Below are 56,347 nucleotides of genomic sequence, written 5' to 3' on the forward strand. Positions count from 1 at the left end.
GACTTCGACGCCGACCAGATCGGCTTCCGCTTCACCAACCTCCTGCGCGATGCGATCGGCGTCCTCTTTGCCCTGGGACATCGCACGGCCGAAGCGGCGGTCGGGCACGATTTCGGCTCGTCTGTCGCCTCCTACGCCTCGCTGGTCCGCCCCGATATCTTCAGGCGCATGGTGCTGATGAGTGCGCCCTTCCCCGGGCCCACTCCCGTCCCATTCGACACCGATGGCAAGCCCGCGCCGGCCAAGGGACCCGACATCCATGCCGCGATGGCTGCGCTGCCGCGCCCGCGCAAGCATTACCAGTGGTACCAGTCGACCCGCGAAGCCAACGAAGAGCAGTGGCATCCCAAGCAGGGCCTGCACAATTTCCTGCGCGCCTACTATCACTACAAGAGCGCCGACTGGAAGGCGAACAAGCCATACGAACTGAAGGGCTGGACCGCCGAGGAACTGGCAAAGATGCCGACCTACTACATCATGGATCTTGCCGAAGGCATGGCCGAGACGGTGGCCAAGGAGATGCCGACGCCCGCCGAAATCGCCGCCGCGAAGTGGCTGACCGACGACGAACTGGCGGTCTATGTCGGCGAGTACGAGCGCACCGGCTTCCAGGGCGGCCTCAACTGGTATCGCGCGCGCACCAGCGGCCGGGTCACGCCGGAACTCGAGATCTTCACCGGGCGCACCATCGACCAGCCCTCGACCTTCATCTCGGGCAAGAGCGACTGGGGCAACTACCAGTCGCCCGGTGCGCTCGAGAAAATGCAGAAGAGCGCCTGCACCAACATGAAGGAGATCTACATGGTCGAGGGCGCCGGCCATTGGGTGCAGCAGGAGCAGGCCGCCGAAGTGAGCCGCCTGCTGCTGAAGTTCCTGAAGGAGACCGCGGCCTGAGCGCGCCGCGTCCGGTCTCGGCCCATGACGAGGCCGCGATCCTCGCGCTCAACAACGCACACGCTGTCGAACTCTCCTGGCTCGCGCCCGAGCGGCTGAGCCGGCTTCTGCGGCAGGCCTTCTACGCACGCTGCATCGGCGATGGCGCGGCCTTCCTGATGGCCTTCGACGAGGGCGCCGACTACGACAGCCCCAACTATCTCTGGTTCCTCGAGCGCCATCGCCACTTCGTCTACGTCGATCGCATCGTGGTCAATGCGGCGATGCGCAAGCGCGGGCTGGCGCAGATGCTCTACGAAGACCTCTTCCGCTGCGCCGCCGACGCCGGGCACGATCGCATCGTCTGCGAGGTGAACTCCGATCCGCCCAATCCTGCCTCGGACGCTTTCCACGCGGCGCTCGGCTTCGTCGAAGTCGGCCACGCCGCCATACACGGTGGCACCAAGACCGTCCGCTACCTCAGCCGCTCGCTCGCCCCAGCTCCCTGACCCCCGGAGAGGCGCCCCATGTCCGTTCTCGCCGCCGTTGATTCCCTCACCGTCGATGTCATCACCGACAACATGAGCGACACCTATGCGAGCAAGCCTGCCTTTGCGACCTCGGAGATGGCCAACATCCTGAAGGCCGGCGCGACGGAGATCTCCGGCGAGACGCTCTTGGTGGCCAATCTCGGCTATGGCCTGCGGCTGCGGACGAGGCTTGGCGACACGCGCCACACCTTGCTCTTCGACACAGGCACCGAGGGCGCAGCCTTCATCCGCAACTGCCGCAACATGTCCATCGACCTCGGCGAGGTCGAGGAGATCGCCATCACGCACGGTCACTGGGACCATATGGGTGCGCTGCCTGCCGCGCTCGACGCCATCGCCGCGCGCCGTGGCCGGGACAGCGTGGCGGTGCACGTCAATCCGGGCATGTTCAACGAACGCGGCGTGCTGCTGCGAGACGGCACGATCTTTCCGGCCGCCCGCGTGCCGACGCCCGCCCAGATGGAGACGCAGGGTGCCCGCATCGTCAACGACGGCCACGCCCGCACCCTGCTCGACAACCACTTCTACTACAGCGGCGAGATTCCCCGCGTCAGCGCCTTCGAGAAGGGCCGCGAGGATCATCTCTGTCGTGAGGACAATTCGGAGGAGTGGCGTCCCGATCCGTTCCTGATGGACGAGCGCATGCTGATCGTGAACGTGCGCGACCTCGGCCTGGTCGTGTTCAGCGCCTGCTCGCATGCCGGCATCGTGAACGTCTGCACCGAAGCGCGCCGGCTGTTTCCCGACACGCCGATCCATGCGGTGATGGGCGGCCTGCATCTCGGCGGCGTGATGGAGCGCCTGATCCCGCAGACCGTCGAGGCACTGGCCCCCTTCGACATCGGCCACTTCATCACCGGCCACTGCACCGGTTGGCGGGCGCTCCATGCCCTGGCCAACGCCTATGGCGATCGCGTCAGCCAATCCGCGGTCGGCACCACCTATGTCTTCGCCGCCAGCGTCCCGCCCGCCGACCGCAGGACGGCGGCGCCGGCCCGCTTCGAGACCAAGCCCACTTGGTGACCGGTTCAGGCTCCGAGAGCCTCGGCCAGGTCCACGAAATCGGTCGCGAAGACGTCGAACCAGGGTTCGGGCGCAACGTCGGGCTTCGCGTCCGGCCCGAATTCGAGCGGTCGTGTCACGAAGGCCGTGCGCATGCCGAAGGCGCGCGCTGCCTTCAGATCGTACTTGTGACAGGCCACCATCATGATCTCCTCCGGCCGGAAGCCGAGAAGATCGACCGCGAGTTGGTAGACGGCCGGCGCGGGCTTGTAGCTTTGTGCGAGTTCCGCCGTCAGCACCGCGTCGAACGGCAATCCGGCATGCTTTACCACCGCGACCATCGTCCTCATGCCGGCGTTCGACAGCGTCGAGGTAACGAAGCGCCGGCGCAGCCGTGCAAGCCCCTCCACGCTGTCGGGCCAGGCATCGAGGCGACTCCAGACCAGGTTCAGCTCGTCGCGTTCGGCAGCGGTGAAGGTGGCGGAAAGCCCGTGCCGTTCCAGCAGGGCATCCAGCGTCTCGCGATAGATTCGATCCACCCGCAGCCACGGACGCCTTCCGGCGATGATGTCGTCGAGCACCGCGCGATAGAGGCCGCGCCAGTCGGCGGACAGGATGCCCCAGTCGATCGCAAGGCCCCTGTCGCGGTTTACCGTCTCGCCCATGCGCAGAAGCGGACGGCAGAAATCGGCACAGGTGCCCTGGACGTCGAAGGTGAGCGCCCGGACGCTCGCCAGTGATGCCGAAGCCGCCATGTCGTCGATCCTCTCCCCTGCACCGCTCCGAGCATCGCAGTGGAATTCGGCTGGCGTCAAACGGCTGGCGCGCGATAACGTCCTCGCAACGTCGCCCGCATGGGCAACGACTCCCGAGGATCTCGCTCTGACCGACGCTTCACCAGGCCCTCTTTCCTTCAAGGCGATTCGGGGCGCGATGACGCGCGGTGAGGAGCCGCCGCCGCTGCCCGCCATCGCCCGCCTGCAATCCTATCGATGGTTCGTCGTCGGCACGGTCTGTATCGGCGCATGCATGGGCCAGATCGACGCCAGCATGACGCAGGTTCTCCTGCCGCGACTCGAAGTCGAATTCGGGGCCCGCCTCAGCAGCGTGAGCTGGGTCGCGGTCGCCTATCTGCTCGCGATGGCTTCGTTCACGCCGATCTTCGGACGGCTGGCGGACATGTTCGGCCGCAAGCTGCTCTATCTCGGCGGCTTCCTGCTCTTCATCGTCGGCTCGGGCCTGTGCGGCTTCGCCACCGACCTGCCGACGCTGATCTTCTTCCGCATCCTGCAGAGCGTCGGCGCCGCGCTCCTGACCTCGAACAGCATTGCCATTGTCGTGATGGCCACCGGCCCCGCGGAGCACGGGCGCGGCCTCGGCCTGCAATCGGCGGCTCAGGCGATCGGCCTGGGGGCGGGGCCGGCCATCGGCGGCCTGATCCTCGATACGCTGGGCTGGCAGTGGGCCTTCTGGATCAACGTGCCGATGGGACTGATCGGCATCCTGCTGGGCTGGCTCACCCTGCCCCAGACCAAGGCCCCGCCTCACACGGGGCGCTTCGACTGGTATGGGGCCCTCCTGATTGCCCCGGCCCTGACGGCGGTCGTGGCCGTGCTGAACGAGGGCCATGCGTGGGGGTTCACGTCGCCCGCGCTGATCGGCTGCCTGCTCTTCGGCATCCTGTTCCTCGTCCTGTTCGTGCGGGCGGAACGCCGCGCCACGGCCCCCCTTCTCGATCTGCATCTCCTGACCAAGCGTGCGTTTCTGTTGGGCAACGCGGCGAACTTCCTCTCCTACGCCGTGCTGTTCGGCGTGTTCTTCCTCATCCCCTTCGTTCTCGTGCGCATCTACGACGATTCGGCTCTCGCGGCGGGTCTCAGACTGTCGATCCTGCCGGTCACCCTGGGCCTTCTGGCGCCCGTCGGCGGTGCCCTCTACGACCGGCTCGGCGCGCGCACGCCAACCTCGTGCGGCATGCTGATCTGCATCGCCAGCCTGGCGATGATCTACGTCTTCCTCGACGGCTCGGCCGAGAAACTGCCGCTGGTCACGCTTGCGCTGGCCGTCTTCGGCGTCGGACAGGGCCTGTTCATCTCGCCAAACACCAGCGCGATCATGTCGACCGCGCCACCCGAGCAGACGGGACAGGCGGGAAGCGTGCTGAACGTCGTGCGCCTGATCGGCATGAGCACCGGCATCGCCGGCGCCTCGACGCTGTTCGCGCTGGGCCTCGGCCGGGCCGACGGCAGCACCCTGGGCCTTCCGACCGCGTCGCTGGTGGCGGCCAGCCGCGAGGTCATCCTGCTGCTGGGCGGTCTGGCAGCCCTCGCCGGCCTGATCTCGCTGCTGCGCTCCGCGCCTCCCCAGGCGCCCCGCACGGACGCGGCGCGCTACGTGAGCGAATAGACCGTCGCGGCCACGAGCGCCACGGCGAGCGAGAGGTTGACGCGGCGCGACCATACCGGGTCGCGCAGCACCCGCGCGAACGCCGCGCCCGCCGCCAACCACGCGCCATGGATCAACACCACCATGGCGGCAAGAACGGCGACCTTGAGGGAGGCCGGGAGGCCGGAGCCCACAAACACCGCCGCGATGGCGACATAGGCCTTGGGGTTGGCGAGGGCCAGCAGGAAACCGCCGCCGAAAGACGGCGCGTCGTGCGAAGCGTCGTGCCGTGCAAGCGGCGGCGCGGTCGCGATCCGGACGGCGAGATACAGGATGTAGCCGACCGACGCGACCAGCAGAACGGGCGCGATCCGCGGCAGCGCCAGCAGCATGGCCATCATGCCCGTCGCCACCGCGAGCAGGACGAGAATGGTGCCGGCGATCAGCCCCGACGTGTAGGCAATGGACCGGCGCAGGCCGAACGCCGCCCCCACGGCGGTGACGCTGATCGTCGAGGGACCGGGGCTGCCCATGACGAGAAGGGAAGCCACGAGAAGAGAGAGCAGCATGCCGGACGCTAACGCCGGCCGGCATGCCGGTATTGAACGTTCGTGCGATGCCTACGCCCGCCAGCGCGCCGCTTCGTCCGGATCGGCATTGCAGGCCGCCGCGACCAGAGCAGCGGTGAGCAGAGTCGCTTGCCTCAGCTCGCTTTGCGCGACCTTGTCGCGCGTGTCGGCGGGCGTCAGCACGACACGCAGATGCGCGTTGGGGTCGTCGAAGCCCGCCACGAGACGAATGGCCGGGATGCCGCCGGTCGCGAAGTTCGCGTGATCGGAATTGGTCATCAGCGGCCGCACGGTGCGCAGGGATTGACCATTGGCCTCGGCAACGCCCAGCAGAAAAGGTTCGACCCCGGCAAAGCCGCTGGTCAGCGCGGCGAGGTTCGGACTGCCGGCCACCGAATCGAGATTGACGTTGAGCGCGATCTTCGCGCGCTCGGCCTCGCCCAGCGCCTTCACATACTGCGCCGAGCCGGTCAGCGCCCATTCCTCGACGCTGAAGAACATGACGCGCAATCCCCGCCGCCACTTCGCCACTTCCGGCGACAAAGCGCGCGCCACCGCCAGCACGGCCGCGAGGCCGGTGCCGTTGTCCATCGCGCTCTCGGCGAGGTCGTGGCCGTCAACGTGCGCCGACAGCACCACCCATTCGTCGGTCTGGCCGGGATAGTCGTAGACCAGAGTCTCGGTCTCGGCCGGCCCCTCCGCGGTCTCGACGGTGATCGTCACGGACGGAAAGCCGGTCGACCGGCGCGCCAGCTTCGCCGCCGTCTCGGGCGAGATGCCCAGCGCGGGAATGCCCTCCCCGGAGTCGCGGCCAGAGGAGCCTGCCACCACGTGACCGGCCAGCGGCCCGCCGATCAGGAAGCCCACGGCGCCATGGGCCCGCGCCATGTCGTACTTGCGCCGGCGATGGATCGTGCCGGCGGCGAACATCAGCTCGTGGCGCACCAGTACGATGCGCTCGGCGATCTCGGCCTTGTGCGCCTCGAACTCGTCGGGCGTGCCGCGGCCGAGATCGATCACCTCGGCCGTCAGCCCCGACGAGGGCGTGGCGATCGTGCGCACCAGCGGATGACAGGGCGCGAAGGTACCGCCGGGCAGTTTCAGCGTGGCCGACTTCGCCTGCCAGCCATTATAGGGCACCGGGATCGACCGGCCCGAATTGGCCGGCGACGCCGCGCGCACGCGCTCGCGCAGCAGCGCGAAGGCGCGCTTCTCGCTCTGCGTGCCGGAGAGACGCCCGCCGCAGTCGCAGATGTCGTTGAAGTCGCGCCACAGCGCTTCGTCGGCCGCAAGGCGGCCCATCAGTCCCGCGTCGAGACGCATGGCTTACCCTTTCAACTTGTCGTCGAGCATGTCGAGGAACGCCGAGGCGAGCACCGAGGGCTCGCGGTCGCGGCGATGGAAGGCGCCGATCTCGTAGGTGACGGCCGGCTCGAACGGCCGCGCCACCAGTCCGAGATGCTCGAAGCCGCGCGCCGACAGCGGATCGACGATCGACCAGCCGGTGCCTGCCGCCACCAGACCGCAGAGCGTGGCGAAGAACTCCGCCTCGACCACGGCGTTGAGCGACACGCCGGCCGCCGAGAAGACGCCGCGGATGCGATTGGGCACCTGGTGCGAGCGCGCCGGCATCACCATCGAATGCGGCGCGAGCAGTTGCGGCGTCAGCAGCTTGCTGGCGGCGAGCGGATGGCGTGGCGGCAGGATCGCGACACAGCGCATCCCGTAGCGCCGGACCTCGACCTGGCTCTCGTCGATTGGCAGTTCGGCGATGCCGATGTCGAAGCCTTCGCTCGGCAGGAGCTGGCTCACGACGTCGGAATGGCGCGAGATCAGCCGCACCGAGACGCCCGGCCGCTCGCCCAGGAACTTCGCCACGAGGTTGGGCAACAGCGAGATCGCAGCCGAGGGATGGCTGGCGATCACCAGCCGGCCCGACTGGCCCTCGCGGATCTGCGCCGTCGCGGCCTGCAGCCGGTCGACCTCGCCCAGCACGCGGCTTGCTTCGGCATAAAACAACACGCCCTCGGGCGTGGGCTTGAGCCGGCCGTTGGCGCGCTCGAACAGCGGGAAGCCCACCGTTTCCTCGAGCCGGGCGATCTGCGTGCTGACCGCCGGCTGGGTCACGCCCATGGCGCCCGCGGCGGCGGTCATGGAGCGGTGGTCGACCACCGCCCGGAAGGCTTCGAGGAGCTTGACATCCATACTCTATAAACAGCCGTTATTGGTCATTTTGGCAATTCCTTCCGACTCTCCTAGCAAAACCCCTGCCGATGCGGCAGTCTCCAATGGAGCGGCATAGGAATTGCTTATGGAGTGACATGAGCAGCACGGCCCCCCTGATCCTCGCGGACGGCATCACCAAGCGCTTCGGTGCCAACCAAGTGCTGACCCGCGTCTCGCTCGACGTCTCCGAGCGCGACGTGGTGTGCGTCGTGGGGCCGTCGGGCTCGGGAAAGACCACGCTGCTGCGCTGCCTTGCCCTGCTCGAGGAGCCGAGCGAGGGCCGCGTCGTGATGCAGGGCGTGCCTATTTCCACACCGGCGCCGAACAAGCAGGTCAAGGCGGCCGGGCGCGCCGTGCGCTCCGACATCGGCATGGTGTTCCAGCATTTCAATCTGTGGCCGCACATGTCGGTGCTGCAGAACCTGATCGAAGCGCCGATACGCGTGAAGAAGATGCCCAGGGACGAGGCAGTCGCCATCGCCGAAGCCCTGCTGAAGAAGGTCGACCTGTCCGACAAGCGCGACGCCTATCCGGCGCGACTGTCCGGCGGCCAGCAGCAGCGCGTGGCGATTGCCCGTGCGCTCGCCATGTCGCCCAAGGTCCTGCTCTTCGACGAGGCAACCAGCGCGCTCGATCCCGAGCTGCGCCGCGAGGTCCTCGCGGTCATGCGCCAACTCGCCCGCGAGGGCATGACCATGCTGGTCGTCACCCACGAGATGGGCTTCGCGCGCCATGTCGGCACGCGCACCGTGTTCATGGATCGCGGCGAGATCGTCGAGGCGGCGCCGGGCGCCGCGTTTTTCGACGCGCCGCAGACGGAGCGCGCGAAGCGCTTCCTGCAGCAGTTCGAGGATGAGTAACGGGGAAGGTCAACAAGGGAGACCGGTCATGAGTGTTGCAAGGGGTGTATCGAGGGTTCTGGGTGCGCTCGCGCTGGCGGGCACGATGGGTGCGATGGCGATCACGGGCGCCGAGGCCCAGCAGACGCAATCGCGTCTCTACGAGGTGACCAAGAGCAAGAAGCTCCGGGTCTGCCAGTTTCCGCTCTACTATTCGATCTCGTTCCGCAATTCCAAGACGGGCGAGATCGAGGGCATCGATGCCGACCTGGCGAAGGAATTCGCCAAGGAGCTCGACGCCAAGCTCGAGATCGTCGAATCGAGCTTCGGCTCGTTCATCGCCGACCTGCAGGCCGGCAAGTGCGAGATCGGCATGTTCGGCGTCGGCGCCACGATGAAGCGCGGCCAGGCCGTCGAATTCTCCAAGCCCTACCTGCTGACCAACCTCTATGCGGTCACCCGCAAGGACAGCAAGATCAAGGAGTGGAAGGACATCGACCAGAAGGGCGTGAAGGCCGCCGTCTCGCTGGGCAGCTACATGGAGCCCTTCATGAAGGGCTACGTGAAGAACGCCGAGGTCGTGTCGGTGGCGCCGCCCAACACGCGCGAGGCCGAGCTGGTCGCGCAGCGCGTCGACGTCATCATCACCGACTTCCCGACCGCCATCAAAGTGACCGACGAGTTCGACTGGGCGACCTACATCCTGCCCAACGAGAAGCTCGCCATCACACCGTACGCCTATGTCGTGCCGCAGGGCGACCAGATCTGGCTGAACTACGTCAACCTGTTCGTCGACACGATCAAGCTCGACGGAAGGCTGCTGAAGTACGCCAAGAAGCACAAGCTCGACCCGATCGTCGCGCCGTGACCTGTAGCCCATGCTTCGAGACGGCTGCTGCGCAGCCTCCTCAGCATGAGGTGTGCTTGAAACCACAACCTCACCCTGAGGAGCGCTCCGCAGGAGCGCGTCTCGAAGGGTGGGCAACAAGCGTGATCTGAGCATGTTCAAGTACCAATTCCGCTGGGACACGGTCTGGGGAAGCTTCGACTTCCTGATGGGCGGACTGCAGATGACGCTCGTCATCTCGGCCATCACCCTGGTGCTGGCGATGCTCGGCGGGCTGATCATCGCCCTGCTCGACATGTCGCGCTTCCGCGTGCTGCGCTGGATCGGCATCTCGATCGGCGAGGTAGTGCGCAACACGCCGATCCTGGTACAGCTCCTGTGGGTCTACTACGTGCTGCCGATCGTGTTCGGCGTGCGCATCGAGGCGCTGGTCGCGCTGATCATCGGCCTCGCCCTCTACCAGGCGTCCTTCATCTCGGAGGTCTACCGCTCGGGCATCCAGAGCGTCCCCAAGGGCCATCGCGAAGCTGCGCAGGTGCTGGGCCTGACGCCGTTCCAGTCGTTCAACCGCATCGTGCTGCCGCAGGCGATCCGCATGACCCTGCCGCCGCTCGCCTCCAACTTCGTGCAGCTCATCAAGTTCTCCTCGCTCGGCGCCGTCATCTCGGTGAGTGAGATCACGCGCCGCGGCATGGAGCTCTCGGCGACGAACTTCCGGCCGCTCGAGACCTTCACTTTCATCGCCGTGGTCTACTTCTTCATCTGCTGGCCGCTCGCGATGGCCATCCGCTTCTGGGAACGCAGGCTGCAGGCGCGCTGATGTCATCCAGAATCCGTACCGAACTGGCGCGCAGGGTCGAGGGCTCGCTCGACCGCCTCATCGAGGTGACACGGCGGCTGGTGGCCGTCGCCTCGCCCAACCCGCCCAGCGACACGTTTGACGTGGCGAAGGTCGCCGAGGCGCTGTTGCGCGAGATCCCCGGCATCGAGATCGAGCGGGTCGAGCCCGAGCCGCGCATCGTCTCGCTGATCGGCCGCATCCGCGGCCGCGCGCCGGGCCGCCGCCTGATCTTCAACGGCCATCTCGACACCTTCCCGCTTCTGGAGAACCTGCCGTGGACCGTGCCGCCCCTGGGCGGCGTGCTCAAGGACGGCAGGCTCTACGGTCGCGGTGTCTGCGACATGAAGGGCGGCATCGCCTGTTCGCTGCTGGCCGCCCTGCTTCTGGCCGAGAACCGCGATGCCTGGACCGGCGAGATCGTGCTCACGCTGGCGGGCGACGAAGAGAACATGGGCTCGCTGGGCTCCGGCTATCTCCTGCAGAATTTCCCGCACGCCGCCGGCGACGCCAACATCTGCGGCGATGTCGGCTCACCCAGGGTCGTGCGATTCGGCGAGAAGGGCCTGATGTGGGTCGAGGTCGAGGCCACCGGCTCGCCAGCGCACGGCGCGCACGTCCACAAGGGTACCAATGCCATCGACCGGCTGCGCACGGCCCTTGACTGCCTGAAACAGCTCGAGGACCTGCCCTTCCAATCGCCGCCGGTCGTCACCAGTGCGATCGGCAAGGCCAAGCCCATCTCCGAGCCCCTGTCAGGAGCCGGCGAGGCCGACACCCTGTCGAGGGTCACCGTGAACATCGGCACGATCGAGGGCGGCACCTCTCCCAACCTGGTGCCTACGCACGCCATCGCACGCGCCGATATCCGGCTGCCGGTGGGCATCACGACCGACGTGCTCGCGGCCAAGCTCGACGAATGGCTGGCGCCGCTCGAGGGCGTGAGCTGGAAGGCGATCCGGCGCTTCGAGCCCTCTTTTACCGATCCCGATCATGAGATCGTGACCCGCACCGCCTCGGTCGCCGCCGAGGTACTGGGCGAGACGCCGGCCGTGAACATGCGCGTCGGCGGCTCGGACTCGCGCTGGTATCGCATGTTCGACGTGCCGACCGTGGTGCTCGGCCTGACGCCTTTCAACATGGGCGGGGCCGACGAGCATGTTCTGGTCGACGAGCTGCTCGCCGTCGCCAGGATCCACACATTGGTCGCCTACGATTTCCTCTCCGCGGAGCCCTGACATGGACCGTCTGTCCGACGACGAGCTGTTCACCCTGCCCATGACCTTCATGGGCGTGCCCTACGGCCGTCCCGGCCCCGCCAACAAGGCGGCGATCCTCGGCATCCCGTTCGACTGCGGCACCAACATGCGCATCGGCTCGCGCGGCGGGCCCGATTCGGTACGCCAGCAGTCGCAGCTCATGCGGCGCTTCAATCCGACCAACGCCGACTTCGATCCCGCGCTCGCGCTCGGGCTGGTCGATTGCGGCAACGTCAAGCTGACGCCGTCGAAGATCGTCGATGCGTTCGAGCGGATCGAACAGGCCGCCGACCGGATCGTCGAGGCCGGCGCCGTGCCGATCACCATCGGCGGCGACGGCTCGGTCACCGTCCCGGTCGCGCGCGCAGTCGGCAAGAAGTATCCGAAGATGGCGGCTCTTCACATCGATTCGCATACCGATTCGTATCCGTACGGCTCGGACGAGAAGTACAACTCCGCCACCCAGTTCACCCATGTCGCCGAGGAAGGCCTCGTCGATCCGGAATTCTCCTGGCATGTCGGCATCCGAAGCACGACCTACGCCCAGGGCGTCGTGCCGCGCGCCATGAGCCTCGGCTACAAGGTCGTCTCGATCGACGAGCTGATCCGCGGAGGCTTCGCCCAGCGCATGGCCGAGTTCCGCGACAAGGTCGGCAAGCGGCCGGTCTATCTCTGCTTCGACATGGACGTATTCGACCCGTCCTGTGCCCCGGGCGTCTGCACGCCGTCGTGGGGTGGCCTGAGTGCGCGCGAAGGGATCGACTTGCTGCGCTGCCTCACCGATCTCAACATCGTGGCGGTCGACGTGAACACCGTGAGCCCGCCGCAGGACGTCAACGGCATGGCCGCCCACCTCTGCTCGCACGTGATCTACGAAACGCTGGTGCTGCTCTGCCGGCAGATGGGGCTGGCCGACGCCTAGCGGCTGCACTGGAGAGCGCTGCTCCCTTGAGACGTTAGCGCAGGTACTTGGCGAAAAACGCCTTCGTGCGCGCCTCGGCATCCGGCGCAGCCGAGGGGTCGTAGGCGAGATGATGCTGCTTGCCGCCGGCACCCGGCACGTTGCGGTCGGCGACCTTCGAATCGAAGCTGTGATACGCGTTGGGATAGTAGACCGCGTCGACGAGCCCGGCGCGCGACAGACCCGACACCAACGTCCGGCAGCGATCGGCCGGCGTCCAGTCATCCTTGTCGCCGGCCAGCAGCAGCACTGGCACGTCGACGCCGCCATCGAACTGCGGATTGCAGCCCGGATAGTACGCGACGCCGGCCGCCAGCCCGCGCTGTGCCAGGCCGAAATTCTTCTGCGTCGAACGCAGCACCGTCGAGCCGCCATGACTGTGGCCGATAATGCCGATCTTGCCCTTCACCACGTCGGGCCGCATCGCGAGATAGTCGAGGGCGCCGGCGATGTCGGCCACCCGCATATTGGGCGTCACCATGCCCGGCGTCGTGCACACCGCCTTGGTGCCGCGCGGACCGAAGGAGTCCGGTGCGAGCACGAGATAGCCCCAGCTCACCAGCAGCTTGCCCCAGACGTCGGTATGCGTGTTCGTACCGGCGCAGCTATGGGCCAGGATGATCGCGGGGAAGGGTCCGTTGCCCGACGGCTTGTAGATCCAGCCCTTCACCTCGGGTCCCGCCTGGCTGCTGCCGACGGTGACGCTGGGGAAGCTGACGGACTGTGCGGCGGCGGGACCCGCGAACAGCAGGACGAACAGGACTGCAAGCAAGCGCGTCATGGCACACCATAGATCGAGAGGGGAGCGGCGAGGCCGCGCAGCGCATGCTCGCCCAGCGGCTCGAGCGGCCGGTCGAGAAGACGCATCACGGGCTCCGTAATGACGATGGAGCGCTCCACCGACTTGCTGAGCGCCTCGACACGGCTGGCGGCATTGACGGCCCGACCGATGACCGTGAAATCCAGCCGCTCCGGCGCACCGACATTGCCGAAGAACACTTCGCCGTCGTGCAGGGCGATTCCGGTTCGCAGGGGGCGCCAGCCGGGGATATCGGCGAAGGCCTGCGGATTTTCATTGAGACGTTCGATCGCCTGCAGCGCGCTCTCCGCCGCCGACAGCGCCGCCGCGGCGGCGGCTCTTTCGTCGGCGAAGGCCGAATAGGGAAACACTGCCAGCAGCCCGTCGCCGATGAACTTCAGCACTTCGCCGTCATGCGCCAGCACCGCCCCGGCGAGACACTCGAAATAGCCGTTCAGCAGGGCGATCATGTCGGGGCCGTCGAGACGGTCGGCGAGGTCGGTGAAGCCGCGCAGGTCCGACGCCCAGATGATGGCCCGGATGGACTCCCCGGAACCGCGCTTGATCGAGCCGCGCAGCACGCGTCCTCCGGCGGCCGCGCCGAGATAGGTGTCCAGGACGTTGGCGGCGATCCTGAGCGCGATGTGGCGTTCGACATGAAGCGCGGCCAGCCGCAGGAGCCGCGTGAGGTCGCCGAACTGGGCTTCGGAAAAGCCGCCGACGCGCTTCGTCGCCACCGTCGCGGCGTTGTGATAGGCGCCGCCCGCGCGCAACGGAATGGCGGCATAGTCGACGTATCCTTGCCGCGCGAGCTCGGCCATCAGCGGGTAGCGCTGTGCCGCCTCGTGGGTTCGGCCCCTGAAAGCCTCACCCTTTTCGATCACGTGGAACAGCGGATTGCGGCGGTATGCATCGTTGGCCAGTGCGGCTTCGGCCACCCTGACCTCGTCGCACAATCCGTCGATGCGGTTCCAGTTCCAGCCAAAGCCATAGAGCTGGGGATGCAGCGTCCCGACATGCAGGCTGGCCCGGTCGAGCGGCAGGCCAGCCGCCACGAGGCGCCAGCACAGCTGCTCAAAGAAAGGCAGGACGTCTTCTTCGCCCAGCGCATCCGTCAGCAGCCAGCTTTCGACATCGGCGACGGACGCCGTTCCGGCTGCCACGGCTGGACCGCTGTCTGCCCTGCGGTGCAGGGAGACCGAGGCGGGATAGGTCCGCGGCGCTGGATCGGGACGGGCGACCGGCATGACGCGCCATCTTCCCACCGGTCCGCCGGGACCGCCATGGAGAAGATGGCGCCTCCGTCCGTCAGGCCGTGAGCAGCGAGGATGCCTGGTCGAGCGAGACCGGGGTTTCTTCGAGCAAGGCGGAGATGGCTGCTTCCTCCCAGTCGCCCCCGTCGGCGGCGAGCTTGGGCCGGTCCGACAGTCGATGCTCCAGGACGAACCGCGCCATCAGCATGCGCCGGGCATCGCCCCCGGCCGCCGCAAGCTGCGCGCCTTCGTGGGCCATCAGCACCGCGGTCGTGACATGATAGAGCGCACTCGCCGCGACCCGGCTGAAGCGCTCCTTGGACGGCGTGTCGGCAACCTCCTCGGCAAAACGCACGGCCTGGGACAGCGTCGTCTCGATACGGGTCCGGAACTGCCCGGGAAGACCGCGCGTATCGGCCAGCCGTTCGCCCAGCGCTTCGCCCAGCTGGACATGCGCGCGCTCCTTGCCCACCGCCCGCTGGATGACATCGAGCGCGTTGACGCTCGATGTGCCGTCCCAGATCACGCCGAGATGGGCGTCGCGGACCAGACGGGCGTTCGGCCAATCCTCGATGTAGCCGTTGCCGCCGCGCGCCTCCATCGCCGCGGTGGCGACCGCGATGTTGTCGCGCGAGGCACGGTACTTGCCGATCGGCGTCAGGATGCGGACCACCTTGGCGGCCACCGGGTCGTCGATCCGTCCCATCATGGCTGTCGTCAGCATGAGCGCCGACAGCGCCTGCTCTGTCTTGACCATCATCTTCACGAGCTGGCGGCGCATCAGCGGATGATCGATCACCCGCCGGCCGAAGGCATTGCGATGACGCGCCACCTGCATCGATTCGTTGAGACAGCGCCGCATCATGCCGGCGGCGCGCGTGAGGTGCGAAACGCGGCTGGGATTGACCATCTCCAGCATCTGCTTCATGCCGCGATCGATGTCTCCGAGCAGGTAGGCGACGGCGCCGTTGAAAACGATCTCGCCGCTCGGCATCGATTTGCTGCCGAGCTTGTCCTTCAGACGCACGATCCGATAGTCGTTGCGGGATCCGTCGGGCAGCGTCTTCGGCATCAGGAAGAGACCCAGTCCGCGACTTCCTGGCCGCGCCCCTTCGGGACGGGCCAGCAGCACGGCGACGTCGCCGTCGGCGTTTGAGCAGAACCACTTCTCTCCGTAGAGGCGCCAGTGATCGCCGTCGCGCACGGCGGTCAGCTCGGCCGCGCCGGCGTCGGAACCGCCGATCTTCTCGGTCATGAACTGCGCGCCAAAGAGCAGGCGGTCCATGTCCTGGGTCAGCATGCGGTCGAGATAGCGCGCCCTGAGCTCCTCGCTGCCGTAGCGTTCCAGAAGGTCGGAGGTGCAGTCGGTCAAGTTGACGGGACACAGCACGCCGAACTCGGCCTGCGAGAAGAGATAGAAAAAGGCCTGCTTGGCGATGATCGGCATCCTGTCGTGCCAGCCCAGCACCCCGGGACGGTGCGTCATGGCGTGCATGCCGAAGCGCTCGAAGGCGATCCGGCGGATCTCGTCGTAGGCCGGATGGACCTCGATCCACTCCTCGTCGCGGCCGTAGCGGTCGCGGGGATGCAGCACCGGCGGGTGCTTGTCGGCAAGGTCAGCGAGACGGTTCAGGCGTCCGCCGGCGAGTTCGCCCAACTCGGTCAGGGGTCCGGTCAGATGGGCCAGCAACGGCGCTTCCATGTAGAGGCCGAGCAGATCGCGGAAGCTGCGATCGATCTCGAAGAAGTTGAGCCCGCTGCAGTCTGGCGCGATGTGCTCGGAGCGTTGGGCAACGGCCGACCGCCCGGCCAGCGAGGCCGGGACCGTCAGGAGGGGGGCGATGGGAGAGAGGTCATTCATGCCGGAGAAGATGCGTGGACTCCGGCGCACTCTCAAACGATTACTTTTCCCGGCATTTTGACTGATACTCAACACTATGAGCACCCGCCGATTGCCGCCCCTGCATGCCGTTCGTGCCTTCGAGGCCGCGGCACGTCACCTGTCGATCACGCATGCGGCGCGTGAGTTGAACGTCACCCCGGGCGCGGTCAGCCGCCACGTGCGGACCCTCGAGGAAACGCTGAAGGCTGCCCTGTTCGTGCGACGCGCCAGCGGGCTCGAACTAACGCCAGTCGGCCGGTCGCTGGCCGACGGCACGCGCGAGGCGCTCGACCGGCTGGAAGAGGCCACCGCAGGCGTTCGTCTGCGCCACTTCCGCCAGCTTTCCGTCGGAGTCTACGGCCATTTCCTGTCGCGGGCGCTCCTGCCGCTTCTCTCCGGGCTGCGCCGCGATCTCCCCGAACTGGAGGTCGACTTCCATGCGAGCACGAACCCGCTCGACCTGCTGCCAAGCCGATTCGATGCGGTGATCGCCGTCTCCGGAACAGGCCGGCAGTCCGGCCTGGTCGTGCGGCCGCTGATGCCGATCACGACCGTCGCGGTGGCAGCGGCCACGCGGCTGCGCAAGGGTCCGGTCGACTTCGCGCGCGTGCCGCTGCTCCATACGCGGCCGCGCTCCGAGGACTGGCGGCGCTGGCTCGACCAGGCCGGCTTTCATGCGGTGCCGGTTCGCGGCGGCAGCAGCTTCGAAAGTGCCAGCCAGACGCTGGAAGCCGTGGTCGCCGATCTCGGTCTGGGTATCGCCATCGAAGGGCTGCTTGGACCCGACCTGAAGGCCGGCCGCATCGGCATCGCCCACCCGGCCCGTCGACCGACGCGCCGGCACTTCACGCTTCAGTACGATGTCCGCTTCGACGGCGATCCGTCGCTCGTGGCCTTCGCCGACTGGCTCTGTCGCGCGCTCGATGCCGACCGGCACTATTCAGGCTGAAGGCCGCCCGATGTCACTCAGGCTCGATACCCGCCAGCTTGGCCACTTCCTTCCAGGTCACCAGTTCGTTCCTGATGCGCTGGGCGAAGGCGTCGGGTGTGTCGCCGCCGGGCAGGCTCGACAGGTCGCGGATCTTGGCCTGCATCTCGGGCTCGGCCAGGACCGCCACCACATCGTCGCGCATGCGGTTGGCGAGCGCGGGCGACATCTTGCCCGGCCCGAACAGCGAGAACCAGGCGAGCGTATCGACGCCCGGCACGCCGGCCTCGGCCATGGTCGGAATGTCCTCGAGACCCGGCAATCGCTTGTTGCCGCTCACCGCCAGCATGCGCAGCGTGCCGGCGCGATGATGCGACATGACCGTAAGCGGACTGGTGAGGCCGACCGGAATATGGCCGCCGGCCAGTTCCTGCATCATCGGGGCCGCACCTTTGTAGGCCACGTTCTCGATCTTCAGGCCGCTCTTCACGCGGAACAGTTCGCCCACCATGCGGGTCGTGTTCTCGGTACTGCCGAACTGGTACTTGCCCGGATTGGCCTTCGCCGCGGTCATGAACTTTTCCATCGTGTCCATGCCGGCCTTGGGCGAGCCGACCAGCGCGATGGCGCCCTGAACGAGGGTCGTGACCGGCGTGAAATCACGTTCGGTGTCGTAGGGCAGCACCTTCGTCGTATAGGGATTGATCGTGTGGGCGCTGGTCGTGACCAGCAGCGTGTAACCATCGGGCGGCGCCTTGGCGACGATCTCGCTGCCCAGGATGCCGCTCGCCCCGCCCTTGTTGTCGATGACGACGGTCTGCTTCCAGCGGTCCGCAAGGCGCGGAATCACCAGCCGCGCCACCAGGTCGGTGCCACCCCCCGCCGGATAGGGCACCACGACGCGGACCGACTTGGTCGGATAGTCCTGTGCGCGAACCACCGCCGGCGCGAGCCCAAAGGCCGCTCCGGCCGCGACGAAGCCACGGCGCGTCATGCCTGACATGCAATCCTCCCGTTCCATTTCCTTGGCGACAGACTAGGGTTCTTTCGGGAGGAAACAAACATGTTCGACCTGGTCATCAAGGACGCGGAAATCCACGACGGTTCGGGCTCCAAGCCGGTCCAGGGCGACCTCGGCGTCAAGGACGGCAAAATCGCCGCGATCGGCCCCAGACTGGGCGCCGCCCGGGAAACCGTGAAGGCCGACGGGCTCGCGCTGGCCCCGGGCATCATCGACGGCCACACGCACTACGACGCTCAGATCACCTGGGACCCCTTCGTCGATCCCTCGCCGGCGCTGGGCGTCACCACGGCGATCCTGGGCAATTGCGGCTTCACGATCGCGCCCTGCAAGCCGGCCGACCGCGACCTCACCATGCGCCATCTCACCCATGTCGAGGGCATGTCGCTGGACGCGCTGCGCGCCGGCATCAACTGGGGCTTCGAGAGCTTCCCGCAGTATCTCGACATGCTGGAAAAGAACGGCGTCGGCCCCAACGTCGCCTGCTTCGCCGGCCATTCCGCCATTCGCACCTTCGTGATGGGCAAGGACGCCACCGAGCGCGCCGCCACCGCAGCCGAGGTCGCGAAGATGGCCGACCTGGTGCGCGAGGCGATGGCGGCGGGCGCCATCGGCTTCGCCTCCTCGACCTCGGAAGCGCACAACGGCGAGGGCGGCACGCCCATGCCGTCGCGTCTCGCCGACGATCACGAGCTTCGCACGCTGGTGAAGGCCATGGGCCAGGGCGGCACCGGCGTCTACATGCTGACCAAGGGCCGCACGACCACGATCCCCTATCTCGAGGAGATCGCCGCCGAAGCGAACCGCCCGGTTGTGATCGCCGCCCTCTTCCACTCCAACACCAACCCCGAAGCCGCCTTTACGACGCTCGAGCAGGTCAATGCCGCCCGCGCCCGCGGCCGCACACTGGTGGCGCAAACCTCGTGCTGCCCGCTCAGCATGGATTTCACGTTCCACAGCCCCTACCTGTTCGAGAGCATGCAGGCGTGGAAGCCGGCCATGGCGGCCCACGATCCGGCCGAACTCAAGAAGATCTATCGCGACCCGGCGTGGCGCAATTCGGTGCGCGAGGAACTGCAGGCCAATCGCGGGCGGCTGGTGTTCAACGGCGAGTGGGAAAAGCTGTTCGTCGTCGAGACTGCCAAGGACCAGAACCGCCGGATGGAGGGCGCCACCTTGGGCGAGCTTGCACGGCAGGCGGGCAAGGATCCTTTCGACTTCATCCTCGACCTCGCACTGTCGGAAGACCTCGACACGATGTTCGTGGCGCAGCTTCTCCACAACGACGACAAGGCGGTCGGCCGAATCCTGGCCGATCCCAACACCCACATCTCGCTGAGCGACGCCGGCGCCCATCTCACTTTCTTCTGCGACGCGGGCTTCGGCCTGCACCTGATGGGCCACTGGAGCCGCGATCTGGGCGTGCTCGACCTGCCGCAGGCCGTGCATCGCCTGACCGGCCAGCCGGCCAAGCTGTTCGGCATCCGGGATCGCGGCCTGCTGCGCGAGGGGATGGCGGCCGACCTGATGCTGTTCGATCCGAAGACCGTGGCACGCGGCCCGAAGCGCCGGGCGCACGACCTGCCCGCGGGCGCGGCGCGCCTGACTGCGGGTGCGGTCGGCCTGCACGGCGTCTGGATCAACGGCGCGAAGACGGCCGACGAGAAGGGCTTCTGCGCCGACCCGGCCTCGCGGCCGGGCAAGGTGCTGCGCTCGTTCGCGGCGTAACTTACGAACGCGTGCGCAGATAGACCACGACGGCGCGGCCCGACAGGTAGGTCGCGCCAAGGCCCGCGAGGCTGGTTGCATAGGGCACCCAGGCCGACGCCGGAGCCGTGAGCAGCGGCGCGACGATGGCAACCGCCAGCGCTGCGGCGATGAGCAGCGTGACGGGCATGCCGTCGCGTGCCCCGGGCAGCCGGGTCAGCCCGTAATTGTCGACGTCGGCCTTCAGGAAGAAGCCGCGCACGAGGCCCAACGCCAAGCCGGCCGCCAGCGCCGAACGCAACAGCCAGGGCTCGCGATTTTCCGGCGTCACGAAGCCCATCATGACGTAGGCGCAGATGAAGGCCAGCACGGGCGGCACGAGCAGCAGGCCGCGCGAGCGGGGCCGCTCCTGCCATTCCGGCACCGACACGTAAAGGCACGCCGCCATGACGACGACTGCCAGGAAATGCAGAAGATTCAGAGCTCACTCCCCCAAGTGCGCGGACTCCCCCAAGCCCACGACCCTAGGTAGCTCAGGGCGCACAGCCTGTCACGGCCACCGCTTTACCCGGCGTGCGGCCGCCCCCAGGATCCCGTCCAATTCGCCATCCTCGTGCTCCCGCCTCGGTTCGGCAAAGCTCACCATGTTAACGTCGAGCGCACCCAGCCGAACGGCGAAGGTCGCGTAGGATGTGTGGATCGGCCCGTCATGGGCATTGGCGAGGTCGTAGCTCCAGGCGCCGGCATGCCAGAAATTGCCGCCACCGCGCGGCGTCGGTCGGACGAAGGTGCCGAGCCCGTAGTAAGCGCCGCCGCCCACCTGCTTGCCCTCCGGCGACATCATCCATGCCCGTGACCGTGGGCCGATCGCGCGATTGCCTGGCGCGAAGGCCTGGTAGAAGCGCCCGTACTGGGCCAGCGGCATGCGCCAGCCACCGTAGCTCGACAGGATGCGCCATTGCGGATCGAGGGTCGCGTCGCGCGCGCCGACCGGCGTCAGCACCGCTTCCCTGCAGTACCGCTCATAGGGCTGACCGGCGGCCTCCTCGATGATGGCGCCCAGCATCAGGTAGTTGGCGTTCGAGTACTCGAAACGCTCTCCCGGGGCGTATGGGAGCGGACGGGCGAACAGCCAGCGCAACTGCTCGTCGAAGGCCGTGTTTCCCCCGGAGTGGCCGCGCAGCCAGCGCGCCATGTCACTGCCACCGCCCGGACCGAAGCCCCCGCGATGCACCAGCAGTTCGGAGACGGTCACCTGCAGGACGCGTGGATCGACCGGTCTCCCCGTGCGCGACAGGGTCCGCTCCAGCGACTGCGATACCGGCGTCTCGAAGGCGAGCTTGCCGCTCTCGATCAACGTTGCGACACAGACGCCGGTGATTGCCTTCGACAGGCTGGCATAGGGCACCGCGGTGACGGGAGAGAGACCGCCCGCCCCGGCCTCCCGCACCGGCTGGCCGGCATGGACGACCGCAAGACCGCCGCGCGTGCGTCGGGTCTTCTCCATCCAGCCGCGCCAGGCCTGCTCGATCTCCTCCACGCCCTGGGCGCGGGGCGCCTCCGAGGGGCAGGTCAGGAACAGGCCAGCCGCGAGGATCGCGAGTCCGCACCGAATCACGGCAGGGCCCGCCGCCGGGCCACCTCGACGAGCGCTTTCGAACTGTCGTCGGGGGAAGACTTGTTGCGCTTCACGGCGCCGCATTTCAGGCAGCGATGCACGACGACGTAGCGCCCCCTGGCCTGCTCGACGGCGATCGGCTCCATCAGTCCGCCGCACTCCGCCGCGCGGTCGCCGGGATTTTCGTCGACATGCTTGCTGCACAGGCAGTTTGGGCAATGGTTGGTGAAGCCATTGCCCTCGACCGCGGTGCCGCAGCGCTCGCAGGTGAAATTCTCGATGTTGCGCGTGAATAGACGGGCCATGGGCGCAGTTTCGCACCGAGCCGAACCGCGCGCACGAAAAAGGGCGGGCACCTTGTCGGCGCCCGCCCCGATCGGCCTGAAATCCTAGCGGTAGTAGTAGTCGTTGCGTGGCGTGGTGGCGGCGCCGATCGCCGCGCCTCCCAGGCCGCCCACGACCGCGCCCGCCAGCGGGGCGCCCATGGTGGAGCCGACGACCGCACCGGTGCCGGCGCCGATGGCGCCGCCGGTCAGCGCCCGGTCGGTCGGATTGTTTCCGCAGGCCGCGACACCCAGGCCAAGCGCTGCAACGAGAGCGATATTCGTGAACTTGAGCATCAGAGCCTCCGCATGTGAACTGTCGGCGAGAGAACGTCGATGGAAGCCTTCAGGTTGCGTTCACGAAGTCGGGCCCCTCCTCGTGATCACGCCGCGGACACAGGAGTCGGGCTTCGACGCCAGCATCCCAAGGTCCGGAATGCAGCCGTCCGGCGCCGCTGGAACGACAGTCGATGGTGCGGTTCCAACGCAACCGCGAGGCGGGGGATGTTCCCGACAGGTGCGGCGCGCTAAAAGGGTCTCCGGTTGCAGCCGCCGCCACTCGGGGAGAGGGTTGGGAAGCCGCAACCGGAGGGCCGGTCCTTGCGGTCCGGCAGCCTTGTAACGAAGCCGCCCCCGACCTGTTGCCGGGGGCGGTGACTTTTCGTCTTACTGGATGACGATCTCGACGCGGCGGTTCTGCGGCTCGCGGACGTTCGGGCCGGTCTGCACCAGCAGGCCCTGCTCGCCGCGGCCCACGACGCTGATGTTGGTAGCCGGTACGCCCTCGCGCACCAGCGCGTCCTTCACGGCGTTCGCGCGGCGAAGCGACAGCGCCATGTTGTAGGCCTCGGTGCCCGAGGTATCGGTATGGCCGGTCGCCGTCACGCGGGCATTGCCCTTCTGCTTATAGGCATTCGCCGCCTGGCGGATCGTGGTCAGGGCCTGGTCACTCAGGTTCGAGCGATCCCAGTCGAAGAACACCATGAACGACGGCGGTGCGACCGGAGCGGCCTGCGGCGGCGGGGGCGGAGGTGGCGGTGCCGTGAACTTGTAGCTGACGCCCGCCAGCGCCAGGATGTTCTGGTTCTGGAAGGAGACATTGCCGAAGGGCGTGTTGACGCTCGGGTTCGTGGTGCCGACGTAACGGCCCTCTACCATGAACCGCAGCTGTTCGTTCACATTGTAGGCCACGCCCAGCATGCCCTGATAGGCGAACTGGGTGCTGCCGAGCGAGGAATTGCTGTCGACGAACGCGATACCGGCGCCGGCGCCGATGTACGGCGTGATCACCGAGGTGGGCATGAAGTCGTACAGCAGGTTGGCCATCACGGTGAGCTGGCCCACCTTGCCGTTGATCGCGGTGCCCGGAATGTTGGCCGAGACGGGGATCTGACCGTACCCAGCCTCCAGCTCGAGACGGGGACCGACGAAGTCGTAGCCGGCCTTGCCGCCCACGGCCCAACCGGTCCAGCTCTGAGCGTTGGGGTTCGAACCGATGAACCACGCGGCACCCCCTCCGGCGCCGATGTAGAATCCCTCCTGCGCATTGATGGTCTGCGCCTGCAGGGCCGCAGGTGCGAGGAGAACGAGCGCCGCCGCAGTCATCTTTTTCATAGTGAATGCACCCCACACGTGGTTGACGGCGATCTAACACTCCTGCCTCGATTTGGTTGCATTGCCGCCCCACTTCGCCGCGGGCGGCGGGTTGCTCGATACCAAACGTGGGGCTTTCGTTTGGAGGCTCGGGCCGCCCGGCCTCAACAAGCGCCGCTCGGCGAAAGTGCAGCGCTCATGGCCTTGCAGGCGCCGCTCGCCCAGCCGCATCATCGCGACCAGCCCCGTACGAGGACGATCGAACGATGCCTGCCTATCAGCGAATCACCGTCTCCCGGATAGCCGGCGCCCTCGGTGCGGAAATCGGCGGCGTCGACATCTCCACGCCCCTCGACGACGAGACGATCGCCGAGATCCGGTGTGCCCTGCTCGAGCATCTCGTCATCTTCTTTCGCCACCAGTCGCTCGACGATGCCCGTCACAAGGCGTTTACACGCCGCTTCGGCGATATCTTCGTCCATCCCAATTTCAACACCGGTGTGGGCGACCCCGAGATCGTGCGCGTCGTTCGGGCGCCCGGCGACGAGAGGATCGTCGGCGAGGAATGGCATTCCGATACGACGATGATGCCCGAGCCCCCGATGGGCGCCATCCTCTACGCGCTGGAGGTGCCGCCCTATGGCGGCGACACGCTGTTCGCCAACCAGTACCTCGCCTACGAGAGCCTTTCCGACGGCATGAAGGCGATGCTCGCGGGGCTACGTGTCGTGCACAGCGACATCCGTGTCGCCGGTCCGCGTGCGGGGCTGAATGCCCGCCGCTCGATCAAGGTGCGCGAGGATTCCAACTGGCAGCCGACCGAGAGCCTGCATCCGGTGGTGCGCACGCATCCCGAGACCGGCCGCAAGTGCCTGTTCGTGAACCATTCCTATTCGTGCCGGTTCGAGAACATGACCGAGCGCGAGAGCAGGCCCCTGCTCGACTTCCTGATGGAGCACGGTCACCGCCCGGAATTCACCTGTCGCTTCCGCTGGGAAGCCGGCTCCGTCGCCTTCTGGGACAATCGCTGCACCAAGCATCTGGCAATCCACGATGCCGGTCCGTTCCATCGCCGCATGCAGCGCACACAGATTGCGGGCGACGCCGTCGTCTGAACGACGACGGCGTCGGGATGGCCGCTATTTCTTCTCGATGTTCCAGAAGACCGGGACGGGCGACACGACGCTGCCGCTGACGTTCTTCCGGATCGCCATCGCATTGTTGTACTGGCCGAGGAACGCATGCGTGGGAACCTCGGCAGCGCGCAGCTGGAGCTTCTCGACGATCTGTTTGCGCTTGGCCTCGTCTGTCTCGTCGGCGAAGGCGTCACGCAGGCGCGTGATCTCCGCGTCGCAGGGCCAGCCGAACCAGGCCTTGTCGCAGGAGGCGCTGATGAAGCTGTAGGTCAGCGGATCGAGCGAATCGGCGCCCGACGTCGAGGTGATGAGCACGTTCCAGCCGCCCTTGTCCGGCGGGTCCTTCTTGGCGCGACGCGCGACCAGCGTCTGCCAGTCCATCGACTGCATGTCGACCTTCATACCCGCCTTCTCCATCAGCGACTTGGCGATCGGCGCCATGTTGGTGAGGACGTAGAGATCGGTGGAATGCAGCAGCACGACCGGGGTGTTGTCGTAACCGCCCTCTGCGAGCAGTTGTTTCGCCTTCGCGAAGTCGCTCTCGTACTTGTCGGCGAAGCCCGCAGTGGTCTCGTAGGGACCGCCACACATGAACATCGCCTTGCAGACCGTGTAGAACTCCGGATCGCCGATGACGCCGTTAAGGAAGTCCTTCTGGTTCAGCGCATAGAGCATCGCCTGCCGGTTCTTGGCATTGTCGAACGGCTTGTGCAGCTGATTGAAGCGATAGATGTACTGGTTGCCCCATTTGTTGGTGGTCACCAGCGAGACGTTGCGATCCTTCTTGATCAGCGGATAGAGGTCGTGCTGCGGCGCCTCGATGATGTCGATCTCGCCGGCCTGCAATGCGTTAACCGCGGTCTGCTGGTCGGGAATGGCGACCCACTCGACCCGGTCGACCTTGGGAATCTTGCCGCCGGCAAGACCCGAAGCGGGCTCGGGCCGCGGCTTGTACTTCGGATTCTTCACATAGACGGTCCTGTCGCCGGGCTTCCACTCGTCGGCCTTGAAAATGAAGGGGCCGGAACCGACGAACTCCTTGATCTGGTCGGTGGCCGGCGTCTCCGCGACCCGCTTCGGCATGATGAAGGGGTTGCCCGACGGCTTGCCCAGTGCCTGCAGCACGATGCCGGTCGGCGCTTTCAGCACGATCTGGAAGGTCTTCGCGTCCACGGCCTTGATGTCGGCCATCTTGCTCCACAGGATCTGCCCCAGCGAATCGCGCACCGCCCAGCGCTTCAGCGAGGCGATGACGTCCTCGGTGGTAACGGGCTGGCCGTCGTGGAACTCGAGCCCGTCGCGCAGGGTGAAGGTCCAGGTGAGCTGGTCGTCGCTCGTCTTCCAGGTATCGACCATCTGCGGCTTTATCTTCAGTTCGCCGTCGAGCGCGAACAGCGTGTCGTAGATCATGTAGCCGTGGTTGCGGACGATGAATGCCGTCGTCCAGATCGGATCGAGGATCTTCAGGTCCGAATGCGCGACGACCTTCAACGTCTTCGGTTGCTGCGCCACGGCGACGGCCGGCACGGAAAGGCCGAGCGCCGCGACTACTCCAATCAGTCCCTTGTACACGAATGCCTCCTTACCTGTTGTCCGCGAGGACCATCGTTGCCGCCTTGTCGGCGATCATGATTGTCGGTGTGTTGGTGTTTCCCGAGGTGATCGTCGGCATGACCGACGCGTCGACGACACGCAGTCCCCCGAGGCCGATGACACGCAGGCGCTCGTCGACCACCGCATGCGGGTCGGACGGCAGGCCCATCTTCGCCGTGCCGACGGGATGGAAAATCGTGGTGCCGATGTCGCCGGCCGCCTTGGCCAGCGAGGCGTCGTCGTCGCCGACGGTTGGGCCCGGCAGATACTCCTCCGGATGATAGGGCTGCATTGCGGGCTGCCGCATCAGGCGTCGCGTCACGCGGATCGCGTCGGCCGCCACCGTACGGTCCTCGTAGGTCGCCAGATAGTTGGGCGCGATCACGGGCTTGGCCGCCGGATCGGCCGACCGCAGCCTGACCGTGCCGCGCGAGGTCGGGCGCAGGTTGCAGGCACTCACCGTGATCGCCGGGAAGCGATGCAAGGGTTCACCGAACTTGTCGAGCGACAGAGGCTGCACATGGAACTCGATATTTGACCGTTCCTGATCCGGCGAGGAGCGCGTGAAGATGCCGAGCTGGGAGGGCGACATGGTGAGTGGCCCCTTCTGCAGCAATGCATATTGCATGCCCATCGCCGCCCGGCCGATCAGCGAATGGTAGGCCGTGTTCAGCGTCTTCACGCCCTCGACTTTGAAAATGGCCCGCTGCTGCAGATGGTCCTGCAGGTTGCGCCCGACTCCCTCGAGCCCATGCAGAACCGGCACACCGACCTCGCCCAGCCAGTCGGGCGCGCCGACGCCGGAGAGTTGCAGGATCTGCGGCGAGCCGATCGCGCCGGCCGCCAGGATTACTTCGCCCCTCGCCCTCGCCTCGACGAGGCGTCCGCCCTGCCGGAACACCACACCCGCGGCCCGCCGGCCGTCGAACGACAGCTTCTCGACCAGCACGCCCGTTTCCAGTCTGAGATTCGGCCGCTTCAGGACCGGCTTCAGGAACGCGCGCGCCGCCGACATGCGGATGCCGCGCTTCTGGTTCACGTGGAAGTAACCGACGCCCGTATTGTCGCCGGTATTGAAGTCCGGCGTCGTCGGGATACCCATTTCGTTGGCGGCCCTGATCACCGCGTCGAGCACCTCCCAGCGTACCCGCGATTCCTCCACCCGCCATTCGCCGCCCGCGCCGTGAAACTCGGTGTCGCCGAGGAAATGATTGTCGAGCTTGCGGAACACAGGCGCGACGTCGTCCCAGCCCCAGCCGGTTAGGCCGAGCTGGCGCCAGTGATCGTAATCCTGCGACTGGCCGCGCATCGAGATCATGCCGTTGATCGCCGAGCAGCCGCCCACGACCTTGCCACGCGGGTAGTTAAGCGCGCGTCCGTTGAGACCGGGCTCCTTCTCGGTCTGGAACATCCAGTCGGCGCGCGGATTGCCGATCGCAAACAGGTAGCCCGCCGGGATGTGAAACCAGATCCAGTTGTCGCGCCCGCCCGCCTCGAGCACCAACACGCGGTTCTTCGGATCCGCCGAGAGCCGGTTGGCGAGCACGCATCCGGCCGAGCCGGCGCCCACGATGATGTAGTCGAAGTCCCCGTCGAGACGGGACACAGCGGTATCAGTCATGATGCGAGCCGTAGCACACAAGCCGACCCGCGAAACAGTAGGGGCATTGCCCCGCGTGTCGGACGGCGCATAATTCCCCCAGAAGATCAAAGGGAGCGAGACGCCATGCAGTACAAGCGGATTTCGGCCGACAGCCATCTCGACCTTCCGTGGATGCCGCCCGATCTATTCACCTCCATGGCGCCGCGCGATCTGAAGGACCGGATGCCCTACGTCACCGAGACCGACGACGGTCCGAAGTGGGTGGCGAAGAACGGCGCCTCGTTCGGCTACAAGAACGGCGTCGGTCCCTCCGGCTCCAAGTTCGTTCCCGGCAAGCATCACCGCGTCGACATCATGGCCGAGACCGGCCTCTATGCCGACGGCGCCAAGGACATCCGTCGCATCTCCGATCCGCACCTGCGCATCAAGGACCTAGACCGCGACGGCGTCGACGCCGAGGTGATCTACGGCATCCTGGGCGCCGCCAGCCGCCTCAACGATCGCGAGGCCGGCAACGAGATGCTGCGCATCTACAACGACTGGCTGAAGGACTTCTGCAGCCACTATCCGGACCGACACATCGGCCTCGCCTGCCTGCCCTACGGCGACATCGACGCCGCCGTCAAGGAGACCTACCGGGTCGCCAAGATGGGCATTAAGGGCCTCGAGCTCTCCTGCTCCTGGGACATGGAGCCGATGTGGCACCCGATGTGGGATCCGCTGTGGAAGGCGGTGAACGACGTGCAGTTGCCGCTGCACTTCCACACCTTCCCCAACGTCCCGCCCGGCACCATCGAGAAGCATCCCGGCCGGGTCGGCCGCTCGGTGTTCTTCACCGTTGTCTCGGGCTTCCAGATGAACCTGGTGAACATCCTGGCCGCCATCATGGGCGCCAACGTGCTGGAGCGCTTCCCCAACATCCGCATCGCCTTCGGCGAATCGGGTTGCGGCTGGATCCCCTACGCACTCGACCGCATGGACTTCGAGTGGGAGGACCGCTTCACCGATCTCGGCATGAAGATGAAGCCGTCGGACTACTGGCGCCGCCAGTGCAAGGCCACCTTCCAGTTCGACCGCATCGGCGCCAAGCTGATCGACGAGATGGGCGCGGAAAGCCTGATGTGGGGCTCCGACTATCCCCACGGCGACGGCGTCTGGCCGCACTCCGACAAGTACATCAAGGAGCAGTTCGCCGAGGTCCCGGCCGAACAGGTGAAGATGATCACCTGCACAAACGCCGGGAAGTTCTACGGGCTGATCAACTAGCTAAACGAGGTCGCCCTTCGACACGGTGTGGCGGAGGGCGAAGACCTCGCCTTCGGGGGCGTGACGCTCCCGCGCGGCCTGGGCCGCTTCGACCGACCAGAAGAAGGCGACCAACGCTCGCTCGATCTGCTGATCCGGCGTGCCGCGCAGGTCCTTCTCAGCCGTTTGCGCCTGCCCGACAGTGGCGCGGCCGGACAGCAGGTCGACGCGCGCCGTTTCCGGGGAGGCGAGCCTGTCGAAGGGCGCGACGTTGTCGGCCTTCATGCGGAGCGTGAGAACGGCGGCGCCGATCCCCTCACCCCAGCGCTGCTCGACAGCGCAGACGGTCCGCGAGGTATTGCGGAACTTCGGAAAGATCGCACGGCTCATCTCGCTCGGCGCGCGCAGGCGGGCGTAATAGGTCTCGCTCTCGAAGGCCGCCGGAGTCTCGGCGTCGTAGAACAGCAGGTAGCGGTCGGGCCGCGTCACCCCCTGGAAGCGGCTGCCCCGCAGCCAGCCGGGGCAGGAGACGCGCTCCTCGAGATGCTCGCGGCTGTGCCAGTGCTCGAAGAAGGCGGCATCGGCCGGATCGATGTCGACCCAGATGGCGAGGACTGACCGGCCGCCGCGGCTCAATGCCCGCTGGCCTTCTTGTCGGAAGCGATCTTGTCGATGTAGGTCAGCAGCAGGGCCGACACGACGAAGGCCATGTGCATCACGACGAGGGCGTAGAGCTTGCCGTTGTCGTAGTCGCCGGCCTCCAGGAAACGCTGGAGGAGGTGGATCGAGGAGATCGCCACGATCGAGCTGGCAAGCTTGATCTTGAGCGAGCCGGCATCGAGCTTGCCGAACCAGGCGAGCCTGTCGCGCGAGTTGTCGACGTCGATATGGCTCACGAAATTCTCGTAGCCCGAGATGATCACCATGACGACCAGGTTGGCGACCATGATCAGGTCGACCAGCGACAGGATCGCCAGCACGAGGTCGGCCTCCTCGGCGGCGAGCGCCTTGCGCATCAGCTCCCAGATCTTGAAGGGGAACTTCACCACCACGACGCCGAGCACGAAGACCAGGCCGATGTAGAGCGGCGCCTGCAGCCAGCGGCTGCCCATGACGATGCGCTCGACGAGAAGTTCGAGTTTCCGGGAGGGCGTCGACATGCGTGGGTTCACTCGTTGGAGGTCGAGCAGGCCGTCCTCACGGCCTGCGTGAAGGTGACGATTTCGGCGCGGCGATCATGGTCCGTCGCCGGCACATACGGCGGCTGCGGCAGGGCCGCCAGAGTGACCACGGACAGGTCTTCGCCGCGGTAGACATCGATGCGCTGACCGGCATGGCCGATCGCCGCCATCACGCCTTCCCCGAGCCACCAGCTGTAGCCGTAGTGGGTGATGTCCGGCACGACCGGCGCAGGCACCTTGAATGCTGGCGTCGCCGCCGCCTCGACCCAACCTGCCGGCAGGACACGCCTGCCATCGATCACGCCGTCGTTGCGCACGAACTCGGCGAAGCGGCCGAAGTCGCGCAGGACCATGCCGGCGCGGCTGCCGCCGATCTCCTGTCCGCCGTCGCTCTCCAGCGTATAGAAGGCGTCGCATTCCATGCCGGCGGGCTGCCAGACCTTCTCAGACATGTAGTCGGCGAGCGGCTTGCCGACGGCGCGGGTGAGCGCGGCGCCCAGCAGGAACGTGTCGCCGGAATTGTAGAGGAAGGTGCTGCCGGGCGGATGGGCACGCGGCAGGGACGCCATCAGCTTCAGCACGCCGTCGGGCACCTTGTCGGCCAGCGACTTCGAGTAGCGGTTCACGTCGGAGTTCCGGTCGGGATAAACCTCGGTCCAGCGGACGCCCGACGACATCGTCATCACATGCCGCAACGTCACGCCCTCATAAGCCGATGCCCGAAGCGCCGGCAGGTAGTCCGTCAGCGGATCGTCGATCGACTTGATGACGCCGTCATGAACCGCCGCCCCAACCAGCATCGCGGTCATCGACTTCACGGTCGACATGGTCGACCAGCGATCGTGCTCCTGCAGGCCGAGACCGTAGCGTTCGAGCACGATCCGGCCGCGATGGATCACCAGGAGGCCCACGATCACGTTGCGGTCCATGAACGAGGCGACGTCGTGCTCGCGTCCGCCCGCGGCATAGACCGGTTCGATCTCGCGGCCGCGCGGCAGCTCGCGCAGGTCCGCGCCGCAGCGGATCACGCGATGGGCGAACAGGCTGTCGACGTTGCGATAGGCGTAGGGCTGAATGGAAGGCGGGAGGAGGAGGAAATCCTCACCCCTCGGGAGATGCCGGCGCGGAAGGGCCGTGCTCAGGAAAACGCCTTGAAGGTGATCAGGGTGAAGGTGTCCTTCACGCCCGGAAGCGTCTGGATCTGGCTCGTCACGAAATGACCGATGTCGGTCTTCTCGTCGAGGTAGCACTTCATCAGGAGATCGTACTGCCCGGAGGTCGAATAGACCTCCGAGACCTGCTCGACGGCCACGGCGTTGTCAGCGACGTCGTAGGCCCTGCCGAGTTCGCACTTCACCATGACGAAAATGGTCTGCATGAACGCCCTCCGCCGCGATGCGCGAGTCTAGCGCGTCGGACGGGCGAGGAAAGCCGGCACGTGATCGCCCAGCCCCATCGGCGCGGGCGTGTCGTCACGGTCGCGACGGTCGTGGCGCGGACGATCGGACCGCTCCGGACGGCGGTCGGACCGGGGCTCGCGCGGCGGCCGGGCCTCACGCTCGGGACGCGACTCGCGCTCCGGACGGGTCTCGCGGGACGGATGGTCGGCCCGCGGCTCACGCGGCGGCCGGGCCTCGCGCTGGGGACGCGGCGGGCGAGCCTCGCGTTCGGGGCGGGCTTCGACATCGGGACGGACGGCTTCGGCTTCCGGGCGCGGCTCGCGCTCGGGACGGGCCTCGCGCGGCGAACGGCCGCCGCCGGCGCTGCGGCCACGGCTGCTGCTGCCGCTGCTGGAACCGCCGCGTCCGCGGCCACGGCCGCGACGGCGTCCGTCGGACGGCTCGAAGGCGAGTTCGGCCATGCCCGGCACTTCAACGCGCGGGATGGTGGTGCCGATCAGCTTCTCGATCGCCTCGACCAGCCCGCCCTCGTCGGGCGAGGCCAGTGTGAAGGAGTGACCGGTATTGCCGGCACGGCCGGTGCGGCCGATGCGATGGACGTAGTCCTCGGGCGAAAACGGCACGTCGAAGTTGAACACATGGCTCATCGCCACGATGTCGAGGCCGCGCGCGGCGACGTCGGACGCGACGAGGATCTGGATCTCGCCCTGTTTGAACTTCTCCAGCGTCTCCATGCGCGCGGGCTGGCTCATGTCGCCATGCAGCGCGCCGGCATTGAAGCCGTGCTTCTTCAGCGAGCCCTGCAGGATCGCCACGTCCTTCTTGCGATTGCAGAAGACGATGGCGTTCTTGATGTCCTGTTCCTTGATCAGGGCCCGCAGCGCCTCGCGCTTGTCTTCTTCCTGCACGACCACGAGGCCTTGCACGATGTTCTTGGAGGCGGACGCCGGCGGGGCGACCGTGACTTCCTTGGGGTTGCTCAGGAAGCGGTCGGCCAGGCGCTTGATCTCGGGCGGCATGGTGGCCGAAAAGAACAGGGTCTGACGCAGCGGCGGCAGGGTGGCGACGATGCGCTCGACGTCGGGGATGAAGCCCATGTCGAGCATGCGATCGGCTTCGTCGATCACCAGGATCTTGACGTCGTTCAGCAGGATGCCGCCGCGCTCGAAATGGTCGAGCAAGCGGCCCGGCGTGGCGATCAGGACGTCGGCGCCGCGCTCAAGGGCGCGTTCCTGGTCGGGGAAGCTCACGCCGCCGATCAGCAGCGCCATGTTGAGCTTGTGGTACTTGCCGTAGATTTCGAAGTTCTCGGCCACCTGGGCGGCCAGTTCGCGCGTCGGCTCCAGAATGAGCGAGCGCGGCATCCGCGCCTTGGCGCGGCCCTCCGAGAGAATGTCGATCATCGGGAGGACGAAGGAGGCGGTCTTTCCGGTGCCCGTCTGGGCGCATCCGAGGACATCTCGACCCATCAGGCAGATGGGAATGGCCTTTTCCTGGATGAGGGTCGGCGTCGTGTAGCCCTTCTCGGCCACCGCCTGCAGTACCGGGGCGCTCAGCCCCAAACTCTCAAAACTCATTTAATTTCCGTAGTTTAGTCCATTCTTTCCGCTGGACTTGGAGCGGTCACATAAGGCTCGTGGATCGGGCCGGACCGCTGGGCGGACCCCATATGACCCCTGCAGGGTGTCAAGTCAATGCGGCCGGGCGCGGGGCAGCCCGGCGGCAGGGTCAGGCCTTGACCTCGATTTCGACGAATACGAACTCGAAATCGTTCGGATTGATCACGTCATGCTCGACCCCGGTCTGGCGGGAGTAGGACACGCCGGCCCGGAGCGGCGCCGGTACCGTGGCCTTGCCGTCGAATATGTGCAGCTCGCCCGTGGTGATGGGGACCACGACATAGTCGTGATTGTGGCGGTGCCAGCCGGTGTGGCTGCCCGGCGGGAAGCGCCATTCGGTGACGATCACGCGATCGTTGTCGATCTGGACCGAGGGCTTGGCGAGCGGGCGTTCCTTGTCTGTCATGGGCAAAACCTAATGGCTCCCGGCAGGCTTTGTCAGGTGACACGAGGGCGCGGCCTGATAATGTGCATATGCACGCAATCGGAGTCGCCTTGTCTCACCCTCTTCTCACCGCGCCCATCGGACGGAGCCTGTGGAAACTGTCCGCGCCCACCACCGCCGTGATGATCGTGCAGACCTTCGTGGCCATTGCCGAGACCTTCATCTTCGGACGGCTGGGCACAGACGCGCTGGCAGGTTTCGCCCTCGTCTTCCCGCTCATGATGATGATGACCATGATGGCCGCGGGCGGCATGGGCGGCGGCGTGGCGGCCGCGATGGCCCGCACCCTGGGCGCCGGCCGGACTGACGATGCCCGCAAGCTGGTGCTGCACGCGCTGGTCCTCGGTGCGGCGCTGGCACTGCTCTTCACTCTGCTCGCCTGGACGGTCGCGCCCTCGCTCTACCGTCTGCTGGGCGGCGAGGGCCGCTCCCTCGCCAAAGCCCTCACCTACTCGCACGTGCTGTTCAGCGGCTCGATCTTCATCTGGGCCAACTTCTTCCTGTCGGCCCTGCTGCGCGGCGGCGGCGATGCGGCCACGCCCGGCCGCTACATGCTGGTGTCCTCGATTGCCCAGGTGCCGCTGTCCTACGTGCTGGCGCTTGGCATCGGCGGCTGGCCCGGCATGGGCATGGCCGGGCCCGCGATCTCCTCGCTGCTCACTTCGGCGGTGTCGGCGCTCCTGCAGGCGCGGGCGCTGTGGAGCGGCAAGCTGGGCTTCGTGCCGACGGTCTCCGGCGTGACCCTGCAGATCAGGCTGTTCTGGGAAATCCTGCGGGTCGGCCTGATCGCCTCCTTCTCAGCCTTCACGGCCAACCTCACCGCAATGCTCGTCACGGGACTGGTCGGCCGCTTCGGCGTGGCCGCCCTCGCGGGCTACGGCATCGGCGTGCGGCTCGAATTCATGCTGGTGCCGCTGGCCTTCGGCATCGGCTCGGGCCTGACCACCATCGTCGGTGTCGCCGCCGGCGCCGGCGACTGGCGCCGGGCCGTGCGGGCCGCCTGGATCGGCAGCCTCGTCGCGGGCCTCGGGATCGGCGCCTTCGGCTGGATCGTGGCGCTTTTTCCCGAAGGCTGGGCGCGGCTTTTCACCGACGATCCGGACGTGATCGCCGCGACCGTCGCCTATGTCACGCGGGTGGCGCCGTTCTACTTCCTGTTCGGGATCGGCATGACGCTCTCCTTTGCCAGCCAGGGCGCGGGTCGCATGAAGGCGCCGTTCGCCGCCGGCGTGACGCGCCTGTTCGTGGCCTCGCTCGGCGGCTGGTTCGCGATCGAGCATCTGGGCTGGGGCCTGCCGGGCGTGTTCGTTGCCATTGCCGTCGGCATCGTCACCTTCGGCAGCCTGATCGCGGGACCGCTGCTCGTGCATCCCTGGCGCGGACGGGCGTAGCCGGGAACAGATTTTCCCAAACCGGTCTTCCGAATGGGCTATGACGACGCGACAGCCCATCGGGAGACCTCGCCATGGCCATGCCAGCCCTGCCCTTCGTCACCGCCTTCTATGCCGCGCTCACCGGCTTCCTCTGCGTGATCCTCGCGGTCCTGGTGATTCGCCAGCGCATGCGGCGGCGGATCAGCGTCGGCGACGGCGGCGATGCCGAGATGAGCCGCCTAACCCGCGTGTTCGGCAACTTCGCCGAATATGCCCCGCTGGTGCTGATCCTGCTGGCCCTGCTCGAGATCTGCCACGGCCCGCGCTGGCTGGTACACGCGCTGGGCGCCAGCTTCATCTTCGGCCGCGTGGCCCACGCCTACGGGCTGGCCGGCGGGGCGGGCATCAATCCCGGCCGCTCGGCCGGCATCGTGCTGACGCTCCTCGTGATCCTCGTCGCATCCGTCGCCCTGCTGGCGATCGTCGCGCGGAAGATCTTCGTCTAGCCGCGCGCGCCGAGCTTGCGCAGAGACCGGTCGATCCAGAGGGCCGCGATCTTCTCCTGCACCGAGTTCTGGCGCAGGCGCTGCCGCAGGTTGGCGAAGTCGACGAGGTCGAGGCGCTGGTCCTGGTTGAAGCAGGAGAAGACCACCGTCTCCTTGCCCGTCTCAGGATCCTTGTGGAGCTGCAGGCACTGGGCACAGATCTCCTTCATCATGCATTGCATGGGGGAGTTGATCGAGCCGAAGGCCACGTGTTCGGGCTTGAGGTACGACTTGAGCGCGGCATGCCGCGCCATACGAACGGCGTTCATCATGCCATCCGAGCCGATGGCCACGATACGGTCGGCGGCACTGTAAGGGATCGGCTGGTCTCCCAGCTCGCCCGACGCATACTGGCGCATCGCCTCGACGATGTTGGTGACGACCGACTTGTCCTGCGGCCGGCCCGGCGTGAAGCCCGGCGCCTCGTCGCAGCACCAGACGACGACATCGGCCGCGGCCTCGATTTCCTCGACCTTGTAGCGGTCGATCATCTTCTTGTAGCCGGCGAAGTAGAGCACCTTGCTGCCGGCCTTGCGAAAAGCCTGCCCGATCGAGAACAGCACGGCGTTGCCGAGGCCGCCGCCCACCAGAACGACCGTCTCGCCGGGCTCGATTTCTGTCGGCGCGCCGGTCGGTCCCATGACGATTACCGGTTCGCCCGGCTTCAGCAGCGCGCAGAGGTCGGACGAGCCGCCCATCTCGAGCGTGATCAGCGACAGCAGGCCCTTTTCCTTGTCGACCCAGGCGCCGGTCAGCGCGAGGCCCTCCATGGTGAGCAGAGTGCCCTCGGTGCGCGGTGAGCGCGCCTCGTAGTTCTGCAGGCGATAGAACTGACCGGGCTCGAAGTTGCGCGCGGCTGCCGGCGCCTCGACGATCACTTCGATGATGGTCGGCGTCAGCCGGTCAACTCGGACCACGCGGGCGCGCCACGAACGATTGGCCTCGTCAAGGATCTCCGCCGGCGTGCGCTTGGGTGGCGGCAGCGCCGTCATCGAGCGCGTCAGCACCGGGTAGCCCTGCTTCGCCCCGCCCATCGCCTTCACGACGTTGCCCGCGAACGACGGATGCAGGTCGCCGAAGAACGACATGAAGCGGTTGTCGGCGTGGCGATACATGAGCACGCGCACGTCGGCGGGCTTGCAGACGCGCTCGGGTGTCGCGGGATTGCCTTCCTCGTCGAGGGCGCGGAAATACTTGCCGTCGATGAAGGCGTGCGTGGCATCCTCGCGCGCCAGCACCGTGTTGGGCTGCGTGCCCGCGGCCACGAGGATCGTGCGCGCCGGCAGCGTCGCCTCGACCTTCGCGCCGTTCTGCTCGCCCGCGACCTTCAAGGCCTTCGCCTGCCCGGCCTCGTCGATCTCGACGGCGACGGGCGACAGGCCTTCGACGAAGCGGATGTCTTCCTCGAGCGCCTTGAGCACTTCCTCGTGGTTCAGGGTGTAGGATGGCGAATCGATCAGGCGACGGCGATAGACCAGCGAGACGCCGCCCCAGCCGTTCACAAGTTTCGTGATCGCGGGATCGCGGCCCTCGCGCGCCGCCGCCTCGCGCTCGGCGCGGATGGCCCGGGCATGGGCGATGAACTCCGCGGCGATCTCGCGTTCCTCGGGCGACCAGTTGATGCCCACCGCGGCTTCGCCGCGCTCGGCGATCAGCATCTCGTGGCGGGCGAGGAACTTCTCGACCTGCAGCGGATAATAGGCCAGCGATTCGGTCGCCGTATCGATCGCGGTCAGGCCGCCGCCGATCACCACGACCGGCAGGCGGATCTGCAGGTTGGCGATCGAATCCTTCTTGGCCGCGCCGGTGAGCTGCAGCGCCATCAGGAAATCCGATGCTGCACGCACGCCGCGCGCCAGACCGTTCGGCAGGTCCAGAACAGTGGGCTTGCCGGCACCGGCGCAGAGCGCGATGTGGTCGAAGCCCATGGCGAAGGCGCTCTCGACCGTCACCGTGCCGCCGAAGCGCACGCCGCCGAACATCGAGAACTGCGCGCGCCGTTCCAGCAGCAGGCGCACCATCTTCAGGTAGTTCTTGTCCCAGCGCACGGTGATGCCGTACTCGGCGACTCCGCCGAAGCCCGCCATCGCGCGCTCGCCGAGATTCTCGCGCAAGCTCGAGACGTCCTTGACCGCGGCGAACGGCACGCGCGTGCCATCCATCTTCACGCCCGACTGAGCCTCGGGCAGCGGCTCGATCTTGAGACCGTCGATGCCGACCACCGTATGCCCATCGTTCATCAGATGATGCGCGAGGTTGAAGCCGGCGGGACCGAGGCCCACCACCAGCACGGTGCGTCCCGTCGAGGGGCGCGGGATCGGGCGGCGCAGGTTGAGCGGATTCCAGCGCGTCAGCAGCGAGTAGATCTCGAAGCCCCACGGGAGAGCCAGCACGTCCTTCAACGTGCGGGTCTCGATCTGCGGGATGTCGACCGGTTCCTGCTTCTGGTAGATGCAGGCCTTCATGCAGTCGTTGCAGATGCGATGCCCGGTCGCCGCCAGCAGCGGATTGTCGATCGCGGCCATCGCCAGCGCGCCGATGGAGAAGCCCTCGCTCTTCAGCAGGTTCATCTCCGAGATTTTCTCTTCGAGCGGACAGCCCGCCAGCGTCACGCCGAACGGCGACTTCTGGAAGGCCCCGGTCTTGCGATCCTTGAGCCCGCGAGAGCAGCTGTCCTTGCCCTGGTTGTGGCACCAGATGCAGTAGTTCGCATGATCGAGCGCGCGCACCAGGTCGAAGCCCTGATCGGTGAGCGCGAAGCCCTCGCGATGGCGCAGCATCGGCCGAGGCAGCTTCATGCGGGTCACGCCATCGACGATCTCGGTCTCGATCGGCACCAGATGCTCGAAGTCGAGCTTGTGCGGCACCTTGAAGAGCGGACCGTCGAGATGCCGCTTCTTCCCTTCCGGATTGTGCAGCGCCCAGGCGGCGTACTCGGCGAAGGCGGTGACCTGCGGGGTCGGCGCCTCGACCTTGAACTCTGCCCCGATCAGGTTGCGGACGGCCAGCGCGAAGGCCAGTTCCCAGGCTTCCAGACCGTCGGCGAGCTTTACCGGCAGCGAAAGAGCCGCCGTGACGGCCGCGCCGTCGAGCGCGGCGGCGACGTCCGGCTTGAGGGCGCGCGTGACGTAGCGCTGCACGAAGAGCCGCTTGCAGTCGTAGAGCGGCGCCAGGCGACGATGACGTTCCCGCAGAGAGGCTGCTTCGGCGCTGACGCCGAACAGGGAGCCGATGAAGTCCTCCAGCGGCCGCGCCACTTCGATCAGGAGATTGGACTCGTCCTTTGCGGCAAGACCGTCGGGGGCGGCGCGCGCGGCCATCAGGCGGGCATGAGCGTCGACGTTGGCGTCCCTCAGCCAGGCCACGAAGGCGGCATCAAGACGGGCGATCCCTTCACGGTCGTGAAGATCGTCGAAGCTGAGCCCGTGCGAGAGCGGAGGGGCCAGCTGGAAATCAGACATAAACGAGGATCCGGGGCGAGAGGGCAGGCCGTTCGTATACGAACCGATTAAATCGCCCGGCCCGGACGAGTGCAAGCCTCACTGGCGGGACGGGATTAGCGACATTTATGCCTGATGACGCCGCCGCTTCCATACCCCATGTTCCGCCCGTCATGAGTCAAGTCCCCGCTTCCGTGCGCCAGTGGCTGATCGTCGTCGCCGGCATGATCTTCTTCATGATCGTGATCGGCGCCCTGACACGGCTCACCGAGTCGGGCCTGTCGATGGTGGAGTGGCGGCCGGTGACCGGCTGGCTGCCGCCGTTGTCGGATGCGGCATGGCAGGCCGAGCTGAAAAAATACCTGGCGTCGCCGCAGGGGCGCATCGTCAACCGCGACTTTACCGTCCTGGAGTTCCAGGAAATCTTCTGGCTAGAGTATATCCACCGTGTGTGGGGCCGGCTGATCGGGCTGGCCTTCGCCCTGCCACTCGCCTGGTTCTGGTGGCGCGGCGCCCTCAATGCGTATCTCAAGCCGCGCCTGCTCGCCCTCCTCGTCCTGGGCGGACTGCAGGGCGCGATGGGCTGGGCGATGGTGGCGTCGGGTCTCGTCGACCGACCGTCCGTCAGCCACTACCGGCTCGCCGCGCACCTGTTCCTCGCGATCGTCATCTATGCCTACACGGTCTGGCTGATCCTTGAGCTTACGCCGCGGGCCATCCATCGCGACGATCCCAAGGTCGCCCGCAAGGCCACGGCACTGATCGGCTTCCTGCTGGTGGTGCTGGTTTGGGGCGCCTTCATGGCCGGTCTGCGCGCCGGCACCGCGCACAGCACCTTCCCCACCATGTCGGGATACTGGATACCGCCCGGCCTGTTCGACCTCTCGCCTGCCTGGATCAACCTCTTCGAGAACGGCACGACCATCCAGTTCGTGCATCGCTGGCTGGCGAAGCTCCTGGTGCTGGGGGTGCTGATCATGGCCTGGCGGGCGCCGCGCTCGGAGACCTTGGCTGCCGCGGCGATGGCTCTCTTCCAGCTGGGTCTCGGGATCGCCACCATCCTGAGCGGTGTCAGCATCCCGATCGCGACCCTGCACCAGGCCGGCGCCGTGCTGCTGCTGACGACCCTGCTGGTCGTGCGCCATCGGGCGATGCCTTCTCCGCAGAGGCCTGTCTCGGCTATTCTGCGGGGATGACCGGCAAGCCGGCGACCGCTCCTGCCTCCCCGAAAAGGCCCCTTCTGAAGCGACCCGTCGTGATGACGTCGTTCGCCATCATGTTGGCGGCTGCCGCGGGGGCCGGAACCTGGATCATGCGCCCGCCGGAAGAAGCCCCGCAGCGCCCCTCGCAAGCCCTGGCGCCACCGGCCGTGCCCGCGCTGCCGCCAAACCCGCAGCCCGTCGCGCAGCCCCGGCCTCCCGCAACGGAGGCGAGTCCACCCAATCCACCCTCACCCGCCGCGGCCCAGTCGTCTCCCGCCACGCCGGAGGTCGCGACCGCACCTGCCGCGCCTCCCTCGCCCGATCCGCCACCGCCTCCGACCGAAGCCGCTCGGCCGCCGGTGCCGGACGCCACGAACGACCGGTCCGTCGATTGGGCTTCGCTGCCAATCGCCGAACTGCGCACCCAGGCGGAAGGCAACAGCATTCCCGCCATGGAGGAGATCGCCCGGCGTCTGGTTCAGGGCATCGGCGTCGCCAAGGACCAGCAGGCCGGTGCCGGCTGGCTGATGCGCGCGGCCGAAGCCGGCTCGGCCCAGTCGGCGTTCAACGTCGCGGTGATGTTCGAACGCGGCTTCGTCATGGAGCGGGACTCGGCCAAGGCCGTCGAGTGGTATCGCAAGGCCGCCGCAGCAAACCTCGCAATCGCAAAGCACAACCTCGCGCTGATGCTGCGGGACGGCAAGGGCGCGGCACGCGACGGCAAGGCGGCGCTCGACCTCCTCCACGCCGCGGCACGCCAGGGCATGGCCGCGTCGATGTTCACGCTGGGCGACATCTACGAACGCGGCGATGCGGCCGAAAAGGACGCGGCAATGGCAATGGCCTGGTTCGCGATCGCCGCCGAATTCGAGCGGCAGACCAACAAGGGAACCGAGACCGCGCTCGGCAAGACGTCGGCGACGCGGGCGCAGGCGCTGCAGCGCGGATTGACGCCCGAGGATCTGCAGAAGGCGGAACTGGTGGGCCAGACCGAGTTCAGGCGGATCGTCGAAACGATGAAGCAGGAGCGTCCACCCGCCCGGCCGGCGCCGACGCAAACCGCCGCAGCGACACCTCTGCGAACGGCTCCGGCTCCCGCACCGGTGCCGAGACCCTCCGCCCGTCCGGAGCCGCCGGCGCCGCGTGTTGCCGCCCCTCCCCCACAGCCGCCGATCGACCTCGTTCCGGCCGACTGGCCGAAGGCACCGAAGGATCAGGTTCGCGTCATCCAGCAGGCGCTGTTCGACCTGAAGCTGCTCCGTGACAAACCCGATGGTGCGATCGGTCCGATGACGCGCGCCGCGATCCGGACCTTCCAGCGCATTTCAGCCCGCAGCGAAACCGGCGAGCCGACACCCGAACTCTACGGCGCGCTGAAAGAGGCCTTGGCACGGCGCGAGGTGCCGCCCCCCTCCAGGCCGGAGGCCGCACCCGAAGTGGCCGTCGCAGCCGCAAGCCCGCCGCAGGCCCCCTCGCCGAAGAGCGAACTCACGAAACCGGTCGAGGTTGCGCTGGCTGACCCGCCGCCTGCGCTCAGTACGGCAGACATCGCGAGACTGAAGCCGGCTCCGGCCGCACTGCCCAAGCCGATCGCCATCGCAGCGGCAGACTTGCCGCCGCCCCTGACGACGAGCGACATCGCGGCACTGACGCCCACGCCACCGAGGGCGATCGAACTGGCTGCCGCCGAAGCGCCACCGCCGCCCAATTCGGCAGACTTCGCTGCGCTCGCGCTCGAGCCGCCGAAGCCCATCGAACTGGCCGCCACCGAACCACCGCCGCCGCCACCCAGTTCGGACGACATCGCGGCGCTCATGCCCCTGCCGCCCAAGCCCATCGAACTGGCCGCCACCGAGCCACCGCCGCCGCCACCCAGCTCGCACGAGATCGCGGCGCTCATTCCCGAGCCGCCGAAGCCCATCGAACTGGCCGCCACCGAACCGCCGCCGCCGCCACCCAGCTCGGACGACATCGCGGCGCTCATGCCCCTGCCGCCGAAGCCCATCGAACTGGCCGCCACCGAACCGCCGCCGCCGCCACCCAGCTCGGACGACATCGCGGCGCTCATGCCCGAGCCGCCGAAGCCCATCAAGCTGGTAGCCACCGAGCCACCGCCGCCGCTCACTTCGGCAGACATCGCGGCGCTCATGCCAAAGCCGATCGAACTGGCCGCCGCCGAACCGCCACCATCGCCGCCGACATCGGCCGACATCGCCAAGGCCGCGCCGGCGGCACCGCCGCCGCCGAAACCGATCCAGCTCGCGGCAACACCCGCGCCCCCGCCGCCACCCACCTCCGCCGACATCGCCAAAGCCGCGCCCGCGGCACCGCCGCCGCCGAAGCCGATCCAGCTCGCAGCGACGCCCGCGCCCCCGCCGCCTCCGACTTCGGCCGACATCGCCAAGGCCGCGCCTGCGGCACCGCCGCCGCCGAAACCGATCCAGCTCGCGGCAACGCCCGCGCCCCCGCCGCCTCCGACTTCGGCCGATATTGCCAAGGCCACGCCGGCGGCACCGCCACCGCCCAAGCCGATCCAGCTCGCGGCAACGCCCGCGCCTCCGCCGCCTCCGACTTCGGCCGATATCGCCAAGGCCATGCCCGCGGCACCGCCGCCGCCGAAGCCGATCCAGCTCGCGGCAACGCCCGCTCCCCCGCCGCCTCCGACTTCGGCCGACATCGCCAAGGCCACGCCCGCGGCACTGCCGCCGCCGAAGCCGATCCAGCTCGCGGCAACGCCCGCTCCCCCGCCGCCTCCGACTTCGGCCGACATCGCCAAGGCCACGCCCGCGGCACTGCCGCCGCCGAAGCCGATCCAGCTCGCGGCCGCGCCACCGCCGCCGTCCCCACCGACGTCAGCCGACATCATCAAGTCGATGCCCAAAGATCCTGACGCGTGGCCGGCGACAGCGGTCGAGCAAACAAGAAGCGTGCAGGCGCTCCTGCGCGAGTTCCGCTTCTACAAGGACCCGCCGGACGGACGCCTGGGCCAGGCAACGCGCGCGGCCATTCGCGAGTATCAGGGCATCGCGGGCCTGCCGGTCACGGGTCAGCCGGACAAGGCGCTGTTCGACTCGCTGAAGGAGATGCAGGAACTGACCAGGCCGAAGTCCAAGGCCGGCTCAAACTAGCCGCCCCGCGTGTCGCCACCATGCCGTAGGGAGATGCGACGCGGCACGCTGCGCGGCCTCGATCGACGCATAGAGGCCAAAGCAGGTCGCACCGCTGCCGCTCATCGCGACGTGGGCTATTCCGTCGCTGCTTCGTAGACGATCGAGCACGTCGGCCACGACCGGCTGGAGCGAGATTGCCGCCGCCGTCAGGTCGTTACCGCGACGCGCCAGGTCGGCTGCAAGGGCGGCGAGGTCGGACCAGCCCGGTCCAATCGGCAGGCCCGCGGATAAATCGCCGGAGCGCGCGCGGAAGACGGCGGGCGTCGGCAACGCAACGCCGGGATTGACCAGCAGGATCGCGCAGTCCGGCAGGCGGGGAGCCGGTGCGAGACGCTCGCCGATCCCCGTCGCCACCGCCGGCTGGCCGGCAAGACACATCGGCACGTCGGCGCCGAGCGATGCCGCCAGATCGAACAACTCCTCCTCGGGCATGGCGATGCGCCACAGGTCCACCAGCGCCCGCAACGTCGCGGCGGCATCGGCCGAGCCGCCGCCGAGGCCCGCCGCCACGGGAATGCGCTTGGTCAGGCGAAGCGCCGCGCGCGGAGCCACACCGGCACGACCGGCCAGCAGCCGGGCGGCCTTCAGAACGAGATTGTCGGCGGCATCGTCGCCGTCGAGCGCAGCCGCTCCCGGGCCGACGATTTCGAGCGACAGATCCCCGGCCGGCGCGACCTCGATCTCGTCGGCGAGATCCGTGAAGGCTATCAGCGAATCGAGCAGGTGGTAGCCGTCGGCGCGGCGGCCGACAACGTTCAACCAGAGGTTGACCTTGGCGCGAGCAGGCCGCACGCCCTGCTCCCGTTCAGCCGCCCTGCTTGGTATCGGCGGCCTTCTCGTAAACCGTCGGCTTGTCGTTCGACGGGTTGAGACCGTTGGCGATCTTGTCCTGGATGATCGGCAACCGGTCCTTGTCCGGATTCTGGTGAAGCGCGCGTTCCCACTGAAAGCGTGCCTCGCGACGGCGACCGACATGCCAGTAGGCGTCCCCGAGATGGTCGGTGATGGTCGAGTCGTCGCCCTTCTGCTCGGTGGCCCGCTCCAGCCACTCGACTGCCTTCTCGTACTGGCCGAGCCGGTAGTAGGCCCAGCCGACGCTGTCGGTGATGGCGCCGTCGTCCGGCCTGAGCTCGGTCGCACGCTCCAGCATCTTCATGCCTTCCTGGAGGTGGATGCCCTGGTCGATCCAGCTGTAGCCGAGATAGTTCAGTACGTAGGGCTGCTCGGGAGAGAGTTCGAGCGCCTTCTTCATGTCGGCCTCGGCCTTCGGCCAGTTCTTGGTCCGCTCGAGCGCGATGCCACGGCCAAAGTAGATCTGCCAGTGACGCTCATCGGGCTTGCCCAGCCGCGAGATCGCCGTGTCGTAGGCGGCGACGGCGTCGGCGAAGCGGTCCTTGCTGCGCAGCAGGTCGGCCAGCGTGAGCGCGGCATCGATCCGGTCGGGCTTCTCGGCCACCAGAGTCCTGAGGCGCGCGACGGCCTGGTCGAACTTGTCTTCCTGCGCGTCGAGCGCCGCCGTCCGGAGGCGAGCCTGCCAGTAGAGCGGCGAAGTCGGGCCGATCCTGCCCAGCGCCGCAACCGCCTTGGGGATCTGGTGGAACTGTTCGTAGAGGCCAGCGATCATCAGCCAGGCGAAGTCCTGTTCGGGCTTCAGCGCAGTCGCGAGCTGGTAGAAGATGAGTGCGAGGTCCTGGCGCTGGTTGCGCGGATCGGAAGCCAGGATACCGCCGATGTCGAACAGGATCTCGGCGATGCCGGAGGCCGGCGTCGGCGGCTTGGGCATCGGCGCGTTGGGGCCCATGAGGCCGTCCATCACGACGGAATCGCTGTAGCGCGTGCCGTAGGTCTTCAGGATCTCGCGCGCCTCGGCGTCCTTGCCGAGGCGACGCAGCCCCTCGGCGACCGAAATCGTGGTGCGCAGGCCGTTGCGGTCGATCGAAATGGCCCGCCGGTACTTGGCCTCGGCGGCGTCCTTGTCGCCGGCCATCTCGTCTATCTGCGCGGCGATCACCAGGGCCGGCGCTTCCGCCCGCTCGCCGCTCGCCGGCTTCAGCCGCGCCAGGTACGACCGCGCGGCCGCGTAGTCCTTGTCGCCGGCCTTCAGCCAGGCCATCACGTATTCGCGCAGCGCGCCAAGCTGGTTTTCCGAACCGATGCGCGTGAGCTGCTGTTCGGCCGCCTTGTAGTTCCCCTTCTTGATGGCCTCGATCGCCATCACGAGGTTGGCGAAGCCGTCGCCCGGGCGGGTCGACAGAACCGCCGGCGCCAGTTCTGCCGCGGAATCGATGCGTCCGGCATACATGCGCAGACGGAAAACGGCGTAGATCAGTTCAGGATCGAGCGGCGTGAGCGCCAGCGCCTGGTCCATCTGGTCGGCGGCGGCATCGTAATCATGGTCCTGCTCGCCGACGCGCGCGGCGAGATAGCGGCCCTGAAGCGAGATCGGCGCAAGACGCTGGCCCGGTTGGGCGACGGGAGGCCGGGCCGGCGGCTTGGTGCCGCCTTGTTGTGCCGGGCCCTGCTGGGCCTGGCCGGCCAGAGGAAGAGCGAACAGCAGCGCCGCCGACAGCAGCGCGAGGGGAGTGCGGTTCATGCGTCTCACATATTGGGGTAGTTGGGGCCGCCACCGCCTTCGGGCACGGACCAGTCGATGTTCTGCGCGGGATCCTTGATGTCGCATGTCTTGCAGTGCACGCAGTTCTGCGCGTTGATCTGGAAGCGCGGCTGGCCGTTGTCGGCCGTGACGACTTCATACACCCCGGCCGGGCAATAACGCTGCGCGGGCTCTGCATAGAGCGGCAGGTTCACGGCGATCGGAATCGACGGGTCACGCAGCTTGAGGTGGACCGGCTGGTCTTCCTCGTGGTTGGTGTTGGACAGGAACACCGACGACAGCTTGTCGAACGAGATCACGCCGTCGGGCTTGGGATACTGGATCGGCTGAAACTCGCTGGCCGGCCGCAGCATCTCGTGATCGGCCTTGTGATGACGCAGCGTCCACGGCACGCGGACGCCGAGATCGTGCAGCCACATGTCCATGCCGCCGTAGAGCGTGCCGAGGGTGGTGCCCCACTTCAACGCCGGCTTCACGTTGCGCACCTTGTCCAGATCCTTCCAGACCCAGGAGGCCTTGAGCTTGACGGGATAGGCGATCAGCTCGTCGCCGCCGGTCTTGCCGCCGGCCAGCGCCTCGAAGGCGGCCTCGGCGGCAAGCATGCCGCTCTTCACGGCGTTATGGCTGCCCTTGATGCGCGGCACGTTGACGAAGCCGGCCGAGCAGCCGATCAGGGCGCCGCCGGGGAAGGTGAGCTTCGGGATCGACTGGATGCCGCCCTCGTTGATGGCGCGCGAGCCATAGACCAGCCGCTTGCCGCCCTTGAGATACTTGGCGACGTCGGGATGGGTCTTGAAGCGCTGGAACTCGTCGAATGGCGAGAGATAGGGGTTCTCGTAACTGAGATGCACCACGAGGCCGATGGCGACCAGGTTGTCGCCGAAATGGTACATGAACGAACCGCCCGAGCTGTTCGTCTCCGACAGCGGCCAGCCCTGCGAATGCACGACCAGGCCCTTGCGGAAGTTGGCCGGATCGACCTGCCACAGTTCCTTGATGCCGATGCCGAACTTCTGCGGATCGACGCCGTCGCGCAGGTCGAACTTGGCCATCAGCTGCTTGGCGAGCGAGCCGCGCACGCCCTCGCCGATCAGCGTGTACTTGGCGTGCAGCTCCATGCCCGGCGTGTAGCTGTCCTTGTGGGTGCCATCCTTGGCGATGCCCATATCGCCGGTGGCGACGCCCTTCACCGAGCCATCCTCATTGTAGAGGACCTCCGCGGCGGCGAAGCCCGGATAGATCTCGACACCCAGCGCCTCGGCCTGCTGGCCGAGCCAGCGGCAGACCTCGCCCAGGCTGACGATGTAGTTGCCGTGGTTGTTCATCAGGCGCGGCAGCAGGAAGTTGGGGAATCGGTAGGAGCCGCCCTTGGTCAGGAAGAGGAACTGATCGTCGGTGACCTGGGTTTCGAGCGGCGCGCCCTTTTCCTTCCAGTCCGGAATGAGCTCGTTGAGGCCGATCGGATCGACTACGGCGCCCGACAGAATGTGGGCGCCGAGTTCCGAGCCCTTTTCGAGCACGCAGACGGAGACTTCGTGGTTGCGCTCGGCGGCGAGCTGCTTCAGGCGGATCGCCGCCGACAGTCCGGCCGGACCGCCGCCCACGATCACCACGTCGTATTCCATCGCCTCGCGCGTCATGCTGTGCTGCCCTGCAATTCCAATTTCCCGATGGACGCGCGCCTGTCCGACGGCAATCCTTTGATTTAGATAGCGTGTCGGGGGCTGGATCGCCACCCGCTGAAAAGGGGATTTCCGGTGCCTGAGTTGAACGAAATCGAGAGCAAGACCTTCTCTGCACGGGATTTCAGGCTGGAAAGTGGCAAGACGCTGCCGGTCCTCGAACTGGCCTACGAAACCTACGGCACCCTGTCGCCGGCCCGGGACAACGCGATCCTGGTCGTGCACGGCTACACCTCGTCCCATCACGCTGCAGGCAAGAATGCTCCCGGCAAGCAAGGCCGCGGCGTCCTGGAGGGGGCGGCCGGCTGGTTCGACGGGCTGATCGGCCCGGGCAAGGCCATCGACACCGACCGCCATTTCGTCGTGTCGGTGAACGCGCTGGGCTCGGCGCATGGCAGTTCGGGGCCCAACAGCACCGATCCGGCCACCGGCAAGCCCTACGGCCCGACCTTCCCGGAGATCACCCTGCGCGACATGGTGGCCAGCCAGAAGCTGCTGATCGATTCGCTCGGCCTGAAGAGCCTCGTTGCCGTGGTCGGCCCCTCGATGGGCGGCTTCCAGTCCTTCCAGTGGGCGGCCTCCTATCCCGGCTTCATGAAGGGCATCGCCGCCTCCGTGACCGCGCCGCGTGCGCCGGGGCGGCTGGGCGGCCTCGAGGCGCTGCAGAAGCGCCTCGCCGCCGACCCGAACTGGAACGGCGGCTGGTACTACGAGAATGGCGGCATCCCCGGGACGCTCGAACAGATCCGTTACGAGACGCTGCTGAACTATGGGCAGGGCGAAGCCGAGGCCAAGGTCGCCGCCAAGAGCTGGGCGAAGATCTACGACGGCCATTCGCTGGTCACGCTGCGCCGCGCGATCGACGGCTTCGACATCACCGGGCAGTACGATCGGCTGAAGCAGACCAAGGTCCTCTACGTCATCTCCAAGACCGACAAACTGTTCGACCTCACCGACTGCGCCGCCCACGCGCTGGACATGCGCAAAGCCGGCGTCGATCTCACCTATGTCGAGATGCCGTCCGAGAAGGGACACATGGCGAGCCACGCCGATGCCGCGATGTGGGCGCCGATCCTCTCCGCCTTCCTCAAGCAACTGACCTGATGGAAGCGGCTCTCAGCCCGCAGGACGCCGCCGCGCTGCTGCGGTGGTACGTCGATCACGGCCTCGACGAGACGATCGGCGAGGATGCGATCGACCGCTTCGCGCTGCCGCCGCCGGCAGGCGTCGTCGCCACGCCTGCTCCGCCGACGGCCTCGCCCTCCGCTGCGCCGACGCCGATGCGGCCGCCCGTCGCGGCGCCGGCTGTGCGCGCGCCCGTCCCCCTCGAATCGCCGCAACTCGCGCTCGATGCCCGCGAGGTCGCGCGGCAGGCCACCACGATCGCCGAACTGGAAGAGGCCGTGCGCGCCTTCGAAGGCTGCGCGCTCAAGCGCACGGCCAAGAACACGGTGTTCGCCGACGGCGTCGCCGGGGCGCCGGTGATGATCGTGGGCGAGGCGCCCGGCGCCGACGAGGACCGGCTCGGCAAGCCGTTCGTGGGCGTGAGCGGCCAGCTCATGGACCGCATGTTCTCAGCCATCGGCATGAGCCGCGAGCGCGACCTCTACATCACCAACATTCTCTTCTGGCGTCCGCCCGGCAACCGCACGCCGACGCTTTCCGAGCAGGCGATCTGCCTCGCCTTCACCCGCCGCCACATCGAACTCGCGAAGCCGAAGATCGTCGTGCTCGCCGGCGGCACCGCCGTGAAGGCCGTGCTGAACACAACCGAGGGCATCACCCGCCTGCGCGGCAAGTGGACGACGCTCATGCTCGACGACGACAGCGAAGTCCCGGCCCTGCCGACTTTCCACCCCGCCTACCTGCTGCGCACCCCCGCAAGCAAGCGTCAGAGCTGGCAGGATCTTCTGGCCCTCGACAAGCGGCTGAGGGAACTCGGCGTTCGCGGAAGCGGCGCGGGATCGTCCAGCCGCGGAAACTAAACAAAGATACGGCTGTTCGCGGAGAGAAGGTCTCTCCACTGCGCGCCTGCGGCGCTCCGGTCGAGACGACGGGTCAATTGATGGCCCGCTTGCCTAAACCTACCTTCGCTTCTCTACAGCTTCTTCCGCAGGAAGAACTTATGATGGCCTGGCGGGTAGTCGTCGAGCGTGGCGAAGACCTCGTAGCCGCGTTTCTCGTAGAACGGACGCGCCTGCCAGGTGTGCGTGTCGAGATGCGCCGAATGGCAGCCGCGCTGGCGGGCATAATCCTCGGCCGCGTCCATCAGGCGCGTGGCGTGGCCCTGGCCGCGCAGCGCCTCGTCGACCCAGAGGATCGAGACGAACAGCCAGTCAGACCAGATATACCCCAGCAGGCCACCCAGCGTTTCGCCCTTCTCCCCTTTCAGGAAGATGTAGCAGGGATAGTAGTCGGACCGGCCCGTGCGGCTTGAATTGAACATCGAGAGCCGGTCCCGGACATAGTCGGCCGCCCGCGCATTGTCCGGCTCGAAGACGAGTTCGACCTTTTCCATGTCAGCGCCCAATCACCTCAGCGCATCGCCGCGCGCTGGCGCACCAGGGCCAGAACGCTGCGGCCGATCGGCATGTCGACGCCGACCCACTCCGACATCTCGACGACGCCGCCCAGCAGCGCCTCGATCTCCAGCGGACGTCCGCGCTCGAGGTCCTGCAGCATTGAGGTCTTGTGGGCGCCCACTTCGGCGCCGCCCGCGATACGCTTGTCGACGTTGATGGCGAACTTCACACCGAGCTTCTCGGCGACGGCCTGGCCCTCGACCATGAGGGCACGGCAGACGGCGTGCGTCCCCGGATCGCCGATCACCTTGTCGAGAGTCGCGCCGGTCAGCGCGCTGATCGGGTTGAAGGCCATGTTGCCCCAGAGCTTGACCCACAGCTCATCGCGGATGCGCGGCCGCACTGGCGCCTTGAGACCGGCCTTGATCAGCAGCTCCGAGAACTTCGACGCGCGTTCGCTGCGGCTGCCGTCCGGCTCGCCCAGCGTGAAGCGATCGCCGTAGGTGTGATGAATGACACCCGGTTCGGCGACGTCGGCCGCCGGATAGACGATGCTGCCCAGCACCTGCGACGGCGGCAGCCCCGCAGTCAGCTCGCCCTCGGGGTCGACCGACTGGATGATCCGGCCGTCGAAGTCCCCGCCGAGCTTGTACGTGTACCACCACGGCACGCCGTTGATCGCCGCGACGATGGTCGTGTTCGGCCCGATCAGGGGCTTCAGCTGCGCCATCGCCGGCAACAGCGAATGCGCCTTCAGGGTCAGCACCAGATAGTCCTGCGGGCCGATCTCCTTCGGATCGGAAGCGACGCGGGGCTCCGTCACCGTCTCCTTGCCGTCGCTCAGCAGTACGAGGCCCCTGGAGCGCAGCGCCTCGCCGTGCGGGCCGCGCGCCACCACGGTGACGGCCGTGCCGGCCATTTCGAGCTTGGCGGCCAGCAGGCCGCCGATCGCACCGGCACCGAATACGCAGATCGAAGTCACGGAATTGTCCTCAGGCCTTGGCTTCGCCGAGGCCGAGCTTGGCGGCCAGGCCGATGCGCTGCAGCTTGCCGGTGGCGCCCTTGGGAATCTCGGTCACGAACACGACCTTGCGCGGCACCTTGAAGTCGGCGGCGTGCTTGGCCACGAAGTCCCGCAGTTCGCGCTCCGTCGCTTCCAGGCCCGCCCGCAGCACGACGACCGCGCCGATATCCTCGCCCAGCATCGGGTGGGGAATGGCGAAGGTCACGCACTGCTCGACCGCCGGATGGTCCATCAGGATCGTGTCGACCTCGATCGGGCTGATCTTCTCGCCGCCGCGGTTTATGATCTCCTTGAGACGACCCGTCAGGAAGAGATAGCCGTCCTCGTCGAAGCGGCCCTGGTCGCCGGTGCGGAACCAACCGTCGGCGAAGGCCTTCAGGTTGGCGTCCGGGTTGTTGTCGTAACCCGCCGTCACGTTCGGACCCTGGATCACGACCTCGCCGATCGTGCCCTGCGGCAGGAAGTGGCCGGCCTCGTCCATGATCGCGATCTTCGGACCCGCCGGCAGGCCGACGGCGCCGGGCTTGCGCTTGCCCGGGGGGAGCGCATTGGACGCCATCTGATGGCTGGCCTCGGTCATGCCGTAGGCCTCGATCACCGGGCAGTCGAACGCGGCTTCCAGTTCGAGCATGACCTGCGGCGGCAGCGAGGCCGACGAGGAGCGGATGAAGCGCAGTTTAGCCGCCTTCGCTGCGTCGGCATGGCTGCGCAGGCGCGTCAGGATCGCCTGGTGCATGGTCGGCACCGCCGTGTACCAGGTGGGCTTCACCTCCTCGAGCTGGGCGAAGAAGCGCAGCGCGTTGAAGCCCGGCGTGCACGAGACCGATGCCCCGGCGCCCAGCGACGACAGCGTCGCGGCGATCAGCCCGTGGATGTGGAACAGCGGCATGATGTTCATGCAGCGGTCGGCTGGCGCGAGCGCCAGCGACTCCGCAATGTGGCGGGCGGAGGCCGCGAGGTTCGCCGTGGAGAGCGGCACGATCTTTGGCCGCGCGGTGGTGCCCGACGTGTGCAGCACCAGCGCGATTTCTCCGTCGACCGAAGTCCCGGGACTGGCCGCCTTCGCAGGCTTCAGGGCCGAGACGTCGAGCGTGAAGCTGCCGGCCGGACCGCCCGCCGCCGGGATCAGTTCGATGATCGGCACGCCGACCTTCTCGGCCATGCCGCGCACCGGGCTGTCCATGCCCTGCTGCACGATCACGGCCTTGGGCTTCAGGTCGTCGAGATAGAACTCGAACTCGTCGGCGCGGTAGGCCGGGTTGAGCGGTGCGGAACTGGTGCCCGAGGCGACGGCGATGAACGACGAGGCCATCTCCGGACCGTTCGGCGCCACCATGGCGACGCGGTCGCCGCGGCCGATGCCGACGCCGTTCAGTGCCGCCAGTGTGTCGTCGGTCAGCTTCTTCAGGCCGGCATAGGTGAGCCACGGCCGGCCCGGCGCGCCGATGGCCGGCGCGTCGGGCTTGCCCGCCGAGGTGACGTCGTAAACGGTCTTGATCATCTGATGTCCCTCAGGCCGCCGCCTTCTCGTCGGCGATGATGCGGTCGTAGGCGGGCAGCGTCAGGAACTCGTAGAACTGCGGCTGCTCGACCAGGTCGATCATCAGCTGGGCGGCATCCTCGTAGCGGCCCTTGGCATAGGCCTCCTCGCCGATCTGCGCCTTCACCTTGTCGTTCTCCTCGCGCACGATCTGGCGCACGAACTCCTTGGTGATGGCGCGGCCGTCGTCGAGCTTCTGGTTGTGGCGCACCCACTGCCAGACCTGCGCGCGGCTGATCTCGGCAGTGGCGGCGTCTTCCATCAGGTTGAACAGCGGCACGCAGCCGATGCCGCGCAGCCACGCCTCGACATAGCCGATGCCGACGGCCACGTTCTGGCGGAGCCCCGCCTCGGTCTTCGGACCCGTCGGGATCTGGATCAGGTCGGCGGCCGTGACGTGGACGTCCTGGCGCTTGCGCGCGATCTGGTTGGCTTCCTTCATCACCGCGTCGAACTCGGCCTTGGCGATCGGCACGAGACCAGGATGGGCGACCCACGTGCCGTCATGGCCGTCGCCGGCCTCGCGCTTCTTGTCGGCATGGACGCGGCCCATCGCCTCGTCGTTGGCCTTGGGATCGTTCTTGATCGGGATCTGCGCCGCCATGCCACCCATCGCGTGCACTTCGCGGCGGTGGCAGGTCTTGATCACGAGCTGGCTGTAGGAGCGCAGGAAGTGCGAGGTCATGCCGACCGTGCCGCGATCGGGCAGCACCGCCCACTCCTGCTCGCGGAACTTCTTGATGAAGGAGAAGATGTAGTCCCAGCGGCCGCAGTTGAGGCCGGCCGAATGATCCTTCAGCTCCCACAGGATCTCGTCCATCTCGAAGGTGGCGAGGATGGTCTCGATCAGCACGGTGGCCTTGATCGACTTCTGCGGCACGCCGAGCGCGTCCTGGGCGGCGACGAACACGTCGTTCCACAGCCGCGCCTCGAGATGGCTCTCCATCTTGGGCAGGTAGAAATACGGGCCGGTGCCGCGCGACAGCGCTTCCTTGGCGTTGTGGAAGAAGTAGAGGCCGAAATCGAACAGCGAGCCGGACATCGGCTTGCCGTCGACCATCATGTGCTTCTCGAGCAGATGCCAGCCGCGCGGGCGGACGAACAGCACCGCCGTCTTTTCGTTCAGCTTGTAGGCCTTGCCGCTGTTGGGATCGACATAGTCGATCTGGCGGCGCACCGCGTCGGCCAGGTTGAACTGGCCCTCGATCATGTTGGACCAGGTCGGGGTCGAGGCGTCCTCGAAGTCGGCCATGAAGACGTTGGCGCCGCAGTTCAGCGCGTTGATTATCATCTTGCGGTCGACCGGACCGGTGATCTCGACGCGGCGGTCGAGGATGTCCTTGGGCAGCGGCGCCACCGTCCAGTCGCTCTCACGGATCTTGGCGGTCTCGGGCAGGAAGTCCGGCTTCTCGCCGGCGTCGAGCCGCTTCTGGCGCTCGACGCGGGCGGCCAGGAGCTCCTCGCGGCGGGCGTTGAACTTGCGCTGGAGGTCGGCGACGAAGGCGACTGCCTCTTTGGTGAGCACCTTTTCGAAACCGGGCTTGATGGCCCCGTCGATCGTCACGCCCGCCGGAAGGTCCAAAGCCGCCATAGTCGTTCCCCTCGAAAATCGTTCGGATTTCAGTCGAAGGGGCGATTTACCGCCTTGAGGCGGTGCCCGGCAAGGCGCTACGAGGGCTCATGGATGCCGCTTTCGTCGTAGATTGGCTGAATCTGCTGCTGCGCTGGGCTCACATGATCGTGGGCATCGCGTGGATCGGCGCCTCTTTCTACTTCATCTGGCTGGACAACCACCTGCACAAGCCACTCGATCCGGCCGACGAGGCCAAGGGGATCGGCGGCGAGGTCTGGGCGGTCCATGGCGGCGGATTCTACACGGCCAAGAAGTTCAAGGTGGCGCCGGAGCGGCTGCCGCCCGAACTCCACTGGTTCAAGTGGGAAGCCTATACGACCCTGATCACCGGCTTCTTCCTGCTCTGCCTCGTCTACTACTACGGCGCCGACGTGGCGCTGATCGATCCGTCCGTCCTGCCGCTGACGCAGCCGCAGGCCATCGCCATCGGCCTCGGCTTCCTGGTGCTGGGCTGGCTGGTCTACGACTGGCTCTGCCGCTCGACCCTGGGCCAGGACGACCTCGTGCTGGGCGGGCTGATCTTCCTCTATTGCGTGCTCGCGGCCTGGGCGCTCTGCCACATCTTCTCCGGCCGCGGCGCCTACATCCATTTCGGCGCGATGCTCGGCACCATCATGGTGCTAAACGTCTATTTCGTGATCATCCCGGGCCAGCGCGAGCTGGTGAAGGCCAAGGAAGAAGGCCGCATCCCCGATCCGGTCCACGGGCTCAGGGGCCGCCAGCGCTCGGTCCACAACACCTATTTCACGCTCCCGGTGCTGTTCACGATGATCAGCAACCACTATGCGGGCCTCTACGGCCACGAGTGGAACTGGGTGCTGCTGCTCACGATCTCGATCGCCGGCGCCCTGATCCGCGTCTGGTTCGTCCAGCGCCACAAGGGCAACGCCAACCCGCTGGTGCTCGCGGCGGGCTTCGTGTTCATTGCCTTCACGGCCTTGCTCGCCCTGCCCCGTCCCAGCGCCGATGGCGGCGGACCGGTGTCCTTTGCCGAGGTGCAGCCGATCATCCAGGCGCGCTGCGCGCCCTGCCACGCCGCCAAGCCGACGCAGGAAGGGTTCCTGGCGCCACCCAAGGGACTCCTGCTCGAAACCCCGGCGCAGATCCGGGCGATGGCCGCAGCCATCAACCAGCAGGCCGCCGCTTCCCGCGTCATGCCGCCCGGGAATCTGACCAACATCACCGATGCCGAGCGCCGCATGATTGCGCGCTGGTTCAAAGGCGGCGCACAATAGCGGCATGAACCTCCGCACCCGCGGCTTGCCGTGGCGCCGTCTCCTGACGGCGGCGCTGGCGGCGGTCGCGATCTTCCTCTTCTGGTCCCAGACGTCCGAACGCGGCCAGCGCGAGCTGGCCCGCGGCACGACCATCTCCGCCGAGGCACGCGAGGCCGGACAGGGCTGGGGAGCGGGCGTCGGCTTCGCGGACCAGCGCCGCCTCGACGAGCACTTCCAGAAGCACGGCGCCGAGTTCGGGCGCATCACCAAGCAGGACTATCTGCGACAGGCCCAGTTGCTGCGGGACGCCCGGGTCGGCGGATCGATCCTCGAGACGGTGAGGCGCGACGGCGTGGTGACGCGCTTCGACCGCGACACGGGCGCCTTCATCGCCTTCAATGCGAACGGCGTCATCCGCACCTTCTTCAAGCCCAACGACGGCGAGCGCTACTATCGTCGGCAGTCCGAAAGAGGGAACGATTGAACCCGCCATCACCGCCGCCCGGCCCTCCCGACGTTGCCGACCTGCAGGAGCTGATCGACCAGTGGGCGACTTTCGCGAGCGATCTCGAGCGGGACGGCTACACGTTCGATCTCGACAACTGGCTGAACGACGTCGACGTGCGCGAGCTGATCCTCGAGGCCCTGCCCATGTTCAGCCGCGAGGAGATGGGCGAGCATGCGCTGAA

51 protein-coding genes (2 of these 51 running past the window's edge) are annotated in these 56,347 nt (G+C 67.3%); 22 read left to right on the forward strand and 29 right to left on the reverse strand.

What is annotated here, in order from left to right; translation table 11 throughout:
- The 3 genes in view from LJ725_RS07160 to LJ725_RS07170 are tightly spaced (at most 18 nt apart) and all read left to right on the forward strand, a layout consistent with a single transcriptional unit that may run on beyond the window.
- Positions 1-894, forward strand: partial view of an alpha/beta fold hydrolase gene (locus LJ725_RS07160; protein WP_230549947.1) — the 3' portion only. The gene continues 252 nt to the left of window position 1, outside the view; only the last 894 of its 1,146 coding nucleotides appear in the window; its start codon lies off the left edge, out of view; its stop codon occupies positions 892-894.
- The gene (locus LJ725_RS07165) at positions 891-1,382 is read left to right on the forward strand and encodes a GNAT family N-acetyltransferase (RefSeq protein WP_230550156.1); all 492 of its coding nucleotides are present in this window, start codon (positions 891-893) and stop codon (positions 1,380-1,382) included. The genes LJ725_RS07160 and LJ725_RS07165 overlap by 4 nt, the downstream gene beginning before the upstream one ends.
- Positions 1,383-1,400: 18 nt before the next feature.
- Positions 1,401-2,447 carry an MBL fold metallo-hydrolase gene (locus LJ725_RS07170; protein WP_230549948.1) on the forward strand — a complete coding sequence of 349 codons (1,047 nt, stop codon included), beginning with the start codon at positions 1,401-1,403 and terminating at the stop codon, positions 2,445-2,447.
- Positions 2,448-2,452: 5 nt separating this feature from the next.
- On the opposite strand, the gene LJ725_RS07175 is transcribed toward LJ725_RS07170, so the two are convergent.
- Complete coding sequence (locus tag LJ725_RS07175) at positions 2,453-3,181, reverse strand: haloacid dehalogenase type II (protein ID WP_230549949.1); 729 nt, start codon at positions 3,179-3,181, stop codon at positions 2,453-2,455.
- 178 nt (positions 3,182-3,359) lie between these two features.
- Here LJ725_RS07175 and LJ725_RS07180 point away from each other — a divergent pair, with 178 nt between their 5' ends.
- Positions 3,360-4,832 carry an MFS transporter gene (locus LJ725_RS07180; RefSeq protein WP_230549950.1) on the forward strand — a complete coding sequence of 491 codons (1,473 nt, stop codon included), beginning with the start codon at positions 3,360-3,362 and terminating at the stop codon, positions 4,830-4,832.
- Here the strand turns inward: LJ725_RS07180 and LJ725_RS07185 are convergent.
- From LJ725_RS07185 to LJ725_RS07195, 3 genes are read right to left on the reverse strand one after another with little or no spacing between them, the layout of a single operon-like run.
- Positions 4,817-5,380: a LysE family translocator gene (locus tag LJ725_RS07185; protein ID WP_230549951.1), complete on the reverse strand. Its 564-nt coding sequence runs from the start codon at positions 5,378-5,380 to the stop codon at positions 4,817-4,819. The two genes, LJ725_RS07180 and LJ725_RS07185, sit on opposite strands and share 16 nt — an antisense overlap.
- A 51-nt stretch (positions 5,381-5,431) precedes the next feature.
- Complete coding sequence (locus tag LJ725_RS07190; protein ID WP_230549952.1) at positions 5,432-6,703, reverse strand: M28 family peptidase; 1,272 nt, start codon at positions 6,701-6,703, stop codon at positions 5,432-5,434.
- 3 nt (positions 6,704-6,706) lie between these two features.
- A complete protein-coding gene (locus LJ725_RS07195; protein WP_230549953.1) occupies positions 6,707-7,585 on the reverse strand; it encodes a LysR family transcriptional regulator in 879 nt (292 codons plus the stop codon).
- A 116-nt stretch (positions 7,586-7,701) separates the two neighbouring features.
- Here LJ725_RS07195 and LJ725_RS07200 point away from each other — a divergent pair, with 116 nt between their 5' ends.
- The 5 genes from LJ725_RS07200 to LJ725_RS07220 all read left to right on the forward strand — a co-directional run bounded on the left by LJ725_RS07200 (position 7,702) and on the right by LJ725_RS07220 (position 12,311).
- Positions 7,702-8,466 (forward strand): amino acid ABC transporter ATP-binding protein, encoded by a 765-nt coding sequence (locus tag LJ725_RS07200; RefSeq protein ID WP_230549954.1) that lies wholly within the window; start codon positions 7,702-7,704, stop codon positions 8,464-8,466.
- A 28-nt stretch (positions 8,467-8,494) separates the two neighbouring features.
- Positions 8,495-9,313: an ABC transporter substrate-binding protein gene (locus LJ725_RS07205; protein ID WP_230549955.1), complete on the forward strand. Its 819-nt coding sequence runs from the start codon at positions 8,495-8,497 to the stop codon at positions 9,311-9,313.
- A gap of 133 nt (positions 9,314-9,446) precedes the next feature.
- Positions 9,447-10,112, forward strand: a complete 666-nt coding sequence (locus LJ725_RS07210) for an amino acid ABC transporter permease (RefSeq protein WP_216966849.1) — start codon at positions 9,447-9,449, stop codon at positions 10,110-10,112.
- Positions 10,112-11,368: a M20/M25/M40 family metallo-hydrolase gene (locus LJ725_RS07215; protein WP_230549956.1), complete on the forward strand. Its 1,257-nt coding sequence runs from the start codon at positions 10,112-10,114 to the stop codon at positions 11,366-11,368. The genes LJ725_RS07210 and LJ725_RS07215 overlap by 1 nt, the downstream gene beginning before the upstream one ends.
- Position 11,369: 1 nt before the next feature.
- On the forward strand, positions 11,370-12,311 hold the full coding sequence (locus tag LJ725_RS07220) for an arginase family protein (RefSeq protein WP_230549957.1): 942 nt from the start codon (positions 11,370-11,372) through the stop codon (positions 12,309-12,311).
- A gap of 34 nt (positions 12,312-12,345) precedes the next feature.
- Here the strand turns inward: LJ725_RS07220 and LJ725_RS07225 are convergent, their stop codons facing one another.
- The 3 genes from LJ725_RS07225 to LJ725_RS07235 form a co-directional block, all read right to left on the reverse strand.
- The gene (locus LJ725_RS07225; protein ID WP_230549958.1) at positions 12,346-13,131 is read right to left on the reverse strand and encodes a dienelactone hydrolase family protein; all 786 of its coding nucleotides are present in this window, start codon (positions 13,129-13,131) and stop codon (positions 12,346-12,348) included.
- Complete coding sequence (locus LJ725_RS07230; protein WP_230549959.1) at positions 13,128-14,396, reverse strand: adenylate/guanylate cyclase domain-containing protein; 1,269 nt, start codon at positions 14,394-14,396, stop codon at positions 13,128-13,130. The genes LJ725_RS07225 and LJ725_RS07230 overlap by 4 nt, the downstream gene beginning before the upstream one ends.
- Before the next feature lie 61 nt (positions 14,397-14,457).
- Positions 14,458-16,263: an acyl-CoA dehydrogenase family protein gene (locus LJ725_RS07235; RefSeq protein WP_230549960.1), complete on the reverse strand. Its 1,806-nt coding sequence runs from the start codon at positions 16,261-16,263 to the stop codon at positions 14,458-14,460.
- Positions 16,264-16,339: 76 nt separating this feature from the next.
- Here LJ725_RS07235 and LJ725_RS07240 point away from each other — a divergent pair, with 76 nt between their 5' ends.
- Positions 16,340-17,233, forward strand: coding sequence for a LysR substrate-binding domain-containing protein (locus LJ725_RS07240; protein ID WP_230549961.1), 894 nt, complete (start codon positions 16,340-16,342; stop codon positions 17,231-17,233).
- Positions 17,234-17,246: 13 nt separating this feature from the next.
- On the opposite strand, the gene LJ725_RS07245 is transcribed toward LJ725_RS07240, so the two are convergent.
- Positions 17,247-18,215, reverse strand: a complete 969-nt coding sequence (locus LJ725_RS07245; protein WP_230549962.1) for a Bug family tripartite tricarboxylate transporter substrate binding protein — start codon at positions 18,213-18,215, stop codon at positions 17,247-17,249.
- Between the two features lie 60 nt (positions 18,216-18,275).
- On the opposite strand from LJ725_RS07245, the gene LJ725_RS07250 reads away from it, so the two are divergent.
- Complete coding sequence (locus tag LJ725_RS07250; RefSeq protein ID WP_230549963.1) at positions 18,276-19,961, forward strand: N-acyl-D-amino-acid deacylase family protein; 1,686 nt, start codon at positions 18,276-18,278, stop codon at positions 19,959-19,961.
- A gap of 1 nt (position 19,962) precedes the next feature.
- Here LJ725_RS07250 and LJ725_RS07255 read toward each other — a convergent pair whose 3' ends face one another.
- From LJ725_RS07255 to LJ725_RS07275, 5 genes are all read right to left on the reverse strand, one after another.
- Positions 19,963-20,388, reverse strand: coding sequence for a hypothetical protein (locus tag LJ725_RS07255; protein ID WP_230549964.1), 426 nt, complete (start codon positions 20,386-20,388; stop codon positions 19,963-19,965).
- A 102-nt stretch (positions 20,389-20,490) separates the two neighbouring features.
- Positions 20,491-21,558 (reverse strand): serine hydrolase domain-containing protein, encoded by a 1,068-nt coding sequence (locus LJ725_RS07260; RefSeq protein ID WP_230549965.1) that lies wholly within the window; start codon positions 21,556-21,558, stop codon positions 20,491-20,493.
- Positions 21,555-21,863, reverse strand: a complete 309-nt coding sequence (locus tag LJ725_RS07265; RefSeq protein ID WP_230549966.1) for an RNHCP domain-containing protein — start codon at positions 21,861-21,863, stop codon at positions 21,555-21,557. The genes LJ725_RS07260 and LJ725_RS07265 overlap by 4 nt, the downstream gene beginning before the upstream one ends.
- 84 nt (positions 21,864-21,947) lie before the next feature.
- Positions 21,948-22,178 carry a hypothetical protein gene (locus LJ725_RS07270; RefSeq protein WP_068189174.1) on the reverse strand — a complete coding sequence of 77 codons (231 nt, stop codon included), beginning with the start codon at positions 22,176-22,178 and terminating at the stop codon, positions 21,948-21,950.
- 369 nt (positions 22,179-22,547) lie between these two features.
- Positions 22,548-23,495, reverse strand: a complete 948-nt coding sequence (locus LJ725_RS07275) for an OmpA family protein (protein ID WP_230549967.1) — start codon at positions 23,493-23,495, stop codon at positions 22,548-22,550.
- 245 nt (positions 23,496-23,740) lie between these two features.
- On the opposite strand from LJ725_RS07275, the gene LJ725_RS07280 reads away from it, so the two are divergent.
- A complete protein-coding gene (locus tag LJ725_RS07280; protein ID WP_230549968.1) occupies positions 23,741-24,589 on the forward strand; it encodes a TauD/TfdA dioxygenase family protein in 849 nt (282 codons plus the stop codon).
- A 24-nt stretch (positions 24,590-24,613) separates the two neighbouring features.
- Here the strand turns inward: LJ725_RS07280 and LJ725_RS07285 are convergent, their stop codons facing one another.
- Both LJ725_RS07285 and LJ725_RS07290 read right to left on the reverse strand, forming a co-directional pair.
- Positions 24,614-26,182, reverse strand: a complete 1,569-nt coding sequence (locus LJ725_RS07285; RefSeq protein WP_230549969.1) for an ABC transporter substrate-binding protein — start codon at positions 26,180-26,182, stop codon at positions 24,614-24,616.
- 10 nt (positions 26,183-26,192) lie between these two features.
- Entirely contained in the window at positions 26,193-27,824 is a 1,632-nt protein-coding gene (locus LJ725_RS07290) for a GMC family oxidoreductase (RefSeq protein ID WP_230549970.1), read from the reverse strand.
- Positions 27,825-27,929: 105 nt separating this feature from the next.
- Between LJ725_RS07290 and LJ725_RS07295 the strand changes: the two genes are divergently transcribed.
- Positions 27,930-29,072 carry an amidohydrolase family protein gene (locus LJ725_RS07295; RefSeq protein ID WP_230549971.1) on the forward strand — a complete coding sequence of 381 codons (1,143 nt, stop codon included), beginning with the start codon at positions 27,930-27,932 and terminating at the stop codon, positions 29,070-29,072.
- On the opposite strand, the gene LJ725_RS07300 is transcribed toward LJ725_RS07295, so the two are convergent.
- From LJ725_RS07300 to LJ725_RS07325, 6 genes are all read right to left on the reverse strand, one after another.
- Complete coding sequence (locus tag LJ725_RS07300; RefSeq protein WP_230549972.1) at positions 29,073-29,687, reverse strand: hypothetical protein; 615 nt, start codon at positions 29,685-29,687, stop codon at positions 29,073-29,075.
- Positions 29,684-30,211 (reverse strand): TIGR00645 family protein, encoded by a 528-nt coding sequence (locus LJ725_RS07305; RefSeq protein ID WP_230549973.1) that lies wholly within the window; start codon positions 30,209-30,211, stop codon positions 29,684-29,686. Before LJ725_RS07305 ends, LJ725_RS07300 begins: the two co-directional genes overlap by 4 nt.
- 8 nt (positions 30,212-30,219) lie before the next feature.
- Entirely contained in the window at positions 30,220-31,260 is a 1,041-nt protein-coding gene (locus LJ725_RS07310; protein WP_230549974.1) for a serine hydrolase domain-containing protein, read from the reverse strand.
- A 110-nt stretch (positions 31,261-31,370) separates the two neighbouring features.
- Positions 31,371-31,610: an Lrp/AsnC ligand binding domain-containing protein gene (locus LJ725_RS07315; RefSeq protein ID WP_230549975.1), complete on the reverse strand. Its 240-nt coding sequence runs from the start codon at positions 31,608-31,610 to the stop codon at positions 31,371-31,373.
- 27 nt (positions 31,611-31,637) lie between these two features.
- On the reverse strand, positions 31,638-33,209 hold the full coding sequence (locus LJ725_RS07320; RefSeq protein WP_230549976.1) for a DEAD/DEAH box helicase: 1,572 nt from the start codon (positions 33,207-33,209) through the stop codon (positions 31,638-31,640).
- Between the two features lie 151 nt (positions 33,210-33,360).
- The gene (locus LJ725_RS07325) at positions 33,361-33,657 is read right to left on the reverse strand and encodes a cupin domain-containing protein (RefSeq protein WP_230549977.1); all 297 of its coding nucleotides are present in this window, start codon (positions 33,655-33,657) and stop codon (positions 33,361-33,363) included.
- 89 nt (positions 33,658-33,746) lie between these two features.
- On the opposite strand from LJ725_RS07325, the gene LJ725_RS07330 reads away from it, so the two are divergent.
- Both LJ725_RS07330 and LJ725_RS07335 read left to right on the forward strand, forming a co-directional pair.
- Entirely contained in the window at positions 33,747-35,087 is a 1,341-nt protein-coding gene (locus tag LJ725_RS07330; RefSeq protein WP_230549978.1) for an MATE family efflux transporter, read from the forward strand.
- Between the two features lie 74 nt (positions 35,088-35,161).
- Entirely contained in the window at positions 35,162-35,575 is a 414-nt protein-coding gene (locus LJ725_RS07335; protein WP_230549979.1) for an MAPEG family protein, read from the forward strand.
- On the opposite strand, the gene LJ725_RS07340 is transcribed toward LJ725_RS07335, so the two are convergent.
- Positions 35,572-39,075 (reverse strand): FAD-dependent oxidoreductase, encoded by a 3,504-nt coding sequence (locus tag LJ725_RS07340; protein ID WP_230549980.1) that lies wholly within the window; start codon positions 39,073-39,075, stop codon positions 35,572-35,574. The genes LJ725_RS07335 and LJ725_RS07340 overlap by 4 nt on opposite strands.
- Before the next feature lie 152 nt (positions 39,076-39,227).
- Here LJ725_RS07340 and LJ725_RS07345 point away from each other — a divergent pair, with 152 nt between their 5' ends.
- Together LJ725_RS07345 and LJ725_RS07350 are read left to right on the forward strand one after the other, a co-directional pair.
- On the forward strand, positions 39,228-40,250 hold the full coding sequence (locus tag LJ725_RS07345; protein WP_230549981.1) for a COX15/CtaA family protein: 1,023 nt from the start codon (positions 39,228-39,230) through the stop codon (positions 40,248-40,250).
- A 62-nt stretch (positions 40,251-40,312) separates the two neighbouring features.
- Positions 40,313-43,384, forward strand: a complete 3,072-nt coding sequence (locus tag LJ725_RS07350; protein WP_230549982.1) for a peptidoglycan-binding protein — start codon at positions 40,313-40,315, stop codon at positions 43,382-43,384.
- Here the strand turns inward: LJ725_RS07350 and LJ725_RS07355 are convergent.
- Genes LJ725_RS07355 through LJ725_RS07365 form a run of 3 tightly spaced genes read right to left on the reverse strand, consistent with a single transcriptional unit; the run spans position 43,376 to position 47,680 of the window.
- Entirely contained in the window at positions 43,376-44,218 is an 843-nt protein-coding gene (locus LJ725_RS07355) for a 4-(cytidine 5'-diphospho)-2-C-methyl-D-erythritol kinase (protein ID WP_230549983.1), read from the reverse strand. The genes LJ725_RS07350 and LJ725_RS07355 overlap by 9 nt on opposite strands.
- Before the next feature lie 13 nt (positions 44,219-44,231).
- Positions 44,232-46,019, reverse strand: a complete 1,788-nt coding sequence (locus LJ725_RS07360) for a tetratricopeptide repeat protein (protein WP_230549984.1) — start codon at positions 46,017-46,019, stop codon at positions 44,232-44,234.
- A gap of 5 nt (positions 46,020-46,024) precedes the next feature.
- Entirely contained in the window at positions 46,025-47,680 is a 1,656-nt protein-coding gene (locus tag LJ725_RS07365) for an electron transfer flavoprotein-ubiquinone oxidoreductase (protein WP_230549985.1), read from the reverse strand.
- A gap of 117 nt (positions 47,681-47,797) precedes the next feature.
- Here LJ725_RS07365 and LJ725_RS07370 point away from each other — a divergent pair, with 117 nt between their 5' ends.
- Positions 47,798-48,826: a homoserine O-acetyltransferase family protein gene (locus tag LJ725_RS07370; RefSeq protein ID WP_230549986.1), complete on the forward strand. Its 1,029-nt coding sequence runs from the start codon at positions 47,798-47,800 to the stop codon at positions 48,824-48,826.
- Complete coding sequence (locus LJ725_RS07375) at positions 48,826-49,707, forward strand: uracil-DNA glycosylase (protein ID WP_230549987.1); 882 nt, start codon at positions 48,826-48,828, stop codon at positions 49,705-49,707. Before LJ725_RS07370 ends, LJ725_RS07375 begins: the two co-directional genes overlap by 1 nt.
- 113 nt (positions 49,708-49,820) lie before the next feature.
- Here the strand turns inward: LJ725_RS07375 and LJ725_RS07380 are convergent, their stop codons facing one another.
- Genes LJ725_RS07380 through aceB form a run of 4 tightly spaced genes read right to left on the reverse strand, consistent with a single transcriptional unit; the run spans position 49,821 to position 54,399 of the window.
- The gene (locus tag LJ725_RS07380; protein WP_230549988.1) at positions 49,821-50,240 is read right to left on the reverse strand and encodes a GNAT family N-acetyltransferase; all 420 of its coding nucleotides are present in this window, start codon (positions 50,238-50,240) and stop codon (positions 49,821-49,823) included.
- 17 nt (positions 50,241-50,257) lie between these two features.
- Entirely contained in the window at positions 50,258-51,226 is a 969-nt protein-coding gene (locus tag LJ725_RS07385) for a 2-dehydropantoate 2-reductase (protein WP_230549989.1), read from the reverse strand.
- A gap of 10 nt (positions 51,227-51,236) precedes the next feature.
- Positions 51,237-52,769, reverse strand: coding sequence for an acyl--CoA ligase (locus LJ725_RS07390; protein WP_230549990.1), 1,533 nt, complete (start codon positions 52,767-52,769; stop codon positions 51,237-51,239).
- A gap of 10 nt (positions 52,770-52,779) precedes the next feature.
- The gene (gene aceB, locus LJ725_RS07395; protein WP_230549991.1) at positions 52,780-54,399 is read right to left on the reverse strand and encodes a malate synthase A; all 1,620 of its coding nucleotides are present in this window, start codon (positions 54,397-54,399) and stop codon (positions 52,780-52,782) included.
- A gap of 89 nt (positions 54,400-54,488) precedes the next feature.
- Here aceB and LJ725_RS07400 point away from each other — a divergent pair, with 89 nt between their 5' ends.
- The 3 genes in view from LJ725_RS07400 to LJ725_RS07410 are tightly spaced (at most 4 nt apart) and all read left to right on the forward strand, a layout consistent with a single transcriptional unit that may run on beyond the window.
- Complete coding sequence (locus tag LJ725_RS07400) at positions 54,489-55,676, forward strand: urate hydroxylase PuuD (protein WP_230549992.1); 1,188 nt, start codon at positions 54,489-54,491, stop codon at positions 55,674-55,676.
- 4 nt (positions 55,677-55,680) lie between these two features.
- Positions 55,681-56,142 carry a hypothetical protein gene (locus LJ725_RS07405; protein WP_230549993.1) on the forward strand — a complete coding sequence of 154 codons (462 nt, stop codon included), beginning with the start codon at positions 55,681-55,683 and terminating at the stop codon, positions 56,140-56,142.
- Positions 56,139-56,347: the 5' portion of a hypothetical protein gene (locus tag LJ725_RS07410; RefSeq protein WP_230549994.1), read on the forward strand. It continues 175 nt past the right edge of the window; 209 of the gene's 384 nt are visible here — the first part of the coding sequence; it begins with the start codon at positions 56,139-56,141; its stop codon lies off the right edge, out of view. Before LJ725_RS07405 ends, LJ725_RS07410 begins: the two co-directional genes overlap by 4 nt.

The sequence above is a fragment of the Reyranella aquatilis genome (assembly GCF_020880995.1).
In the GTDB taxonomy this organism is placed as follows: domain Bacteria; phylum Pseudomonadota; class Alphaproteobacteria; order Reyranellales; family Reyranellaceae; genus Reyranella; species Reyranella aquatilis.

What these genes read in the sequence shown, in the direction of transcription:
- LJ725_RS07170 (WP_230549948.1), top strand. Translation starts at nt 1,401, where the DNA reads ATGTCCGTTCTCGCCGCCGTTGATTCCCTCACCGTCGATGTCATCACC.
- LJ725_RS07175 (WP_230549949.1), bottom strand. Translation starts at nt 3,181, where the DNA reads ATGGCGGCTTCGGCATCACTGGCGAGCGTCCGGGCGCTCACCTTCGAC.
- LJ725_RS07180 (WP_230549950.1), top strand. Translation starts at nt 3,360, where the DNA reads ATGACGCGCGGTGAGGAGCCGCCGCCGCTGCCCGCCATCGCCCGCCTG.
- LJ725_RS07185 (WP_230549951.1), bottom strand. Translation starts at nt 5,380, where the DNA reads ATGCTGCTCTCTCTTCTCGTGGCTTCCCTTCTCGTCATGGGCAGCCCC.
- LJ725_RS07190 (WP_230549952.1), bottom strand. Translation starts at nt 6,703, where the DNA reads ATGCGTCTCGACGCGGGACTGATGGGCCGCCTTGCGGCCGACGAAGCG.
- LJ725_RS07195 (WP_230549953.1), bottom strand. Translation starts at nt 7,585, where the DNA reads ATGGATGTCAAGCTCCTCGAAGCCTTCCGGGCGGTGGTCGACCACCGC.
- LJ725_RS07200 (WP_230549954.1), top strand. Translation starts at nt 7,702, where the DNA reads ATGAGCAGCACGGCCCCCCTGATCCTCGCGGACGGCATCACCAAGCGC.
- LJ725_RS07205 (WP_230549955.1), top strand. Translation starts at nt 8,495, where the DNA reads ATGAGTGTTGCAAGGGGTGTATCGAGGGTTCTGGGTGCGCTCGCGCTG.
- LJ725_RS07210 (WP_216966849.1), top strand. Translation starts at nt 9,447, where the DNA reads ATGTTCAAGTACCAATTCCGCTGGGACACGGTCTGGGGAAGCTTCGAC.
- LJ725_RS07215 (WP_230549956.1), top strand. Translation starts at nt 10,112, where the DNA reads ATGTCATCCAGAATCCGTACCGAACTGGCGCGCAGGGTCGAGGGCTCG.
- LJ725_RS07220 (WP_230549957.1), top strand. Translation starts at nt 11,370, where the DNA reads ATGGACCGTCTGTCCGACGACGAGCTGTTCACCCTGCCCATGACCTTC.
- LJ725_RS07225 (WP_230549958.1), bottom strand. Translation starts at nt 13,131, where the DNA reads ATGACGCGCTTGCTTGCAGTCCTGTTCGTCCTGCTGTTCGCGGGTCCC.
- LJ725_RS07230 (WP_230549959.1), bottom strand. Translation starts at nt 14,396, where the DNA reads ATGCCGGTCGCCCGTCCCGATCCAGCGCCGCGGACCTATCCCGCCTCG.
- LJ725_RS07235 (WP_230549960.1), bottom strand. Translation starts at nt 16,263, where the DNA reads ATGAATGACCTCTCTCCCATCGCCCCCCTCCTGACGGTCCCGGCCTCG.
- LJ725_RS07240 (WP_230549961.1), top strand. Translation starts at nt 16,340, where the DNA reads ATGAGCACCCGCCGATTGCCGCCCCTGCATGCCGTTCGTGCCTTCGAG.
- LJ725_RS07245 (WP_230549962.1), bottom strand. Translation starts at nt 18,215, where the DNA reads ATGTCAGGCATGACGCGCCGTGGCTTCGTCGCGGCCGGAGCGGCCTTT.
- LJ725_RS07250 (WP_230549963.1), top strand. Translation starts at nt 18,276, where the DNA reads ATGTTCGACCTGGTCATCAAGGACGCGGAAATCCACGACGGTTCGGGC.
- LJ725_RS07255 (WP_230549964.1), bottom strand. Translation starts at nt 20,388, where the DNA reads ATGGCGGCGTGCCTTTACGTGTCGGTGCCGGAATGGCAGGAGCGGCCC.
- LJ725_RS07265 (WP_230549966.1), bottom strand. Translation starts at nt 21,863, where the DNA reads ATGGCCCGTCTATTCACGCGCAACATCGAGAATTTCACCTGCGAGCGC.
- LJ725_RS07270 (WP_068189174.1), bottom strand. Translation starts at nt 22,178, where the DNA reads ATGCTCAAGTTCACGAATATCGCTCTCGTTGCAGCGCTTGGCCTGGGT.
- LJ725_RS07275 (WP_230549967.1), bottom strand. Translation starts at nt 23,495, where the DNA reads ATGAAAAAGATGACTGCGGCGGCGCTCGTTCTCCTCGCACCTGCGGCC.
- LJ725_RS07280 (WP_230549968.1), top strand. Translation starts at nt 23,741, where the DNA reads ATGCCTGCCTATCAGCGAATCACCGTCTCCCGGATAGCCGGCGCCCTC.
- LJ725_RS07290 (WP_230549970.1), bottom strand. Translation starts at nt 27,824, where the DNA reads ATGACTGATACCGCTGTGTCCCGTCTCGACGGGGACTTCGACTACATC.
- LJ725_RS07295 (WP_230549971.1), top strand. Translation starts at nt 27,930, where the DNA reads ATGCAGTACAAGCGGATTTCGGCCGACAGCCATCTCGACCTTCCGTGG.
- LJ725_RS07305 (WP_230549973.1), bottom strand. Translation starts at nt 30,211, where the DNA reads ATGTCGACGCCCTCCCGGAAACTCGAACTTCTCGTCGAGCGCATCGTC.
- LJ725_RS07315 (WP_230549975.1), bottom strand. Translation starts at nt 31,610, where the DNA reads ATGCAGACCATTTTCGTCATGGTGAAGTGCGAACTCGGCAGGGCCTAC.
- LJ725_RS07320 (WP_230549976.1), bottom strand. Translation starts at nt 33,209, where the DNA reads ATGAGTTTTGAGAGTTTGGGGCTGAGCGCCCCGGTACTGCAGGCGGTG.
- LJ725_RS07325 (WP_230549977.1), bottom strand. Translation starts at nt 33,657, where the DNA reads ATGACAGACAAGGAACGCCCGCTCGCCAAGCCCTCGGTCCAGATCGAC.
- LJ725_RS07335 (WP_230549979.1), top strand. Translation starts at nt 35,162, where the DNA reads ATGGCCATGCCAGCCCTGCCCTTCGTCACCGCCTTCTATGCCGCGCTC.
- LJ725_RS07340 (WP_230549980.1), bottom strand. Translation starts at nt 39,075, where the DNA reads ATGTCTGATTTCCAGCTGGCCCCTCCGCTCTCGCACGGGCTCAGCTTC.
- LJ725_RS07345 (WP_230549981.1), top strand. Translation starts at nt 39,228, where the DNA reads ATGAGTCAAGTCCCCGCTTCCGTGCGCCAGTGGCTGATCGTCGTCGCC.
- LJ725_RS07350 (WP_230549982.1), top strand. Translation starts at nt 40,313, where the DNA reads ATGACGTCGTTCGCCATCATGTTGGCGGCTGCCGCGGGGGCCGGAACC.
- LJ725_RS07360 (WP_230549984.1), bottom strand. Translation starts at nt 46,019, where the DNA reads ATGAACCGCACTCCCCTCGCGCTGCTGTCGGCGGCGCTGCTGTTCGCT.
- LJ725_RS07365 (WP_230549985.1), bottom strand. Translation starts at nt 47,680, where the DNA reads ATGACGCGCGAGGCGATGGAATACGACGTGGTGATCGTGGGCGGCGGT.
- LJ725_RS07375 (WP_230549987.1), top strand. Translation starts at nt 48,826, where the DNA reads ATGGAAGCGGCTCTCAGCCCGCAGGACGCCGCCGCGCTGCTGCGGTGG.
- LJ725_RS07380 (WP_230549988.1), bottom strand. Translation starts at nt 50,240, where the DNA reads ATGGAAAAGGTCGAACTCGTCTTCGAGCCGGACAATGCGCGGGCGGCC.
- LJ725_RS07390 (WP_230549990.1), bottom strand. Translation starts at nt 52,769, where the DNA reads ATGATCAAGACCGTTTACGACGTCACCTCGGCGGGCAAGCCCGACGCG.
- aceB (WP_230549991.1), bottom strand. Translation starts at nt 54,399, where the DNA reads ATGGCGGCTTTGGACCTTCCGGCGGGCGTGACGATCGACGGGGCCATC.
- LJ725_RS07400 (WP_230549992.1), top strand. Translation starts at nt 54,489, where the DNA reads ATGGATGCCGCTTTCGTCGTAGATTGGCTGAATCTGCTGCTGCGCTGG.
- LJ725_RS07405 (WP_230549993.1), top strand. Translation starts at nt 55,681, where the DNA reads ATGAACCTCCGCACCCGCGGCTTGCCGTGGCGCCGTCTCCTGACGGCG.